Consider the following 57,671-nt stretch of genomic DNA (forward strand, 5'->3'; position numbering starts at 1 on the left):
GAATCGTGGTCGTGTCCCTGCTGGTGGCGCTCACGGTGACACCCATGCTCACCCACTATCTGGTCACCAGCAAAGGCCACCGACGGGAACGGCGCAGCATTGCCGACCGCTTCATCCAGCTCATTGACCGCATTTACCGACGCGTGCTGAACGGGTTGCTGCCGTTGCGCTGGGTGGTCTTGGCGGTTTTTGTCTTATTCATGGTAGCCGCGGTTTATCTGTTTAGACATGTCGGCAGCGAATTCTTGCCCAAAGTGGACGACGGTCGCGTGATGATCAAAGTCATCCTGCCCACCGGCACATCGGTGGCGCGCACCGATAGTCTCTTGGCCCGTCTCGAGAGCGTGGTCAAGGACGATCCTTATGTAGATCGCTATTTTACCCTGTCCGGCGGCAAGGTATGGGGACTGGTCACCTACGAGGTCGCCAATGAGGGCGAGATCGATATTGAATTAAAAAAGTCAGCGGCCGTTTTCGACTGAACAGTACCTGGAACGCATTCGGCCGCAGGTAATGAAATTCATGCAGCCCGGCGCCCGGCTGGTGGTGGCGCAGCAAAAGATGAAAGGCATCGGCAAGGTGGGCGAATCTTACGACATCCGGGTGATGATGCCGGAGACCAACATTCGCTCCCGGCAGGATATTGAGAATCTCTATCTCGATGCCCCGGGAAATTTGAAACTTCCGCTGCGCACCGTGGCTCAGGTGGTCCCACGGTTGGGGCCAGTGGAAATCGTACGGGAAGATCAGATGAAGCAGATCGTCGTCTCCAGCGATGTGACCGCCGGCGCCAGCGTTGGCGACATGGCCAATGCTGTTAGTGCCGCATTGTCTGAAATTCGTTTGCCAGAGGGGTATTCCTTCGATCTTGGCGGCCAGGTCTATATGATGAAAGAGAGCCAAAAGACGATGCTGCAGATCATCCTGTTTGCCTTGTTCTTCGCCTACGTGATTCTGGCAATTCAGTTCAACTCGTTCAAACAGCCATTGCAGATCTTGCTGGGCGTGCCGTTCTCATTTGTGGGAGTCGTTGCGGCACTGTTGCTGACCGGTTTTCCTGCCGGCGCCACGGTGCTTATCGGCGTAATCATCATGACCGGCGGCATTGCCACCCAGGGCGTGGTGTTGATCTCATTTATCAATGAGTATCGTCAAAAAGGGCTGGGATTGAAAGAAGCCATTCTCGAAGCCGCGCCCTTGCGCGTGCGCCCGATTCTGATGACCCAGGCGACCACGGTGCTGGGACTGTTGCCGCTGGCGATCAACTATGGCGAAGGCGGCGACATGCTGCAACCGATGGCCATTGCGGTGATCGGCAGATTGCTGTTCTCACTGTTGGTTACGCTGCTGCTATTGCCATGTCTGTATTTTGTCTTTGAAAGGGGAGGCTCAAGGGAGTAGTTCCTCGCAAGGCTACAGGGGGGCGGAATGCATGGCGTCGCAAAGGGCAGGGCGCGGGTGGATGCGATGCCAGCTGCAACAGAGGGGTAGGCCCCGTGGCGTTCGTTTGCACGCTCGGTGAGCAAACAACCCGAGCGCAGCGACATTTACCTGTTGCAGATGTGCGGGAATTTTGTATATTTGCACAACCAGGTTGACAGGGCCTCCTGGCGGAGGTCACTCCCTGGCATCGCCGCTGCCGTCGGCACCGAGGTCTGCGCCGGTGCCCCCGCCGTGGCGAGGCGATGTCGCCCAGGAGGCGCACAGTTGTGACCTTCGTGGTCCCCTTTCCAACTGAGCCCTCAGACTGTCGCAGTGCGGCAACGATGCGCCGCCGAAACAGGGGGAATGGGCGCACGGCCAAGGATCTTGCCCGACAGTGGCCGTTGTTCATGCTGGTGTCGATGCTCCCAGGATGCCAAGCGAGGTGGCCCATGCTGAAAGAGCTGCTGTTGCCGGAGATTCAGGAACTCATTGAGGCCAAGGACTGGCGTACCCTGAAAGAAGCCATCGCCGACTGGCCGGCACCGGACATTGCCGACCTCCTGGAGAGCTTGCACGAGGCCGATCGCGTAATCCTTTTCCGCTTGCTCCCCCGGCAGCGTGCGGCCGAGGTCTTTGCCGAGTTCGAGCCGGACAAGCAGCGCCAGCTCCTGGAGCGCCTCACCAACGAGCAGGTGAAGATGCTTCTCGAAGAGGTTTCTCCGGACGACCGAACCGAGTTGTTCGAAGAACTGCCGGGAAAGGTCACGCAACAGCTCCTCAATCTCCTTTCGCCTGCGGACCGGCGCGAGGCGCTGCAACTCTTAGGCTACCCGGAGGAGAGCGTCGGCCGACTGATGACCCCTGACTATGTGGCCATCTGCTCGCACTGGAGCATCGAGCAGGCCATCAACCATATCCGACGCTACGGCAGGGACGCCGAGACGGTCAACGTCATCTACGTGGTGGACGACGACGACCACTTGTTGGATGACCTGCCCATTCGGCGCATCATCCTGGCGGAGCCCAGCCAGAGCGTCGAGTCCATCATGGACCACAAGTACGTGGCTGTCGAGGCCAGTGCCGACCAGGAGGAGGCCATCCGGCTCATCCAGCACTATGACCTGAACGCGCTGCCGGTGGTCGACAAGGAGAATGTGCTTTTGGGTATTGTGACCGTCGACGACGTGCTGGACGTCTTGCAGGAAGAGGTTACCGAAGATGTGCACAAAGGGGCGAGCATCGCTCCCTTGGAGACCAGCTACAACGCCGCTTCGTTTTGGAGCCTCTATCGCAAGCGCGTCGGCTGGCTCTCGCTTTTGGCGGTGGCCGGCTTTCTCTCCTCTACGGTCATTGCCATGTACGAGGAGACGCTGGCCAAGATCGTCGCCCTTGCCTTCTTCATCCCCGTGCTCATCGACAGCGGCGGCAACACCGGCTCGCAGTCGGCCACGCTCATTATTCGCGCCTTGGCGCTTGGTGAGCTCACCCCCAAGCGCTGGTTTCAGGTGGTGCGCAAAGAGCTGCTGGTGGGGTTGCTCTTGGGTGCCACTTTGGGACTGATCCTCTTTGTGTGGGGCGAGTACTGGAAGGGGGGGGCCCAGGTGGGGGTTGTGGTCGGCCTCTCCATGGTGTGCATTATCTTCATTTCCAATCTCCTGGGGAGCCTTTTGCCCATAGTCATGACCAAGCTGCGCCTCGATCCGGCGGTGGTCAGCGGTCCCTTGATCACCACCCTGATCGACGCGCTTGGCTTAGTTATCTACTTCACTGTGGCAAAGTGGGTGATTCGCTTCTGAGCGGGGCAGGGCTGATTCAGCAGGGGCAATGCGGCAGTGGCCCGCCGGGCACAGCCCCTGCGTGTTGCCTGGTGCGCATCAACTTGCGGGTGTAATGCCCGTGAAAGGTGGAAAGATGAACCGTACGGCAAGAATAGCAGTCGTCGTTGTGTTGCTGGTGGCAGTTGGTGTGGTGCTGGTGCTGCGCGGCAGGGTGGACAAGGGGCCGCGTCAAGAGGCAACTGTGGCGGAACTGACGGCCGGAGGGAAGGAGGATCTGGGGAGTGCAGCCGAGGCGAAAGAGGCGTCACCCGGTCAAGCGTCTGCTGAGCCTGTGGCAGTGGCGCCACCTGCGGCTCTTCCCAAGGGCACTGTCGCCCTGGTGGATGGCCGGCCCATTACCGAGGAGTACCTGCGCACCACCTTCGAAAGCCTGCCGCCTCAGTACAAGCAGGAGTTTCAAGGTGACATGGAGACCTTCTTGGACCAGCTCATTGTGCGCGATCTGCTCCTCAACGAGGCCAGGCGCCGCGGGCTGACGGCAGCGGACTCCTCCGGGGGCGAGAGCCAGGACGGCACCATCCAGGCGCTGGTGAACGCCTTGGGGAGCGCCGTACAAGTGTCGGATGCCGAGGCCAGGCGCTTCTACGCCGAACACGCCGAGGAGGTGCAGGGCGCAACCTTTGAGCAGGTGGAGAGCAGTATTCGCGACTACTTGGGCCAGCAAAAGTTCGTCGCCTCTATCTCTTCACTCATTGATAGCCTTCGCTCAGCAGCGAAGATTGTCAAGAACGAGGAATGGCTGGCGGCACAGCGAGCGGCCCAGCCCCCAGACCCGCTGGAGCCTGCGCTGCGCAGTGACAAGCCGACGGTGCTTGACCTTGGCTCGGACAGCTGCGTGCCGTGCAAGATGATGAAGCCCATCTTCGCCGAGCTGGAGAAGGAGTACAAGGGGAAGGCGAACATCCTGCTCTTGGATGTGTATGAGCACCGGCGGTTAGCCCGCCAGTATCAGGTGCGAGTCATCCCCACGCAGGTGTTCTTTGACCACCAGGGGAGAGTCTTCTGGCGCCACGAAGGATTCATGTCCAAAGAGGAAATCGTCAGCAAACTGCGCGAGTTAGGAGTGGAGTAGATGCGGGCGGTTCTTGAGTGGCTTTCCTTAGCCATGGGTGGCTCGCCCGCCCTGGCTCTCGTTGGGGCTTTGCTGTGGGGTCTTTTGAGCATCTTGGTGAGTCCTTGCCACTTGGCAAGCATCCCGCTGGTGGTTGGCTTGATCGACGGCCTGGGGCAGATCTCCACCAGGCGCGCCTTTGTCCTTGCCCTCATTTTCGCCACCGGGATACTGCTGACCATCGCTATGGTCGGCGTGCTGACCAGCTTGACGGGCCGCATGCTTGGCGACCTGGGTGCAGTGGGCAACTATGTCGTGGCGGTCATCTTCTTTGCCATCGGACTCTATCTCTTGGGGGTGATTGACGTGCCGTGGCTTGGGGAGGGGCGCATCCCAGGCTGCACAGAGGGGGTGTGCTGGCTGCCCTAGTCATCGGCTTGCTCTTTGGACTTGCCCTGGGGCCGTGTACTTTTGCCTTCATGGCGCCCATGCTTGGGGTGGTCTTTAAGGTGGCGGCGTCGAACATCCCCTATGCAATCTCGCTGGTGCTGGCTTATGCTGTAGGGCACTGTTTTCTCATTGTGGTGGCGGGCACCTTCACTGGCGCCGTGCAAAACTACCTGCAGTGGAACGAGCGCTCGCGGACGACGGTTATCGTGCGACGCATCTGCGGCGTGTTGGTGATTGCGGGCGGGCTTTATCTTCTGTGGACTGCGGCTTGAGAGGGGAGCGCTCATGGGCAGAAAGCTGAAAGTGCTTTTCCTATGCACCGGCAATTCCTGCCGCAGCCAGATGGCCGAGGGCTGGACACGCCGTTTGAAAGGCGACGCCATCGAGGTGTGGTCGGCCGGCATTGAACCGAAGGAGGTAGACCCGCGCGCGGTGGCCGTAATGGCTGAAGCAGGGGTGGACATCTCGGGCCAGCGTTCCAAGCACGTGCGCGAGGTGATGGACATTCCCTTCGACTATGTGGTCACCGTGTGCGATCACGCGCGGGAAACGTGTCCATTGTTTCCGGGTGCCGCAAAACGGGTGCACATGGGTTTCAGGGATCCTCCGGAACTGGCACGCCGGGCGCGCACCGAGGAGGAAGCCATGCAGATCTACCGACGCGTGCGCGACGAAATTAGGGCGTTCGTGGAGGAGATGCCAGGGATCTTGGAGACCGTCTCTTCCGCAGAGCGCCACACCGCTGAGAGGAAGGGCCGGTGACGGAACGAGAACAGTGGGAAAAGGGAGGCGTCATGAGTGGGCAGACCGGAAAGCAATTGTCGGTGTAGGACAGGTTTTTGACCTTGTGGATTTTCTTGGCAATGGCAGCGGGCGTGGGTTTGGGTTACCTTGTGCCTGGGGTCACGCGCCTTATTGCCAGTCTGCACGTGGGGGCGACCTCTTTGCCCATAGCCGCGGGACTCATCCTCATGATGTACCTGCCGTTGGCAAAGGTCAAGTATGAAGAGATGGTGCGGGTGTTCCAGAACAAGCGCCTTCTGGTGTTGTCCCTCCTGCAGAATTGGGTCGTGGGGCCCATCGTCATGTTCCTGCTGGCGATACTGCTTCTGCGTGACCATCCGGACTATATGATGGGTGTCATTCTCGTCGGATTGGCGCGCTGCATCGCCATGGTCATTGTCTGGAATTCGTTGGCCGAGGGGGATCGGGAGCTGGCCGTAGGTCTGGTCGCCTTCAACGCCGTGTTCCAGGTGCTCTTCTATGCTGTCTACATCTACCTGTTCATCACTCTTGCCTTGAATTGGCTGGGAGTGGCAAGAGGGGTGGATGTGCACATCTCCAGTTTGGAGGCGGCCAAGACGGTGTTCATCTATCTTGGCATCTCCTTCCTTGCCGGCCTGATCACCCGCACGACCTTGCTCCGCCGCAAAGGGCGCGAGTGGTAGGAGAAGGTGTTCACTCCAAAGATCAGTCCCATCACCCTGGTGGCGCTCCTTTTCACCATCGTGGTGATGTTCTCCCTGAAGGGTGAGTATATCATCAAGCTGCCGCTGGACGTGCTGCGCGTGGCTGTGCCGTTGACCCTGTATTTCTTCCTGATGTGGTTTGTGACGTTCTTCCTTGCCCGCCGACTGGGGGCGAACTATGCGCAGGTGACCGCGGTCTCCTTCACGGCCGCCAGCAATGACTTTGAGTTGGCCATTGCCGTGGCAGTGGCAATCTTTGGCATCCAGTCAAACCAGGCCTTTGCCACGGTAATCGGTCCGCTACTGGAAGTGCCCATCCTGGTCAGCTTGGTCAATGTCGCGCTGCGGCTCAGGCGGCGGTTCACCCCAGTCGAGGCGAACGAGATGGCATAACGCGAGTGACCCACGTGGTAGAACTTTCGACGAGCAGGAGAGGAGAATGAGTGAGGATTCTCGTGTGTTGACGATTCAAGTTATTGGTCCGGGATGTCCACGCCGCGACACTTTGGAGCGGCGCGTATACGATGCATGCGCCGAGCTTGGCTCGGTGGCGGACATCGTACTTGTGCGAGATCTGAAGGAATATGCGAAGCTGGGCATCGTCTTTACCCCGGCGCTCGTGGTGGATGGCAAGGTGGTGTTGAGCGGGCGAGTCCCCTCCCTTGCGGAACTGAAGGGCCTTCTCGGGAAGCTGGCGGGAGCAGAAGTATGAGCGCGGCTCTCCACCCGCAGCGTCGGTGCGGATGACTGCCAGGAGGTGCAAGATGGGCGGCATACTATCCGTCACCATCGGCGGCCGGCCTGTGGGCCTGATCGGGGTCGAAGAGGCACTGGCCGAGGCTAAGGCACGCCGCTTTGCTGACGATGAAGAGGTGAAGGCTTTCTTGTTGGCGGCCATCAAGGCGGAGAACTATGTACCCCCGCAAAAGGAGGCGGAGTACGCGGAAGCGCTGCTACAGCTCTATCGGAAAGCCATGGGCATGGCGGTGGCCGAAGAGGAGAGCCGCGGCTTGGTCATCCGCGTGCTGGGTCCTGGGTGTGTCTTTTGCGAGCGCATGACGGCCGACATCCTCGCCATCCTGGCGGAGATGGGGGTGGCGGCCGATTTCCAGCACGTCCGCGACTTGCAGGAAATCGCACGCTTTGGCCTGGTGCCCACGCCGGCGCTGGTCATCAATGGCAAGGTCGTGGCGGCTGGTCGCGCCCCCTCCCGCACGCAGCTGAAGGCCATGATTGAACAGGCCATAGGCGGCACCGCCCACCAATGAGAAAGCCTGTCCCCGCGTTGTGACTGTGTCATCAGACAGGTCCTCCTGTGAGGGCCTGTTTTTTTCGCACGTTTTTGTCCGCAGCGGTGTCAAATAGTGTTGAACAGGCAGGCCCTCTTAGGAAGAGACAGGTGCACGACGAGTTGATTAGCAGGGTCGCGGCTGGCGATGCGCAGGCCTTTACGGAATTTTACCAGCGGTACGCAGGGGTGGTGTTGAACCTCTGTTTCCGTCTGGTGAGGGACCGTGAAGACGCCAACGACCTCACGCAGGAGGTCTTTGTGCGGGTCTTTCGCCAGGCGAGCTCCTTCCGCCACCAGGCCCAGCCGCTGACCTGGCTCTATCGCATCGCCACCAACCTCTGCCTCAATCACCTGCGGCGTGCAAAGCGGCATGATCCCCGTGGGGCAATCAGCGAGCTCGAAGAAGCAAGCGCAGCCCAGGGTGCCCACAACTCGGAGCGCCCCGACGTGCTGGTGGAGCGCCGAGAGGCACAGGCCCTGGTGTGGCGGGCGATAGAGTCGTTGCCACCAGCACAGCGTGCGGCATTAGTCCTGCAGAAGTACGAGGGGCTCTCCTGTCAGGAGATTGCCGCGGTCATGGGGTGTTCGGTTGCCTCGGTGCACTCGCGCTTGCACCGCGCCAAGGAGAATTTGGCGCGAGCGCTTGTTGCCGCCTTGCGCGAAGAATGAGCGCATGTTTTCGGCTAGGAGTGTGTCAAACAGGTTGGACGAGGCGAATACGATGAAGTGTGCAAAGGTACAGAAGTGGCTCCTGCGCTACGTGGACGGCGAGTTATCCGAGCGCCAGTCGCGGCGGGTGGCTGACCACCTGCGCGAGTGTGCTTCTTGTGCGCGGGAGGCCGCGCGCTTGGGGGGGCTCTGGCAGGCGGCAGTGCCCCCAGAGGAGTTAGCGCCCTCGGCTGTGCTTTGGTACAAAATTAGGGCACGCACCATAGACGCCGTGCAGGAGAAGAGTGGCTGGGCAGCGTTTGGCGCCCAGTGGGCGCCGGCTTTCTCGACTGCAGGGGTGGTGACCTTCGGCGTGGCGGTGGGCTTGTTGCTGGGCAGGCTGCTCTTTGGGCCTTCGCTGGGAGGGGCGCGCTCGACGAGTGTGCGGCCCACTGGACAACTCGACGCGTTGACTTATCGGCTGGTCTTTGAGGCACTCCCCCCTGGATCCCTGCCCAAGGTCTATTCCGAGTTAAGCTCGGGAGGAGGTCCACGATGAAGCAGAGAGCTCTCCTGCTGGCGCTGCTCTTTTCAGCCACCGTGAACATTGTCCTGGTAGCTACTCTGACCGCGCGTCTGCTGGTTCCTTCGCGCCGAGAAGAGCCGCCTCCAAGGCCGTTCTGCGACGGCCTGGCCCTCTCTGCGCACCAGGCCCAGGCCATCGACAGCACGCGTCACTGCTTTGCCACAGAGGTGGGGGGAGTATGTCTGGCGCTGCACAAAGAACGCCAACGGTTGGTGGACCTTCTCGCTGCCGAAGAGCCTGACACGCAGGCCATTGCCGCGTGCATGGACAGGATTGACTCGCTGCAGTCCATCTTGCAGCGGCGGGCGGTGGCAGCCATTATGCACGAGCGCCAGATTCTGACGCCCGAGCAGGCCTCTGCCTACTTCGCCATGATCAGAGCAAGGTTGAACGTGGACGTGCCTTGTCAACGCCTGGCGGGGGCAGGCGGCCAGGGTGGCGAGGATTGTCCGGTTGCAGGGAGTGAATGTCCAAACCAGAGGAGGTGAGAGATGCGCAGAAAACTGTTCGTTGTCGGCCTGATGGTCGCAGTGGCGTGCTTCTTTTTGGGCTTCACGGCGATCGACGATGGCAAGCAGGTCAAAGGCACGCCGTGCAAGGAGCAGGTGGTCGACAAGTGCAAGGACAAGAACGCAAAGGGGGAGTGCAAGCACGAAGGGCAAGCCTGCGACGAGCAATGCAAGCAAAAGTGCGAACAGCAGTGCAAGGAAGAGTGCAAAGACCAGGCCTCTTGTGCTGAGAAGCACGCTGCGGGTCAGTGCCAAGGACATGAACCTGGCGCTTGCAAAGGCCAGCGCCAGAAGACCCAGCCAAAGAAGGACGAAAAGAAATAGCTGGCGCGGACGTGCTCTTTGGGGAGGCCGCTATCCCTGTGGCCTCCCCTTTCTGTTTCCTCCACCGGGAGCACTGATCTGCCCCGACGGGTTGAGGTTGGTCAACGTTCGCCGGAGGATCCGTCAAATGGCCAAAGGCGCAGCCCGCCTCTCGGGCCGTCTCAATCTGTGTTATCTCTGGTCATTGGCCTTCCTCGAGGCGGTGGGGGCTATCAGCGTCATCTGCGATTCCTCCCCGAATCGGATGCAAGAAAAAAGGGTCCCCCTGCCATCCAGGGGGACCCTGCGTCTTAGCTCCTCCTACTCAGCCAGCTTCTTGTAGTAGGCGTACCGCTCCTTGACCACCTCCTGGAACTGTGGCCAGTAGTCCTGTACCTTCTCCGGGAAGCTGATCTTCAGCGAGTTGTAGCGCTTCTCGCCTTCCAAGAACTCTGCCACCGGGATCTGCGGCTCCTTCGAATCGAGAATGAAGGGGTTCTTGCCCTCTTTCTTGAGCATGGGATTGTAGCGATACAACACCCAGTAGCCCGCATCCACCGCCTTTTTCTCTTCCTGCTGGGTCAAGGACATGTCGATCCCGTGGTTTATGCACGGCGCGTAGGCGATGACGATAGAAGGCCCCTTGTATGCCTCAGCCTCGACCAGGGCCTTGAGCAACTGATTCTTGTTGGCGCCCATGGCCACCGAGGCGACGTACACGTAGCCGTAGCTCATCATCATCACTCCCAGGTCTTTCTTCTTGGTCGGCTTGCCGGACTCGGCAAAGCGGGCCACCGAGCCCAGGGGCGTGGCCTTGGAGGCCTGGCCGCCGGTGTTGGAATAGACCTCAGTATCCAGAACCAGCAAGTTCACGTTTCTGCCCGCGGCCATGACGTGGTCCAGGCCGCCGTAGCCGATGTCGTAGGCCCAGCCATCGCCGCCAATGGCCCAGATGCTCTTGTCCACGAAGTAGCTCTCCAACTCGCGGATGCGGCTCAACACCACCTTCGCCTCGTCGCCGGCCTTGGCGATTGCGCCGGGGAGCAGCCGCTGGATGAGGCGCGCATTCTCCATGGCGGTATGGCTGGTGTCTTCCCACAGCTCCTTGGCCTTGAGGAGCGCGCTCCTCAGCTCGCCATCGACGCCCATGGCTAAGATGCGGTCCACGTGGCTCAGCAACTGCCGACGGTTGGCATCCACTGCCAAGCGCATGCCGAAACCATACTCCGCATTGTCCTCAAAGAGCGAGTTCGCCCAGGCGGGACCGTAGCCTTCTGGGGTCTTGGTGTATGGGATGGTCGGGAAGGTGCCGCCCCAGATTGAGGAGCAGCCGGTGGCGTTGGCGATAATCATGCGCTCGCCAAAAAGTTGCGTCAGCAGGCGCACGTACGGCGTCTCGCCACAGCCAGCGCACGCACCCGAGAACTCCAAGAGGGGCTGCCGGAACTGGCTTCCCTTGACCGTAGTCTCTTTGACCACGGTGCTCAACACGTTTTCGGGCAGTGAGACGAAGAAAGCGACATTGTCGTTTTCTCCTGCAGCGCGCTCCTCTTCGATGGGCTTGGCCACCAGCGCCTCCTTCGGGCATTCGTTCACGCAGTTGAGGCACCCGACGCAGTCCTCGACGAAGACCTGCACTTTGTAGTCGTACTTCTCGCCGTCCTTGCCCGTGGCGCGCAGTGTCTTGAAGGTGGCGGGGGCGCCGCTCAGCAAGGTGCGATCGATGAGCTTGGCGCGAATGGCTGCATGGGGACAGACGAACGAGCACTGGTTGCACTGGATGCAGTTCTCCGGGATCCAGTGCGGCACGTAGGGCGCAATGCCGCGCTTCTCCAAGGCAGAAGTGCCTGAGGGCACATATCCATCGAAAGGCATCTGCGAGACCGGAATCTGATCGCCTTTTTCGCGCATGATGGGCTCGATGACGTTCTTGGTGAACTCATCCGCGTCATCGGGCACGAGCTTCTTGGCCTCGCGATGCTTCCCGGGGAGGGTGGCAGGCACCGGCACCTCCACAAGTGCCTCTGCCGTCTTGTCCACTGCCGCCCAGTTCATCTTTACCAAGTCTTCGCCCTTTTTGCCGTAGGTGTTCTTGATGGCGTCCTTGATCATGGCAATGGCCGTGTCGCGGGGCAGCACGCGGGAGATGAGGAAGAAGGCGACTTGCATCACCGTGTTGATTCGCCGCCCGAGGCCTACCTCCTCCGAAATGCGCAGGGCGTCGATGTTGTAGAACTTGACCTTTTTCTCGATGATGGTGCACTGCACGTCTTCGGTGAGGTTCTCAAATGCCTCCTCGCGCGACCAGTTGGAGTTGAGCAAGAAGACACCGCCTTCGTTGATCCCTTCCAGGACGTCGTAGCGGCCAATGAAGGCCTGGTTGTGGCAGGCGATAAAGTCGGCGTCCTCCACCAAGTAGGCGGACTGGATGGGCGAATGGCCAAAGCGCAGGTGACTGCGCGTGATGCCGCCCGACTTCTTGGAGTCGTATTGGAAGTACCCCTGCGCGTACATGTCGGTGTTGTCGCCGATAATCTTGATGGAGTTCTTGTTGGCGCCCACTGTGCCATCGGCACCCAATCCCCAGAACTTGCAGGAGATAGTGCCCTCCGGCACCGTGTTGAGCCGCTCGTTGATCGGGATCGAGGTGAAGGTGACATCATCGGTGATGCCCACCGTGAACCCGTGGCTGCACTTGCCTTCCAGATGGTCGTACACCGCCTTGACCATCGAAGGGGTGAACTCCTTGGAGGAGAGTCCATAGCGGCCGCCGATGATGGTGACCTCCGGCCGTCCCTTCAGCGCTGCCACCACGTCTAAGAACAGGGGCTCGCCAATGGAGCCCGGCTCCTTGGTTCTGTCCAATACCGCGATCTTGCGCACCGTTTTGGGCACGACCTTGGCGAATTCCTCAGCGGCAAACGGCCTGAACAGGCGCACCTTCACTAAGCCAAGTTTTGTGCCCCGCTTGGCGTTGAGGTAGTTGATGGTCTCCTCGATGGTCTCGCAGCCGCTGGCCATGGCCACGATCACCTTGTCGGCGTCCGGCGCGCCTACGTAGTCGAACAGGTGGTATTGCCGGCCCACGTACTTTGCCAGGAGGTCCATGTACTCCTGCACGATGGCCGGGCAGGCCTGATAGTACTTGTTCACCGTCTCGCGACCCTGGAAGTAGACATCCGGGTTTTCGGCACCGACCTTGACGCGCGGCCTCTCCGGATTCAACGCGCGGCTGCGGAACTCCTCCGCGTAGCGCCAGTCGAGCATCTCTCGCATGGTGTCGTAGTCGATCACTTCGATTTTCTGGATTTCATGTGAGCTGCGGAAGCCGTCAAAGAAGTTGAGGAAGGGCACTTTCGACTTGAGCGTGGCCAGGTGCGAGACCACCGCCAGGTCCATAATCTCCTGGATGCAAGCCGCAGCCATCAGGGCAAAGCCGGTGTTGCGGGCGGACATCACATCGGAGTGGTCGCCGAAGATGGACAGCGATTGGCAGGCAAGCGAGCGCGCCGACACGTGGAAAACCGTAGGCAGCATTTCGCCGGCGATTTTGTGCATGTTCGGCAGCATGAGCATCAGGCCCTGCGAAGCGGTGAAGGTCGTGGTGAACGCCCCTGCCGACAGCGAGCCGTGCACCGCACCGGCGGCTCCCGCCTCCGACTGCATCTCGATCACGTCCACCACCTGGCCGAAGATGTTTTTGCGTCCCTTGGCTGCCCACTCATCCGCCAGTTCGCCCATGGGGGACGAAGGGGTGATCGGGTAGATGGCCGCCACGTCGCTGAACGCATAGGCGACATGGGCAGCGGCAGTGTTGCCGTCCATCGAGGTTTTCTCAAAACGTCTCATGGCAATCTCCTCATCTTGGCATACCCTCTCATGCGTGCCTTTCAAGGCCGCTCAGTCTTGCGCGACCTTTAGGCACGCAAGGTGGCAATGTATAAATTTCGCGCGAAACCGTCAACTGATTTATGCCAGCAGCAGGGGTGAACTATGGTGGAAAGCATAGGGCTGCCCACCTCCGGCGGCCAGGGCAGGCTGGTCGCCGCCCTGTACAAGTTCAGTGCGGGACTGGGACCTTGCAGTGCAGAGGTAGCCGACGGCCAAAGGCATTTAGCCCCTGGGGATTCTGAGACGCGTCTGCAGTGCGGCGTGATCAGGACGCACAGCCCTCGCCCAGATGGGCCTTTCGCGGGGTGATGAAGACGCCCTACGCCCGGGTTGCGTTGGCAGGAACGGTCAGCGCGGCTGGCACCTTATAGCCGGAACTAAGGAGCATAAATGCGTGGGGCCTGCGGCGCGGTGCGAGCTGTGTGCCGGCGCATGGCTGGAGGGCCACAGGCCAAGGGAAAGGCGGAGCAAGAGCTGCCGTCACCGCATAGGCTCGAACGCCATGCGCAATCCCACATTGACGCGCCGCCCCACGTCCCAGGCGCTGGGGTCGCGCAGCTCTCCGCCAATACGCCCGTCAGAGGCGATCCAGAGCACGTTGTGGCGGTCTAATAGGTTGCGCACACCCAAGTAGGCAGTCAGCGAAAGCCATGCCCGCAGTTGCCACTCCTTGTATGCCTTCACGTCCACGTAGGCCACGTTGCGCATGCGCGCATTGTTGGGCTCGATCTGCGTGTTCAGGTCGGGCACATAGCCGGTGCGGGAGGGATAGTAGGTGTAGGGTCGGGGCGAGTTCCAGCGCCACACCAAGTCGAGCCCGTAACGCCCGGGGACGCCGGCAAAGAGGTCTACCACCAGCGTGTGCCTCTGGTCCCAGCTCAGGAAGTGCTCCTTATTGGGCACTGCAAAGCCCCACATGAAGTAGTTCAGCCCCTGGTCGGCCGAGCTGCTGAATCCCTTGGCATACATCAGCGTGTAGCTCAGCTTGCCAGAGACGTAGTTGCTGTAGCACTTCTCAACGAACACCTCCATGCCGCGCGCGCGAGCACACGGGAGGTTGACGTACTGGCTGAAACCGTCGTCTTCTGCCTTGCTATCAGAGGCCAGAAAGGTCTTCGTGTCCACTAAGCCGGTGATGTCCTTGTCAAAGTAGGTCAGCGACAGGAGCCAGTTGTCGCGGAAGGAGCGCTTGTAGGCCATTTCCCAGGCCACCGTGCGCTCGGGCTTGAGGTCAGGGTTTCCGTAAAGGGCTTTGATCCCTTTCTTGAGGTCATACTTCAGCCCAGTGAACATGTAATCGAACAGCGGCACCTGGAAAAAGTAGCCATAGTTGACCAGAAGGAAGTCGTGTTCACTGATGGGGAAGGAGACGCCGACCCGCGGACTGAGCTGCGATTTGAGGGACGCAGGCGCCCACCCCTTGACTTCTTGCTGGTAATCCTCGGCAGTGACCGGGATCCACTCCACGACCGGGCGCTGGGCACGAGGGTTGAGAAAATCGTAGCGCAGGCCGATGTTCGCCACGAAGATGTCGTTGTCCACCTTGTCCTGCAGGTAGAACGCGCCCTGGTAGGGTTCATAGTGGTAGGAACTGCTGAAGTTGTATAGCGGACGATCCAGGAGCGGCCTACCCCAGTAGGACTTTTGCGGCTCGTACTTGAGCAGCTCGTTGTCCAATTGGAAGTAGTTGAACTCAAAGCCGCTCTTCAGCTCATTGACCCGGCCTATCTGTGCCACAAGGTCGCCTTTGAGAGTGAGGGTGGTCTCACGAGCATCCTGCCACCACAACCGCCGGCCGCCGACGATGAAGTAGTACCACGGCAGCTCGTACTGGTAGGCCTGCGAGGGGTCGACCTGGTTCTTATCCCCCTGCCCCATGCGGTGTTGCACCTCGTAGCGACTGAGGCTGAGGGCGTAGAAGACGCGGGGCGAGATGGTGTGGGTCAGTGTCGTGCTCAGCCTGAGGGAGCGCTTCCAGCGCGGGGGCAAGCCCGGCAGATTGAAGCGCCAGCGATACTCGTAGTCGTGCCAATCCCAATCGGAAAAGAGTACCTGCCCCAAGATCTTCATGTTGCGCGTGAGCTGCAGGTGGAGCTTGGCGACCAGGTTGATGTTCTGCTCGATGGGGGAGCCGAAGACCGGGGCCATGTCCTGCCACCAGCGCGTATCGCTCATGCGGTAGTTGGCCGAAATGAGGTAGGTGAGGGCTTCGCGGCGCAGGGGACCTGAGGCGAAGAGTTCGAATTCGCTGGCGCGATTGGTCTCTTCGCCGCCGATGTGGTCGTCGTAGGCCCTCAACCAAAGACGATGCTCCCTGGTTCCCCCTTTGGTGACGACGTTGACCACGCCGGACATGGCGTTGCCGTACTCGGCGTTGAAGCCGCCTGTCTCGACAGTCATTTCCACAATGGAGCCGCTGGGCAGGTCGCTCCCAGTGCCTCCGAGCATGGCCTGTTGAATGGGCAGGCCGTCCACCAGAAAAAGGACCTCGGTGGTGCGTCCGCCACGCACATGGCCATCTGCTGTCACCCCTGGTTGCAGCGCCAGCACCTCGCGGAAGGAGTTGACAGGCAGTTCTTCGATCTTGGAGCCGGCCACCGAGTGCGCGGTCGCCGTCACATCGCGGGGGATGAGCGGCCTCTCCGCAGTGACCACAATGGCCTCGGTCACCTCCAGAGTCTGCGCCTCCAGTGCGGCGTTCACAGTGGTCTTCAGGTCCATGACGATGCGTACGTTCTCGACCACATGGGAGCGATAGCCGATCATCAAGAACCTCACGCGATAGATCCCTGCGGGCACGTGGTAGACCACGTATTCGCCTTGGGCGTTGGTCGCCGCGCCCAGCTGGGTGCCCTCGATGAGTACGCTCACCCCCACCAGAGGTTGGCCGGTTGCTTTGTCGGTAACCCTCCCTTTGAGCGACCCGGTGGTGCCGGCCCATAGGCCAGCCCGGGCGAGAAACATCAGTGTCGCTGCGCAGGCTATCATTATGGCGCAACGAGTCAACGTTGCACGCATTTTACCACATCCTCCTCGCTCGCAGACCTGAACCCGCCATGCGCCCCCGGCACCACTGCGGACGACTTCCGCAGACAGATTCTGTGGAGGCGCGCGATTGTGGGTTGCTGGTGCAGACTACCCCAGTTTTCCCCAGACCGTGCCTGAAACCGAGATCGGGCGGCGCGGCGGAGCATCCGTTGCGCAAGAAGCGGCCGCACGTTCGCGCAAAGGCGCACCGCTGCAACAGCCCGGCCCAAAGCATACCACCAGGCTCCCGCGTCGTCTTGCGAACATGCTTGTCACCACCGTCATGGTCCGATGTGCTCGGAGCACTCCAGTTTCCGCTTCATGGCCACAGGAAAGAAGTAGGAGATGTCAAAGAGGAACTCATTGGACTTCAGCGGCCAGTGCTCTTTGAAGAGCCTCAGCTCAGCCTGCGCCTTCACCCTCAGCGGGAGATCGAAGGCGACGACGGTGTCGGTGGGCACGATGGCCACGGTATCGCAGTAGACCCACTGCACGCGTACGTCAGGCTGCACCCATTTCCACCCCAGGCGGCTGTTGACCACGTAGTGGAGATAGCGCTCGGTGAGGTGCACGCACCTGCCCGAGTCGTCATCCTGTTGCCAGAGGAGCGGCTGGTAGGTCTCGATGCGGATCGAGTCCCCAGGCGCTAAGGTCAGATAGCGTGGCATCACGGTGTCGGCGAAGGCAAGTGTCTTGTGCCAGGCACCACTGCCGTCGGCCGGCTCCAAATGCACCACCAGCTCAATCCACAGAGTCCCTTCCACCGCCTCGTCGAAGCGGTTGCACACCCAGACCTCAAAGGGCACTTGCCACTGCGATTGGCGATTCCATTCCTCCATGCTCATCCCCTCTGGGGGGATCTGGTAGCGGAGCTCATAGTTGTGGCGATGGGCGAAAAGGGTGCGATTGTCTTTGGTGGACAGCCTCACTACGAGCACCTCGGGTCGTTGCGGCGGGGTGAGGACGTGCTCCTCGCAGCTCCACAGAAACGTGAGGAGAAAGGCAACGGAGCAAAGCAGCACTCGCACATGCCTTTCAGCTTGGTTCGTTGGAGCCATGCCACTGGGGAACGCGCGGCGCTGTTTCCCACGATGCATTGTACCCTCGCTATCTCAGGATCGCAAACTTGCCCATGGTGCTTCTGCCATCTGGGGTACGGACGACGTAGATGTACAGCCCGTAGGCGACGCGCATGTAATCGAAGTTGAGCAGGTTCCAGAACGCGGTGTCGCTCAGCACGTTGTCGTGGTGAATCGTGTAGACCTTTTCCCCCACCAAGTTGTAGATGTCAATGGCGCAGCGGTGGGGCAGATTCATGAAGGCGATCTTGGCTTCCTCCGGACTGCGGTCCCACGATGCCCCTCCCACGAAGGGGTTGGGCACCACGCACACGGCCTCCAGGTCTGCCTTGGCCAAAGGGCGAGGGGTGGGGCCTGTGGTGGTGATGCGGAATGTGTCGCCGGTGCGAAAGGGGCGCACGGTGACCACGCGCGCCACATCTCCTGGCTTCGGCGGCACAGAGGTGCGCACCGTGTCGTAGACCACCCGCGTGCCATAGGTCTCCTGGATGACCCTGCGCACCACGCGCGTGTAGCCAAATTCGCTGAGAATCACCCCCCAGGTGATCGCCAGCTTGCCTTGGAAATCATCCCAGATGTAGATGAAATCTCCTGATGACCAGCTCTTCCTTAGCGAATCGGTGGTGTCAGACTTGGAGTCATAGTAGATATCCCACACCGAGGGCCGGTTGAGCACCGTGTTCCACACGACGAATGGCGCGGTCTTGCCGGTCAACCTGCCGGTGGTGAGTGTGTCCAGGAAACGGATTTCGTACTCATAGGGAAAGGGCTTGGTGCTGAGCATCCGCCCGCTGATCCGCCACGTGCACGGGGACGGGGAACCGTCGGCGAGCTTTTTCCAACCGCTGAGCTCGCGGCTGATGCCCACCGAATCTGAGCGCTGCACGCGCAGGCTGATGCCGTCGAAGATGCTGACGCTTTCGCCCTTCGTGTCCGGACATCTCTGCACAACTCTCTTGCCGCTTGCCTCATCGGTGACGTTGTACACGAGGAGACCGAGGCTTGTGTCCTCGAAGCTGAGCAGGTAGCTGTGGCCGGTGAGCGCCGCCGGGTCGATCACCTCCAGCTCGATTATGCCGTTGCCGAAAGTACCTGGCAAGGGCGCGATAGACACCTTGGGCGCCTCCACATCAGGAGGCATGGCGCTGGGTGTGACCTCCACCAAGTTGGGTGCCTCCTGCACGTCAGTGCCTTTGGGGCATTCTTGCGAGCGGAACCTGGGAAAGCCCTTGGGGTTGTTGGCGAGGATGCCGTGGTCATAAGAGCAGACGCTGTACCAGTAGGTCACGCCATTCTGCACGGTGGTGTCCACCCACGAGTGGAAAAGTCCCGTATCATCGCCCAGCTTCTGAAACGGGTAGATCTCCTCGTACCCCTTGATGTCGTTCTTGAGGTCGCAGGTGGCGATGGGCACGAAATTGAGCAGCCTGCCGTCGGCATCATAGATGGGGTCGCCCCACTGGCCGAGAGCCGGGTCGCGGGTGGTGCGGTAGATGCGATACCCTTCAAAATCCGGGTAGCCAGTGATAAAGTCCACCGCCTGCTCGGCCTCCTTGTCCCAGTAGAGAGTAACCGTTCGATTGCCGGGCACCGCTACAACCTTGGGCGGGGGAGGCGCCTCCGCGCGACGATAGCCGCTCTGCACGATCTTTCTGGCGATGTGCACCCGGGACTTGAGCTGCTGCATATCCTGCCCGAATGCAATGGCGACGGCCAGGTTCAGCGTGTCGCCGCGCGGCCAGTCTAGCGGGCCGCAGCTCATGACCATTGGCACCTGTCCGAGGAAGGTGCGTGGGGGTATGCCGATTCCTCGCGTGCCAAGGTATTCGGACGGATCAAAGCGCGGATCGCTGCGACCATCCGGGCCGGGGAAGAACAGGACGCGCTTGACCACCTTGGCCATGCCCGTCGTGTCGCCGCTGAGAACCTTGTACTGGACCAGCTCCCGTTGGCCGATGCTAATGACTGCACCCATGTCGAAGACGTGCCAGCCGGTGAGGCCCAGTTCTTGGCCGTTCGGGCCGGGTGGCGTCTTGACGAAGGCCACCGCCACATGCTGCAGGTCAGGGGTGCGGCTCACCGGATCGAAGCCATAGCTCATATCGAACCGCTCACCGGCAAATTGCCCCTTTGTGGTGTCGGCGAGCAGGTAACCCACCCTGGTATACCCCTCCGGGCACATCATTTCAAAGTACAGGCCCAAGTAGACACCCGCGTAGTGGAAGGCGCTCTTGTTGATGAGCTCAAGGTCAAACACTGCGATGTCCTTCGCGTAGGCATGCTCAAAGCCCACGGCCGTGCATTCCACATACGCGCCCAGGCTGTACCCTCGCTGCGGGTACATGTAACCGTAGTAAGCCGAGCCAAACGGCTGCGCGGGGGCTATCTGCTCGGCGGAAGGGTAGTCCTGGAACGCGAAAAAGACCACCTGGTCGCCAAAGAACGCACCAGCCATGGGCCTGCCGGAGGCATCGCGCCGCCACCTTCCCGGCCACACGCGCGTGCCGTAGATGGGATGTCTGGGCCACGACTCAGGCAACGTGCTGGTGGCCAAGAGCATCGGGTTAAAGTCCACGCTGGCCGGGTACAGGTCGCCATAAAGTACCTCCCCGGAGTAGAAGCTCCCCCGCGAATAAGGCACCGGGTTCCAGTCTTGACCCCGGCGGAAGGGGTCGAAAAGTGTCCCAGAGACGGTAGGCCCCATGCTCCGCCAGCTCTGCTGGAGCGTGTCGAACACTTGCGGCGCCCAGGGGCCATCAGGGACGCCCACCCAGAGGTCCATCACGTACAGGTACCGTTCGCCCTTGGAGGAGCCAGACGGATAGTAGCAGCCGGACTTGAGTTTTCCGTCTTCAGGGACCAATCGACCGTCGTTGTAGAAAGCGAGCGTGATGTTGCCAACGTCCAGCACCCCCGCGGCGCGCTCGCCGTAGGTGGTGCCGCGCAGCAATGCTCCACGGGTCTGCTCCTGGGCCCCGGCAAGCAGTGCCAGGCAGGAAGCAGTGATAGCGACCAGTGCAATGAAAATGCTCAGCCGCTTGACATTGCGCTCAAGGCCCCTCACAGAGGATCCTCGTTTGTCAGAGGGCCGAGCCGAAGCGGATGCCGGCCAGCTCGCACGATGGCAGCACTCCTGAAGTCCCCCTGCGGCGCGAAGCGTGTGTTCTGGGCGGCTTCCGAGCCACATATCCATGTCGTCTGAGTGTCTGATTGCGTGGGAGCCACGGACCTCCCAACCTTCCCTTTGCCTGGTGCAAGGTAGCATTTTTCCCTGTAAGAGTCAATGGTTTTCCTTGCACCTCGTATCTTTTGCCTTCTCCCCTCCAGGCGAGGCAAAGCTGAAGCCGGCCTTTTGCGCCCCCGCACAGCGGGCCAGTACCCAACTATGCGGCTACCCCCGCTGTGCACAATGGTTGCCCGCCGACACCTTGCGCCCGCACCTGTGGTGCACCTGCAGAGATCGCGCGGGCGAGCGCCCTTGCCCAAGCTACCGCATCACAGTCATTTTCTGAAGAAATACTCCTCCATCACAGAGCATCCTGCAGAAGTACAGACCGCTGGGGACCGGTGCACCCTCCTCGCTGCGGCCGTCCCAAGGCACTGCGTGTACCCCCTCTGGGTAGTGGCGGGCAGCAAGGACCCGGATGAGTCGACCCATGGTATCGAGAATCTCAATTTTCACTGCCGATGGCCTGCCCAGTTCGAAGGATATCGTGGTGCTTATCCTCCGACCGCCGCGGCCATGGCCCACGACGGAAAAGGGGTTTGGGTAGCTTTGCCTCAGGGCACACTCCTGCGGAGCCGAAGATTCTTGCGCCTCTGCCCGGAGGATTACCCCGCCCTCGCGGAAGATGGCCAGGCCCTTGCCCCACGTGCCGATCCACTTGTTGCCCCACCGGTCGACCGCCAGGGACACGATGTTGTTGCTCGGCAGAGGGGAGTTGGTGGTGTCGTATACTGTCCAGTGCTGGCCGTCGTACTTCATGAGACCAGACCAGATGGTGCCCACCCAGAGGTTGCCTTCTTGGTCTATCTCCAGGTTCTTAGCGGCATGGTCCGGAATGTCCGAATTGTAGATGGTGAAAACCTGCCACTCGCGATCATCAAATCTCACCAGGCCGTCAGCCGTAGCCATCCACAGGTTGCCGTGCGCATCCGAGGCGATGTCCCATGCTACGTGGCTGGGGAAGGGTGAGTTGCGCCAGTCGTAGGTGGTAAACTGCTCTCGTCCCCAGAGGCGCACCACACCGTGATTGAACACTCCCATCCACAATTCGCCCTTAGGCCGGAGGTGCAGGCTGACCACTTGGTCTCCCGGCATCTCAGAGTTGCCGCTGTGGTAGTTCCTCCATTTGCCCTTGCTGAAGTGGACCAGACCTTTGTGGTGCATGCCAATCCACAGAGTGGGGCCGGCAAGTGGCCCTCCTGCCTGGCAGGCGACACCGCTCACCGACCAATCGGGCAGGCCAGAATTGAGCGGTGTGTAAATGGTCCAGCCCGCGCCGTCGAACTGCAGCAGGCCTGCGTTTGTGCCCACCCAAACGTTTCCCCTGTTGTCACAACTGATACTGGAGAAGTATACCAATGGGCCGACGGCAAGCCGCTGCCGGTCGTAGACAGTCCACCGCTCTCCGTCGAAGCAAGCCACGTGGTCCCAGGTTGCCATCCAGGCGCGACCAGTCGTGTCGAAGTCGATACCCCACACCCCGTCCCCAGGCAACGAAGAGTTCTGGGTATTGAAGACAAGCCACTCCCCCTGACCCAAAAGGCACGCTACCCGCACTACCAGGAGTGCCCCTGTGACCAGAACTGACACCGTACCCCACCCTGAACTCCGCATGGCCGTCTCCGTTCAACTGCCGTCGCTGGAAGCAGGGCCGACCAGGGTCCTTCTCATGCTATTGCTACCCCGGCTACCTGAATCACTATTGGGCGATGCATTGGCATTGCCAGGGCCCGTTAGGGTAGTGCCAACAGCAGGCCACTGTGCCACCGCTCGCCCGGCAAGTCTCCATGAAATTCTGTTCACAGTAGGGTGAGCAGTTCTGGTCATACCAATACTTCCCCTGCTCGCATACCGGGAACCAGTCTGTAGCGGTAGGGAGCTGGCGCCCCCCGACCGCGGCCGCCACCAGCCCCGCCACCATGACGACAACCGCAACCTTTGACATGTGTCCTTACCTCCTGTTTTGCTCTTGTTTCCTCCATCTTCCAGGACGCCGCTTTCTCCAGAACTGGGGCCGCTTGGCGCCGCTTTGCTAGCGCACCAGCACCATCTTCACCCTGGCGGCCTGTCCTTCTGCCGTCAACTGGCAGGTGTAGAGGCCACTGGGCAGAGCTTCGCCGAGCCGATTGCGCCCGTCCCAGCTCACCGTGTGGCTTCCAGCCGATATGGTGCCGGAGAAGAGCGTGACGACCGCGTGGCCCTGGGCGTCGTAGACGGTGAGATTTGCCTTTGCCATTCGCTCCAAGGTGAAGCGAACGAGCGTGGACGTGGTGAACGGGTTGGGGTAGTTTTGGGCCAGAACGAACTGCTGCGGCGGAGCCGGGGACTCCTGGGCCCCTGCCCCGAGGATCACCCCGCCCTCGCGGAAGATGGCCAGGCCCTTGCTCCCCGTTCCGAGCCACTTGTTCCCCCATCGGTCGATGGCCAGCGAGACGACTGTGTTCTCGGGCAAGGGAGAATTGCTCGCGCTCCAGACTTCCCATTGTTCGCCCTTGCGCCTGACAAGGCCGGCAGCATCGGTGCCCATCCACACAGATCCCTCGGCGTCCACTTCCACGCAGTAGAGGCAGTTGTCGGGAATGGGGGAGTTGTAGACGGTGAAGATGCGCCAGGCGCTGCCGTCGAAGTGGACGAGCCCTTCGGAGGTGGCTACCCAGAGGTGTCCCTCTTGGTCGAAAGCCATATCCCAGGCCGAATTGTAGGCATACGGGCCACTGCTGGGAAGATTGTACTGCGTGAAGCGGTTGCCGCCCTCATGACGCACCACCCCGTGTCCAAAGACCCCCGCCCATAGCATGCGGTCCGGCGCGATCTTTAGGCAAGCGATCCAGTCGGCCGGCAGTTCGGAATTGGTGGTGGTGTATACTGTCCACCCTCCCCTTTGCACTTTCACCAGCCCACCGTTGGTGCCAACCCATACGATCCCGCCGAAGCCGGCTCCTCCGAAGGTGGCCAGGCAATTGACGAAGGAATGCGGCAGAGGAGTGACGTTGGGCAAATACCACTCCCAGGTAGTGCCGTCATAATTGAGGAGGCCGTAGGAGGCCACCCATAACCTGCCCCCGTCGTCAAAACAGAGATCGGCCACAAAGGCTTCCCCGTTTCCTGCCGGGAAGCCAAGCTCCTTGCCGTGCGTCCAAGAACGGCCGTCGAAGACGACAAATCCACTTCCGGTGCCGATCCACGCCCGCTGCTTCTGGTCAAAGGTGACCACGGCTACATAATCGTCCGGCAGACCAGAGTTGGCCTTGCTGAAAAGGAGCCATTCCTGCGCCCAGCCGGGCCCTGGCCGGGCCACAAGCAAGATCGTCGCTCCGACCGCCATAGCAGGTCGGCGCAAGGATGAGAAGTGCAAAACGCCCCTCCATGACCGCCGGCAAGAGGCAGGAAGGCCGGTGCGGCTTGGGTTGTTCATTCCACTATGCAGAAGCACTCCCATCGTCCCCTGTCGTAATGGTAGCAGCAGGCAACTGTACCCCCGACTTGCTCGCACTGTTTGAGAAACCTCGGGGAACACGCATCCCGGCATCCTGTCCCATAGTTGTACTCCCCGCGTGCGCAGTCGGGGGGCGCGCTGGGCGAGGCCAGCCCAGAGAGCTGCACTGCACCGCCAACAGAGGCGACGACCGCGGCCGCCCACACTAGAGCGGCGGCCAACTTCTCTGTCATCTCCTTCCCCTCCCGAATTGCTTGTCAATAGTCTTGTGCGCCGTTGAACATCGGCACGAGGCTTGCCGGCCCCTTCGTTTGCGGGTAAAGACAGGGTCCGCGGCGGCAGCAGAGCGGCCATCGCGTGCCATGGCCCTGTCGGCGGCCCGCCGCCTGTGCCGAATTCTCGTCCCGCACGATCAACGCCTCCATTGAAAGCCTGGCTACTGAGCGCTTCTCGCTCGCTTCTTTGCCCTGGCTCCCCCCAGCAGTACCGATCGCCTCAATATCCGTCCCGAGCTCCCCGCGAACCAAAGCTGGCTGCCTTTGGACGGGTGGACAATCAGGGAGTGTGGCTATGGCCCGCAGCCAAGGAAGGCCTAACCGGCTCACAGTGCATCCCCCGCCCAATACCTTTGCCAGCACGCGGGACGAGAAGAGTCGCACCCTTGGCTGCCCCTGAGGGTGATGACCATTGCACCTTACCGGCGGTGCCTTCTTGTTCCCAGCGAGGCACAAGGGCAGAAGCCTCCGGCGCGGCCTGCGACTCAAGGCAAAAGTCTTCTCGCCAGTTCCGCATGCCCCCTCCCGGAGCCTGCCCCTGCCGTGACGTAATCGACAATCCCATTCTTCACATGCACCACCTGAGGAATCACGGTGGCGCAGTTGTACATCTCGGCAATGATGCGGGTGCTGTCCGCCACCACAGGGAAGGCGATGCCGTGCCGCCTCACGAATTCCAGGCACTCACTGCGCCCCCCAAGGCATATCCCCACCCAGGCGACCTTGGCTCCTGCGGGAGTTGCAGAGAGTCGCTTCCAGGTGGGCGCATCTACTTCACAGGCCGGGCAATGAGGTGCAAAGAACACCAGTAGCGCGGAGGAGACTGCCTTGTTTGGGCCGATGCGCACCGTATCGCCATTCAGGTCACAGCCTTCAATGGGAGGCGCAACTGTGCCGGGTTTGATGCTTTCGGCCGAGCGGTAGTGGCTCACCCTGCTTCTTGCGTGAGAAGTGAGTCTGCGGTTCTGGAATGCCAGGAAAACCACTTCGGCGCTGAGGACTAGGATTACTGCGCTCTGCGCCACTATCAGGACTTTGGCCTTTCTCATGTGGTTCCTCACGCGCATTGGTGCATGACTGTGGACATCTTCAGGCTGCCCGGCCGCAAGGACCGTCAAGACCGTGCAACAAGAGGGAAAAAAGGCCCGCCGGCAACCGATACTCCCTGCCCCCTGACGCCTGTGCCCCTGGCACGGGGATGCACTTTGCAGCCCGTAAGAGGACGTTGCCAAGCTGGCCTTCGGCGGGGGGCGCCACCCCGTTGCGCGGGTTCTTCAGAAGCCCGGCTGACTCATACACGGACCATAAGTGAGACCGGACGGCCCCGGTCCTCCAATGCTCCGGAAACGTCCCTGCTTCATGGCGTCTGTACCCCTCTCCCAGACAGCGCGACTGCCCCTTCAGCAGATAAGCAGCACTCGTGTGCACAGTCAATCCTTGCGGGTAACCAGTCAATGCAGCGCAACGGAAGCGGCGCAGTTGCAGCGTTCTCAGGCATCACCCGTGCATTTCTGTTGGCATGCCGTCCAGCGTGCTGACCGTGCCGCCAATCGTTGCCACCTGCCCCCGACGAGGGGGTCCCCGCAAGGGGGCAGCGAAGCCAGCCCCAAAAGAACGACGTGGCCAGACTGGGCCCCGCGGAGAGCCCGGCCTGCACCTTGGCGACACAGCGTACGGCGATCTTGCGCAGTCTCCTAGCACTCACGGGCTGTACCCATCGTCTGTGGCTTGGCTGCGAGGAAGCATGACAGTTGCACACTCTAATTGCGGAGCGTCTTTCCGGCGGGCACTCCAGAGGCAGGCCCAGCAGAACGAGACTCACACCTTGGCATTGGCGCCCGGCGATCCACCGGGTGAGTGCCCGAATGTCTCACTTGTAACTTAATAAAAAAAAGCGCGCGTGTCAAGGCTTTTCTCTCTGCTGGTCAGCCTCCGGCAGGTTCTCGGGGCCCCGCCAGAGCGCATGCAGAAGCCAGACTTACCGGAGTAACCTCCCGGAGCATCTTGCGCCACTTGCACACAGGGCCCAACTTCCGCAAGGTGCCCACGGGCCGCACTGAGTGGTAACCCGTGGGTCAATTGCATGACCCAGCTACCAGGACGGCGCGGGCAATTGTCTGCAGCAGAGTCACAATGGCAGCTTTGTGCCTCTTGCCGGGTCTGCCCCTACTTGCCGCTACCGGACAGCTCCGCAACCTCTCGTACTTTCCCCTGCCATCCGAATCGCTGAGGCAGCTCCCCGCTCCAACTCCTCTGCCGCGCTGCGCTGCCTTTGCCCCTTTTCCGCCTCTCTGGGTCTTTGGGAGCAAGGCGCCCACTGGGTCGATGGCGATGCATTACCCTGTCCTGCCTAGTGTACCAGCACCATCTCGACCATGGCAGTGTGCACTCCATCCCGGAGCTGACAGATGTAGATGCCACTAGGCAGGGGACGCCCAGCCTGGTCGGGCCCATCCCAAGTGACGGCGTAGTTCCCCTGAGGTCTGCAGCCTTGCAGTAAGCCTACCACAGCGCGGCCCATCTGGTCGTGAATAGCCATTTCCACGGTTGCCGGCTGGCCCAAGGTGAACCAGATCCGGGTAGACGAATTGAACGGGTTCGGATAGTTCTGCGCCAAGGCAAACTGCGGCAAGGGAGGGCTGTGCTCTCGCCCCGTTGCTTCGAGTATCAGCCGGCCATCGCGGAAGATGGCCACGCCCTTGTTGGCGGCGCCAATCCACTTATTGCCCCAGCTGTCGATGGCCAGGGCATAGACGCGGTTCTCAGGCAAAGGAGAGTTGGTCGTGTCGTCGACAGTGCAGCGCTGGCCATCGTACTTCACCAAGCCGGCATAGCTCATGCCCGGCCAAATAGTCCCCTCTTCATCGACCCGAACGGTTGAGATTGCGTTGTCCGGCAGAGGGGAGTTGTAGATGCTCAGTATGGGCCAGGCGCTCCCGTCATGGCGCACCAGCCCCTTGGGGGTGGCGTTCCACCGATTGCCTCTTCGGCCAGACGCGGTGTCCAAGGCCGTGGCACAGGGGTAAGGGTTACTGCTGGGGAGCCCATATCGGGTGAACCGACCCTCGCCTTCGTGGCCAATAGCCTTGCACCCCCGTTGGAGGTGCAAGGCGCGTAGCCTGCGTGCGCCGGCCTCGGCCGCGGGAGAACTGTCGTGGTCACGAAGAGACCTGCTCCCAGAGCTTTGCCACGAACGGCAACCACGGAAGCTGCTCCGTTCCTGCCAAGTACCGTCGTGCTGGCAAGACGGAGACGGGCTCCCCCTGCTTGTTCAACCGCCACATGCCGAGGCCCCCTGCAGGCGGTGCCGCCTGTGCGGGTCGACCCCGACTCCCGCAACGGCGCTGCCCAATTCAGCCCTCTTGGCGCCATTCTGTGCCTATTCAATAGGGTACAGCTCCCGCTCGCCGAGCACGTAGAGCCGCCCCTGGGCGGAGATGGCCGCCTCTGAGAGCCCGCTGGGAAGCCCAGGCAACTCGCACGTAAATATGGGGTGACCAAACCGATCGAAAGCCGAGACGAAACGCGCGTGCACCAAATAGCATGTCCCCTCACCATCTACCACCGCCAATCCTCCGTAGCGCCCGAGTCCGGTCGGCAGAGGTGCGCTCCATTTCAGGTGGCCGGCGCAATCGAAGCACAGCAGCTCCTCTTTCTCCCCACGCACATAGAGGCTGCCATCCCTTGCCAAGGCCAGGTTCGCCCCGGGGAGAACTGGGTAATCAGCCTCCCAGCGCAATACCCCCTGGTCGGTCACCGAACGGAGCACATAGCCAATGTCCTCCCTCAGCCTGGAATAGTAGACATTGCCCTCACAATCAACCACCGGATGACAAGAACTCCAAGAGGCAGGTGCGCGCCACAGCTGCGCCCCTGTGTGCGCGTCGAAGGCCACAAGGGAGGCAGGGGAGAGCGTGTCAGCGGCCATCAAGTAGACGACCTCGTCGTCCGCTGACATGGATGCCCACCCGCCTAGTCCCCACCGGAAGAAGCTTGCATCGGTAGAGCGCCACAATACCCCCCCCGTCCCGCCCAATGGCCAACAATGGATACGGGTACCACCCCACCAGGTAAAGAGTACCGTCTCGCCCCACCCCAATCCTTGGAGTCATCAGCCCCACCCCCGTGTTGTAGCTCCACCGCAGCGTACCATCTGGGGCGAATTCGTAGAGAATTGCAGACTTGTCCGCCACCACGAGCACACCACCGTCAGCAAGGACAATCGGGGTGGAACTGCCATAGACAGCGCTGCCTAGAGGCCTGCTCCACAGCTCGGTACCATCGGGACTGATGGCGTAAAGGCACCGATCAGTCTTGGTAGAGCAAGAAGCAGTGGTGTAGACGGTCCCGTCTTGACCTAATGCTAAGGCACGGCGCCAAATCGATGCCGGGAAGCGGACGCTCCATATCACTTTCCCTCCCTTTGGACCCGGGTATTTCCCCCGGCGCGTACTCTGGGGATCGGCGCCCGCCATGGGCCAGGGACTATCCGCTATGCTCGGCCAGGGGATGTCCTGCTGCGCACAGACCGCCGGCCGCACCGCTGGTCCCAAGGGAGTCTTGTCCCGCGCACACGAGCACAGCACACAGGCTCCCAGAACGCACACCAAGAATGCTACCCTTTGCACCGCCCCTCCTCGGCCGGCACAAGGCCGTACCTACTGGCTCCTGCCATCCACCAGCTCATTTGACCACCGCCACCTTCTGACTCACCACCCTGTGCGCAAACAGCAGCCGGACTATGTAAACACCCGGAGGCAGTGCACCTAAGGAACAGGACACCCGATGCGCCCCTGCCGACTGGACGCCGCGCGCCAGCTCCACCACCTCCGCCCCCACCAGGTCATAGAGCGCAAGGTGCACCCTCCCTTCGCCCGGCAGGCGGTACCACACCACCGCCACCGCATTGCAGGGGTTCCTCGAACACCACAGCCCCAAGCTCCACATCTGCACCTGCCCACCTGCACCGGGCGCAGGCTCCTCACCCTCTCCAGGCAACACCTTGTAGGGGTTGCCCCGCACCACCACCTGGTCAGAAGGTGGCGACTCTGGCGGCTCCCCGGTTGTGGCGGTGCAGTAGTAGAGGTACCTGCTCCCCCCGGCCACATCATCACACTGTGGTCGGTCCAGGAAAAGGGCGGCGGCGTCCCCGGTGGGTAGCAGAGGTCGGAGGCAACACAATAGAACGGGCCAAAGTTCTCGCTACGGTAAATGCGGTAAGTGAAACAGTAAGGCCAGTCCATGAGCTCGGTCGGTGCCTCGGGCCAGTACCAGGCAAAGGTCGGATTCTCCCCAGGCCGCCCTGCGTTGACGCAGGCAAAGTCCTGCGGCTTGGTCGGCTGAAACGGCCGCTGGTTGGGCCTGGACCCGCCCCAGGCGTCCCAGATGTTGCTGCCGATTGGTCCATGGTACACCGAGTCACTGCCTGTGCGCCACGTCAGGGTCCACTCGCCTGTGCCGCGGATGTCCGCGTAGCGGATGTACAGGTCGGGGTCGTGCCCGTAGCCCTCCGACCAATCAAAATCCCGCAGGTCGAGATCGAACTCCGTGTCCGGGTGCCCCTGTGGCATGTACCACCTGAAGTCTTACAATCCCCATGCCAGGCGAGGAGTGTCGCCGGAGCGCGGCGTCCTGAAGCCATCCTTTGACTGGGAATTACCAGTGCCGCTCACCTGCGCCGTGGCGCAGTCATCGGTCAGCCGACATTCATCCCCGTCCCAAGTCCATCTGATGTTATCGCGCCGGTCAATGGTGGCAGTCACACTCTATTCCTGGCTCTGATCGTCTCCCTTGAGCCCGTCTACCACCATCACTATCTCCCCGTGAACGAGTGTTGTCACTTGCCCTCTCGCTGCTGCCATCGAGCAGGCTGCCAGGCCTGCTACCAGTGCGCGCAGAAGCTGTCTCGACACCATGAGAGGCTCTTACTTGATGCACCAGAGTTGTGCGTCGCCTACCACTATCAAGCGCCCCGGACATGGTATGGCCATGGCGTGCAGTGACCGGGCGTATCCAGGCATCTCGCTCACGAAGAGGCGGCGCCCATCCCGGTCAAATGCTTCCACAGTTTTGTCCACGGCAAAGTAGACTACGCCCTCCGAGTCGACCACCAGAGCTGCCTGGTCTCCCGAGAAGGCGAAAAGGAGCCTCACCGACCACAGCAGATGCCCCTCACCGTCAAAGCACAGCAGCTCGCCGCCCCCCTCTGCGGGCGCATAGATTCTCCCGTCTTCAGCGATGGCAATGTTTACCCCAGGGCTCACTGGCCGAGAGCTTTCCCATCGCACAGACCCGTCGGGTCCGAAGCAGGCCAGCACTGGCTTCCGGGCATATCCTTTCCTCACGCAGTAGAGGTTGCCATAGGCATCCACTGCCGGAGAAACTGCGTACCAATCGACGGGCACTTCCCAGACAATGACCCCAGTCTGGGCATCAAAGGCTATCAAGTGGGTGGCCTCCGCACCCAGCACGACCGTGTAGACTTGGCGACCATCCGGCGACAAGCTCAACCAGGAGGGGCTTCCCCTTCGGCCGCTCCTCTCAGAGTTTGTCCACAAGAGCTGACGCTGCGCCCCGATGGCAAAGAACGTCTGATGCTCCACCTCGCATAAGTAAACGTTCCCCTCCATCCCGAGCCCAGGACCCGCCACCCCATGGTATTGCCACAGGCGGAACGTAGTGTGCACCTGGCCATCGGGGGTGCATTCAAAGAATGCCCCCTCCTCACCGCCGATCACCAAGAGGGTCCCATCGGCCAATAGGATCGGGCTTGAACTGTCCTGACATTGGCCGCGTGGGCCCAACGGGACACGCGCGCGCTCCCTGCCGTCCACGCCTCTCACGAACAGCGTCAGTTGCCAGGCCGGGGCGGCAACCCGCGCGGCCCAGTAGATGGTGCACTCTTCGGCCACGGCCACATTGACGCATTCGCCGTCAATCTGCACCGGCGCAAAGCCCCACACGAGCTTCCCCAGGCGGGCACCGGGGTACTTGCCCCTGGCCGTGCACTGCGGGTCTGCCCACATGACCGGCCACGGACTATTGGCCAAGCTCGGCCAGGGGATCTCCTGCTGCGGGCAGATGGCCGGGCCCCCACCGGGCCCAAAGGGGTCTTGTCGCGCGCACACCACAGCAGCGCACAGGACAAGAGCACAAGCGGCAGGAAAACGACTCTCCTCATAGCGCCTCCCCAACAACCGTAGCCTACCTTCGCGGGTGGCAGCACTTCAAATTTCAGGAAAAAATCCTCAGCTGTAGAGCCCTTTCTCTTCCTCCTGCCGAGCAGGCCGTAGGCCCACACCTCGTGCGCAAAGGCCAGCTCCGTGCCCAAATGTAAGACCCCACCCTTGGCAGAAGGGCCCTCTCCGGCGGCCATGGCAAAGGCAAGCTGAGCGCAGACTCAGCGCAGACCTATTTCACCACCAGCACCTTGGCAGTCAGGGCGCCACCCCCATGCACCATCCGCACCAAATAGGCCCCCGAGCTCAACGCCCACCCGTCCAGCCGAAGCTGGTACTCCCCAGGCGGATGGAGCCCCTCGGCAAGGCGCAGCACCTCCCGGCCACAAAGGTCATATAGGCTCACCTTCACACCTCGCCCTCCTGGGCAAGCACATAGCGCACCGTGCCTGTGGGGTTGCAGAGGTTAGGAAGGAGCGAAAGGTCTGTTTCCTCACCCCGTACCTCGGAGGCCTCTGGCGGGGCTTCGCCCGGCTTGCCGAGTTGGCCCATGATCCATGCCTCCTCCGACGGGGGCGACTCCACCGACTGGCTGGTGTAAGCAGTCGCACAGTAGCAGTAGGTCACACCCCTTAGCGGGTCAATCGTGACCTCCTCGTCGGTCCAGTTCCTGCCTGTCAGACCCGACACGATGCGCCTCCACGACTGAGAGGGTCGCTTCCGGTAGAGGCTGTACAGGAAGCTCACCTGGCTTGGCTCCTCGGGTTCCTCCCAGGTGAAAGATGGGCTGGCGCCGGCCTCCGCCGCGTTCGTACAGGTGAAGTTGCGAGGGGGCGTAGGCTGAAGCTTCGCGTGATTGGGCGTACGGCGCCCGAACATCTCCCAAATGGAGCCGACCATCTGCGCGGAGTAGCTCCCCCCTTGCCCCCGCTTCCATTCCAGATAGCTGGTCGTCGGACCGGTAAGGTGGCAGCGCACCCAGACGTCTTTGGGGCTATCGTACTCAGCCGTCCAGTCGGCGTCGCAGAGGTCAAGGCAGAAAGACATATCTGTGTACCGGGGGGGGAGGTCAAAGGTAAATTCTCAGGCCCGGCCAGTCCACGATGGGGCACTTGAACGATTGACGAGACTCGGCATTTCCATAGCCGGTGATCTGGGCAAAGGCAAATTCCGAGGTAAGCCGGCATGCGCCCCCGTCCCAGGACCACCGAACCGCGGACTGGCAGCGTGCCCTTACCACCCAGTCCAGCTCCTCTGACAACCCCGTTACGGCCATAGTGATTTCGCCGGGGACTTCGAGGGCCCTTTGTGAGAGCGCTCCTTGCGCCAAGGCCCCCACAAGCGCAAGTGCCAGAGCCCCTGGAACCCTGATGCTCTGCATAGCTCTTTTCCGCCTCCTACTCTATGCAATAGACAGCGTATTCCCCGACCACGATCAGTTTGTCTGGACCGGGTATCGCAACCCCAGAGAGCCGATCGGGGATTCCTGGGAGTTCACAAGTGAACAAGCTATTCCCGGCTGCGTCGAAGGCCAAAAGGTACTTCCAGCTGTAGCAGGCATACACCACCCCCTCAGAATCCAGCACCAAGCGCACGCCCCCCTCTGCACCCAGTTCAGGTCGCCGCAACATCGGTGCGGCCCAGCAAAGGCTCCCTTGGCAGTCAAAACACAAGAGAGAATCTCCTTTCCCATACGCGAAGATGTGCCCCTGGGCACTCATGCACAGGTTGGTGGTGAGCCCTACTGGCGCGCGGCTCTCCCACCTCAGCTGTCCCTGCTGCGTGTAAGAGCGCACCACGACCACGAGGTGAGCTCCCCGTTGGCTGCGCACCGTGCAATAGACGTTGCCCTCATTGTCCACAAGAGGGGAATCAAAATACAGGTCGGAAGGAGCTTCCCACAGCACGGCACCGTTTCGTGCGTCCCACGCCGTCAGTTGCTTGCCCGGCTCCGCACGGCGCAAGGCGTACAGAACGGCGCCGTCGGGCGACAGAGCCAGCGCTCCACCGTACATGGGGGGAGAATGGCCATCAAAGCGAGTGGACCACACCACCCGGCCCGTCGGCTCCACCGCGGAAAACACGTGATCCCAGCAGTAGAGGAACAGCAGAGTGTCCCTGCCTATCGCCGGCGCGGCAGCCGAGTTGGCGTGGGGGGCCGTTACCCGAAAGAGGAGATTCGCCTCCCTGTCGAACTGGTAAATCTCTCCCGCTACCCCCCTAGGTCTACCACGAGCACCCTCCCCCCAGCAAGGAGGGCCGCGCTGGAGTTACACTGCCCTGGGCGACTGAAGGGGATCTTCGCCCGCAAGCTGCCGTCGGGGCCGAGCACAAAGAGGTGCGGACGGCTCCCCTCACGGGCATTGACGATGGGAGCTGCCAGACAAAGCGTGCCGTCCTCCCCAACAGCGACGTTCACGTCTTCGGCATACAACCCCTCTTCGCTGAAGCTCCAGGCCACCCTCCCGATGCGCGGCCCGGGGTACCTGCCCCAGGCCGTGCACTGCGGGTCTGCCCACATCATCGGCCACGGGCTATCGGCTATGCTCGGCCAGGGGATGTGCTGCTGGGGACAGACCACGGGCCCCTGGGCAGGAGCTAACGGCGTCTTGTCCCGCCCACAGGAAAGAACAAACCCCACCAAGGCGAAGATCACCAAGAACCGCGCATCTACAGTTTGCTTCATGGTACACCGTCCTCCCCAAAACTCGTGTCCCCTCCATCCCCTGTGGCCCTCTATCACCGCGCCGCGCTCTGAGGCCGGATGCCAACCGGCAATCCTCCCGCTTGGAATATAAAGAAAAACCGGCCTATCTCAAGTCATTTTTTTCCCTATGCAGGGCAGGCTTGGAGGGCCCGTGCTCCGCCTCGTGTTGGCCTCCGAGGCGGCCTGGGCCTGTACGGCTATCCGCTTCTCACCTCACCAGCGCCACCTTGGGGCCCACCGACTGCCCGCCCAAGACTAGCCGGAATAGATGGCTCGTGGATGCCAGCGCACCCTCAGTAACGTCCGCGAGGGCCTCCTCTTCTCATCGCTTCTTGACGTTCGGCCCAGGAGCCACCAGCTCCAGCACCTCGTTCTGGTGGTGGTCAGCTTCTTGTGGAGGGGGAACTGGCAGCGAGCGGCGAAGGCGGTCACTGGTGGGCCCGTGGGCCTGGTCGCCCGCACCCGCTCATTGGGCGACACTGCTGGCGTTGAGAGGCGGGGTACTTTCCCCTTGCATTTTGCATGAATTTGTTTATCTTTCAAAGGTCGCGCACCCGCGTGGGGAGGATTCGTTTGGGCGGAGCATGCGTCGGTCTGCCCCCATCGACTTGGCGCGAACTTCGCTACCGGAGGCCGGGCCACGCTGGGTGCGCACATGAAGGCTGGGCAGTGGCGATAGGTGGTGGCCCTTGGCGCAGGCGGGTCGCCGGTGCAGAGGAGTCGATGACGATGGCCGCTGTTACTGACGCACTGGCAACGGCCCACACCGATGAGATGAGCCAAGTCCTCTTGGCTGGAGGAGATAGATGAGACTTACTGCTTTTCCGTTGCTACCGGTACTTGTGCACGTAGCCTTGAGCTTTTCTGTCGTAGGGGCCACGCGGGCACTCCAGGACTCCCACTGGGAAGACCCCGCGGTGTTTGGTATCAACAAAGAGCTCCGGCATGCGACCATGGCCCCTTTTGCCACCCAGGAGCAAGCACTTTCCTTTACGCGAGCCATGTCGCCCTTTCTGGTGTCGCTGAATGGCCTCTGGCAGTTCCACTGGGCCAGACGGCCGGACGACCGTCCGCGCGACTTCTATCGGCCGGATTTTGACGCCAGCGCGTGGGACAGCCTCCCCGTGCCGAGCAATTGGCAGATGCACGGCTACGACATCCCCATTTACACCAACGTGCGCTACCCTTTTCCGGCCAATCCGCCGTACATCCCGCACGACTTCAACCCGGTAGGTTCTTACCGGAGGACTTTTACCCTTCCCGAGAATTGGGCGGGCCGCCAAGTGTTCCTGGTCTTTGACGGAGTCGAGTCGGCTTTTTACTTGTGGGTGAATGGCGAGCTGGTTGGCTACAGCCAAGACAGCCGCACTCCCGCGGAGTTCAACATCACCGGCTTTCTCAAGCCGGGCCAGAACTTGCTGGCGGTCGAAGTCTACCGCTGGTCGGACGGTTCGTATCTGGAAGACCAGGACTTTTGGCGGCTGAGCGGCATATTCCGGGACGTGTATTTAATGGCGCGGCCGACGGTGTACGTGCGGGACTTTTTCGTTCGCACCGCACTGGATGGTGCCTACCGTGATGCTACGTTGCGGGTGACCGCCAAGGTCCGCAACAACGGGCCCACAGGGGTCAGGAAACCAACCTTGGAGGCCGTGTTGCTGGACGGCGTGGAGCCGGCGGCGCCGGTGGTGGCCAGTATGACCGCCAGCACTCCCTACTTGGCATCCGGCGCGGAGAGCACCATGCTGCTGAGCGCGGAGGTGGCCAATCCCCGGAAATGGTCGGCCGAGAAGCCGCACTTGTACACGCTTGTCTTGACCCTGAAGGATGCTGACGGCCGAGTGCTGGAGGTCATCCCGTGCCGCGTTGGCTTCCGCAGCGTGGAAATCAAAGGCGGGCAACTGCTGGTCAACGGCAAGCCCATCTACATCAAGGGGGTGAATCGCCACGAGCACGACCCGGACACCGGCCACTATGTGACTGTGGAGTCGATGGTGCGAGACATTCTGCTCATGAAGCGCTTCAATATCAACGCCGTGCGCACCTGCCACTATCCGGACGCCCCTGCGTGGTACGACCTCTGTGACTACTACGGCCTCTACGTCATCGACGAGGCCAACGTCGAGTCGCACGGCATAGGCTACGACCCGGAGCGGACGCTGGCAAACAAGCCGGAGTGGCGAGCGGCCCACGTGGACCGCATCACCCGCATGGTGGAACGCGACAAGAACCACCCATCGGTCATCATCTGGTCCCTGGGCAACGAGGCAGGCGACGGCACGACCTTCGAGGAGGCAAGCGACTGGATTCACCAGCGCGATCCGTCGCGGCCGGTGCATTACGAGCGCGCCGGCACGCGTCCCCACACCGACATCGTCTGCCCGATGTACCCACCTCTCGAGCATCTGGTGCAGTACGGAAGCCAGGACCGCGACCGACCGCTCATCATGTGCGAGTACGCCCACGCCATGGGTAACGCCGTCGGCAACCTGCAGGAGTACTGGGAGGTCATCGAGCGGTACCGGAATCTGCAGGGCGGCTGCATCTGGGACTGGGTGGACCAAGGCCTGCGCAAGCATGCCGTGAACGACAGGGGGGAGGAGGTCTGGTTCTGGGCATACGGCGGCGACTTTGGCGACCAGCCCAACGACGGCAACTTTTGCTGCAACGGCCTGGTGCTGCCCGACCGACGAATTACCCCGAAGCTCTGGGAGGTAAAGAAGGTCTACCAGAACATCGCCATCGAGCCGGTAGACCTCCTGCACGGGTGGGTACGCGCGCGGAACAAGTTCTTCTTCACCGACCTTGGGGAATTCATCCCCACTTGGGTGCTCACTGAGGATGGCAGCGAAATCCAGCGCGGCGCTCTTTCGCCGCTGGCCATCGGCCCCGGGCAAAGCACTGTGGTGCGCATTCCCTTCAGGAAGCCGCGCCTTCGTCCGGGCGCGGAGTACCACCTCCGCATTTCTTTCCATCTCCGCGACGCTACTTCCTGGGCGGAACAGGGGCACGAGGTCGCTTGGGAGCAGCTCGCGCTGCCCTTCCGGGTCAAGCTGGCTCCGCCTGTGCAACTTCCGCCAGAGGAGGTGCAGGTCGCCGAAGGGGACAGTGTTGTGTCCCTGCAGGGCAATGGCTTTGGGGCCACTTTCTCGCGCGCGAACGGCGCGCTGATCTCGCTGCGCTACTGGGAAAGGGAGGTGCTCGCGCAAGGAGCCAACCCGCCGGGTCCGGTGCTCAACGCCTTCCGCGCCCCAACTGACAACGACAAGGGTCTGCGCAAACCCTGGCTTGAGGCTGGCTTGGACCGCCTGGCGCCGCAACTGCAAGCCTTTGCCGTGGAGCGCGTGAGTGCGGGGGAGGTGCTGGTGCGCACCAAGCATGTCTGGACAGGGGCACCAGGCCGAGGGTTTACGCATTCGGCCACCTACCGGGTGCTGGCGAATGGCTGGATGGAGGTCGCAAACAAAGTGGAGCCCTTTGGCGAGCTGGCCATCCTGCCCCGTCTGGGCGTCCGCCTGCTGGTCGACGGCGCCTACGAACGGATGGAGTGGCTCGGCAGGGGACCGCGCGAGAACTATCCGGATCGCAAGAGCAGTGCAGACGTTGGCCGTTATCGCAGCACGGTGACGGAGCAATATGAGCCGTACGTACGCCCCCAGGAGATGGGCAACCACGAGGAGGTGCGTTGGCTGGCGCTGACGGACGCCAGCGGCGTCGGCCTGCTGGTCGTCTGCCCACAGCCTCTGGCCGTCTCTGCCCTGCACTTCACGGCCCATGACCTTGACAAGGCAGAGCACATCCACGAGCTCCGCCCGCGACCTGAGGTGGTGCTGTGCCTGGACTATGAGCAGTGCGGCCTGGGCAACGCCAGTTGCGGCCCGGGGGTGCTCGAGCAGTACGCGCTCAGAGCGGCGCCTGCTTCCTTCCGCTTCATCCTGCGACCCTATGAACCGGGTATGGGCGACCTTGCGCAGATGGCCAGGACGCTCTTGCCTTGAAGGACGCGCAGAGCACTGACAGAAGCCCAATGGCCGGAGAACTGCGCGCGGTCATCCTGGCCGCAGGCAGGGGCACGCGCATGAAATCCGACCTGCCCAAGGTGCTCCATCCGCTGCTTGGCCGACCCATGGTGCAGTACGTAGTCGACGCGTGCCGCGCTGCAAGTGTGGAGACCATCTACTTGGTGGTTGGCTACGGGGCTGAGAAGGTGCGCCAGGCTCTTGGCCCTGGGCTCTGCTATGTTACCCAGGAGCCGCAGCTCGGCACCGGGCATGCGCTGCTGCAGGTGAGCCCGCTCTTGGCTGGCTACGAAGGTGACCTTCTCGTGCTGGTCGGCGATAGCCCGCTCATCACGCCAGGCCTCCTTCAGAAGCTCCTGTCGCTCCACCAGAGCAGCGGGGCAGCCGCCACCTTCCTCAGTGCGGTGTTCGACGCGCCGCCGGCCTATGGCAGGGTGCTGCGCGATGTGCAGGGGAGGGTGGTGCGCATCGTCGAAGAGCTCGATGCCACGCCGGAGGTGGCGGCAGTCAAAGAGGTCATCACTTCGCACTTCTGCTTTCGCGCCGAGGTGGTCCTGCCGCTCCTGGCGAAGATCGACAACCACAATGCCAAGGGCGAGTACTACCTCACCGACATTGTGGGCATCTTGCGCGCGGCCGGGCATCAAGTTGAGGCGCTGCCGGTGGAGGACACGCGCCTGGTCTGGGCAGTAAACACGCCAGAGGAGTTGACAGTGGCGGAAAGACTTTTCCAGGAACTGCAGGCTGCGGCACCCCTGGGCAAGGAGGCAGATCGATGAGCGCCCGCGCGCTGGTGGTCTCCGCGCCGGGGCGCATCTGCCTTTTTGGCGAACATCAAGACTACTTGGGGCTGCCGGTGATCGCCGCGGCCATCGACCGCCGCATCTGGATTAGCGGCCAGAGGAGGGAAGACGCCAGGTTTGAAATCGACCTGCCGGATATCGGCGCCCGCGAACACTTTTCCCTTCCTGGGCCGGTGCCGTACGAGAGGAAGCGCGACTATCTGCGCAGCGGCCTCAATGTCTTGCTGCGCAGGGGGCTGAGGCTGGAGAGGGGTTATTCATGCCGCGTCCATGGCACGATCCCCATCAACTCCGGCACCTCGAGCTCGTCTGCGCTGGTGGTGGCCTGGGTGCTGTTCCTGCTGGCAGCAGCCCAGGATGACCGCGCCGCAGACTCGATGTTTGTGGCTCGTTGTGCGCACGAAGCGGAGGTGCTGGAGTTTCACGAGCCCGGGGGCATGATGGACCACGTCACGGCCAGCTTCGGCGGCGTGTTGCACATCGAGTTTGCGCCGGAGCTGCGCATTGAGAGTCTGCCGGCCCGGCTGGGAAAATTTGTGCTCGGCGACTCGCACGAGCCAAAGGATACCACCGACCTCTTGGCCTGCGTGCGGGGAGGCTCGGTTGCTGCCATGGAGGCCCTGAAGAGTGCCGATGCGGCCCTTTCGTATCGTTCCGTGTCGCTTGCGGACATCGACCGGCACGAGAGGAGACTCAGCCGCGAGCAAAGCCAACTCCTGCGCGCACGGGTTGGCGTTCGTGATCTGACTGAACAGGCGCGCCTTCTCCTTCGGCAGGAGGAGGTTGACCATGGTCGCTTGGGGGCGTTGCTGACGGCTCACCATCGCCAACTCGGCGAAGGGCTGCGCATTTCTACACCCAAGATCGAACGCATGATCGCCGCCGCATTGACTGCCGGAGCTCTTGGGGCGAAGATCAATGGCTCCGGGGGCGGTGGCTGCATGTTCGCCTACGCCCCAGAGCGCACCGAAGAAGTGGCCCAGGCCATCACTGCTGCAGGGGGCGCGCCTTACGTGATCTCGGTCGCCCAGGGAGCCATGGTGGAGGAGTGCAACTTGTGAGGGCCCACACTGTCGAAATGAGAGGGAGAACTATGGCAAGACGCCTGGCATGTGTCGTCTGCGCTCTGCTCATGTTCTGGGTCGCGGCGCGGGCAGGGGATGCCTCTGCTACGGCGAGCAGTGGGCAGGAAGACCGCATCGTCGTCCTGGAAAACAACTGCCTTGTGTGCTCGTTGCGAGTGGAGGGAGGGCAGCTTGTCTCCGAAACATTGGCCGGGCAGCCCGGGTGGCTCACCGCGCACGGGAGCCGCACCGTGCGTGTCGAAGCAGACGGTGACTTTGCTCTGGAGCTTTTCTGGACGGATTGGTCAGCCCCAGGCAAGAAGGATAACGCCGACAACGAGCTGCTGGTGTCGGCGCGGGACTTCCGACTGCTGTCCGTGACGAGCAATGATTCCGCGAGAGACAGCAAGAGGACACACTTGCTGTTCCAGCACCGCCAAGCCTCCCTGCAGGTGCTGCTCAGCTACGAGCTTCCGGCTGATCGCCCCTACCTCAGGCGGCGACTCGCGGTGTGCGACCCGAAGCGCCACCGGCACTTTCTCCATTTTGTGTGGCCGCGCCGGGGAGCAATTGAGGGACCTCTGGCCCTGGTAAAGAACGGTGGTTTTGGACAGCCGGCTGCAGCGCGCATCCAGGATGGCGCTGTGTTCTGGGGCGTGGAGTACCCGGTGGCCACGACTTTGCTGAAGCTGGAGCAGACAGGCTCTGCTTCCCTCAGCTGTGGGCACGAAGCGGGGGAGGTGGTGGACAGCCTCTGGGTGCAGAGCGAGTGGGTGGTGACCGGCCTTTGCCCAAACCCGCACGCCAAGCTCTGGTTCTCTCGCTACTTGGACGACACCCGCGTCGCGCCGCTCCAGCCCTACTTGCTCTACAACTCGTGGTACGACGTGCGCGCCCCGGAGTACACCGAGCGGCCTGAGGATGTGATGAACGAAGCCAACGTGCTGCGCATCATCAGGGACTTTCAGCGCGAGATGTGGCAGAAGCGCGGCATCCGGCTGGACGCCTTCGTGTTGGACGATGGCTGGGACGTGTACAAGAGCGACTGGGTGGTGCGCCCGCAGGAGTTTCCGCAAGGCCTGAAACCCATAAGCCAGGCGCTCGACAGCTTGGGCACCGACTTGGGTATCTGGTTAGGACCCATTGGCGGCTATTCGCACCGAGACTGGCGCGTGGGCTGGATGAGAGAACATGGCTACGAGACCGTGGGCGACCAGATGTGCGTGGCCGGCACAAAGTACCACGCATTGCTCAAGAAACGCGTGGTGGATTTCGTCAAAGAGCACGGGGTGGGCTACTTCAAGTGGGATGGCATCCAGTTCTCGTGCAGCGAGACGGAGCATGGGCATCCCGTGGGCCTCTATTCGCGGCGCGCCACCTTGGAGGCGGTGATTGACCTTTGCCAGTCGGTGCGCGCTGCCCGACCAGAGGTCTTCCTCAACATCACCTCCGGTACCTGGCTAAGCCCCTGGTGGCTCAAGTACGCCAACACCATCTGGATGCAAGGCGCTGACTATGGCTACGCCGACGTGCCCTCCATCAGCCGCCGCGATGCCGCCATGACCTATCGTGACCATGTCCTGTTCGAGGACTATGGCATCAACGACTTCTGGTTTCCCGTTGCTAACCTCATGACCCATGGTATCATCAAGGGCAACCTGCAGAAGCTCGGCGGCGAAGATGAGCCGCTGGACAAGTTCACCAACAATGTCCTCCTCTACTTTGCCCGAGGGGTGACCATGTGGGAGCTGTACATTTCACCCAACCTTCTCAGCGAAGGAGAGTGGGAGGCCCTGGCCCAGTCCGTCGCCTGGGCGCGGGACCACTTTGACCTGCTGGTGCACACGGCCATGATCGGCGGACACCCAGGCAAGCGCGAGCCCTATGGCTACGCCCACTTTGCCGGCAGCCGGGGCATCGTCGCAGTGCGCAACCCGTTCATCGAACCGAAAGAAATCCCCATCCCGCTTGCCCCTGGATTGGGTATCGACGATAAGGCGGCGTCGCTGGTGGTGGAGCGCGTCTACCCCACGCGCCACCTCTGCCCGCAGCTCTACGCGGCCGGCGCCACAGTGCACGTGCCTCTGCAGGGGTACGAGACGGCGGTCTTTGAAATCTACCCGCTGGCCGAGGCGAACGAACCGCTACTGGCCGGGGTGACCTTCGAAGAAGAAGCGACGGCGCTCGACGTCCGCCACTTGCGCATGCTTGGCGAGGCACAAGAGCCGCGCCTACTGAACCCAGAACTCGTGGCACCGGGAGTCTTGGCAGAGGTTCTCAGCCAGGTTGGAGCCCTTTCCGCACCGGCGGGTCAGGAGAGGCGCCCTGCAGGCCAAGTCAGCACGAAACGCGGCAGAGGTGAGCTGGAAGCAGCCGTTCAGATTCCCGCCGGGTTAGCGAAAGCAGAGTTGGCCGTCCTGTTTGAACGTGAGCCAAGGACTGCACAGAGCCAGGCCTCTTTGCGCGTAAGGGTGGACGGGCGAGAGGTGCAGCCGTCTATCGAAGGGGATCTGCGCAGTTGGCTCTGGGCGAAGCTGCAGTTGCCCGAAGGAGAGCACAAGGTGACCTGCAGGGTGGTTGGTGGCGAGACGAAATGGCGAGGAACCGCAGCGGCGTGGCTAATTTATTGGGTGCGGCCCCAGGCGCGGGAATTGACCATCCCACTGAAACAGCCGCGCGAGGCGCAGCGGCCGCTGCCCCCGCGACCGTGGCCTGCAGGCGTGGTCGAACGGGTGGTCAAGGTGGGCGAGGCGAGGCTTCCGTGAAAGACCTCGGGCGGGGAGAGCTGCCCGCCAGCAAGGCGCGGGTTCAGGAGAGGCCATGAATAGGAGGAATTCCATGAAGTGGCACGTGCTCATGGTGAACGTTTGCCTGTGGGGAGTAGCCGCTGGCGCTGCTCCAGACGCCGGCACGCGCTGGATACACCCGCGCTGCGATACCCTCAACCTGCCAAGGCGAGGCCCCTTTGTGCTCATGGCAGATGGCGCCTTGGCCACCCTGGATGACCGCGGCTTTTCCTTGAGCTATGACGGCGGCAAGAGCTGGTCGGAGCCATCGCCCGTGTGCGAGGGCATCAACCCGGCCGAGCCCGCCTCTTACCACCTGCTGCGCACGAAGAGCAACGTCTTGGTGGTCGTCTTCCTGAACTTTGCAGGGCGCAAGTTTAGTTGGGATGGTGAGCGAAACGAACCTGGGGACTGCAAGCTGGAGGTGTGGGCCGTGCGCAGCCTGGATGGCGGCAAGACGTGGATCGACAAGCTGCGCCTTCTTGATGGCTACAACGCCAATTTCTTCGGCCTGATTCAAACCAGTTCCGGGAGGGTCGTGGTGCCTTTGCAGCACCTGGTGTCTGACCCCGGACGGCTGGTCACTTGCTCCTTTTGGTCCGACGACGATGGCCACACGTGGCGGCGCAGTAACTGGATCGACTTGGGCGGACACGGCCACCACGACGGGGCCTTCGAACCCACGATCGCCGAGCTTCCCGATGGCCGGCTCCTCATGCTGATACGCACCAACTTGGACCGTTTCTGGCAGGCCATCTCTGAGGACAGTGGCCGCTACTGGCGGACCATCCAGCCCTCGCCCATCAACGCCAGCAGCGCGCCAGGCCATCTGGTGCGCCTACGCAGCGGCCGCTTCGCGTTGGTTTGGAACAGGCTCAATCCCGAGGGCCGGACCTGGCCCAAGAGCAATCCTTCGCCGTTTCACACGGAATTCCCTGCTTCCTGGCATCGGGAGGAGCTGAGCATAGCCTTTTCCGAAGACGGTTTGCACTGGGGCGAGCCGGTGGTCATCGCCCGGCAGGTTGGCGGCCAGCTTAGCTATCCCTACCTGTTCGAGCCCTCTCCCGGGCAAATCTGGGTGATAGTAGGCTTTGCCCTGAAGAAACTCTGGCAGGACCCCTGGCCGTTACAGTTGCGTTTGCGAGAGAAGGATTTCGTCAAACAGTAGGAGCTCAAAGACACGGAGACGGTGCATGGACCTCTACGCGACTAACTTTGCCACGGTGGATTGGCTGATTCTGCTAACCTACGTCTGCATCCCGGTGGTGATTGGGGTGCTGGTGCGCAAGTACGTGCGCGGCATCGGCGACTTTATCGTGGCAGGCCGCTCGCTGCGGCTGTGGCTGGCTATCGCCACGATGAGCGGCACGGAGATCGGCCTGGTCACGGTGATGTACAACGCCGAGCTGGGCTTCAAGCATGGCTTTTCCGCCTTTCACATCGCCGTCTTGGAATTCTCCTGTATCTTGGCCATCGGCCTGACCGGGTTCATCGTTTACCGGCTGCGCAAGATGGAAGTGATGACCATCCCAGAGTTCTATGGGAAACGGTTTGGGCGAAATGTGCGCGTTCTGGGTGCCATCATCCTCGCCCTGGGTGGCATCCTCAACACTGGCCTCTTTCTCAAAGCATCGGCACGCTTTATGGTGGGCGTGGCAGGCTTCAGCGATCCGGCTGGGCTGAAAATCATGATGACGGTGATGCTCCTCATGGTGCTGGTTTACACGGTGCTGGGCGGCATGGTGTCGGTGGTCATCAACGACTTTGTGCAGTTCATCGTCCTTTCGGTGGGGATGCTCTCGGGGACCTACTATGTGTTGCAGACGGTGGGTTGGCGCACCCTGTTCCAGGCACCGGTGGGCGTCAATGCTGACGCCTGGTTCAATCCTCTGCACGAGGGCTCGGGGTTTGGGCCGCTGTACGTGGGTTTTATGATGGTGCAGCTCTTGGCGGCTGGTGCCCTGTGGCAGACAGGGACCCAGCGCGCCCTTGCGGCCAAGTCACCACGCGTGGCCAGGCAGCTCTACGCGTATAGCTCCATTTCGTATGCGGCGCGTCGCATCATCCCGATGCTGTGGGGGATCGGCGCCTTTGTCTTCATGGCCAATGTGCCCGAGTTCCTCCGCGCCTTCCAGGGGCCGGAGGCGTTAAGCAGCGAGTTAGGCATGCCGCTGTTCATCGCCAAGATCGTGCCGAGCGGTCTGCTGGGTTTGCTCAGCGCGGGCATGTTCGCCGCGTTCATGTCGACCCAGGACAGCTACTTGCTGAGCTGGAGCGCGGTCATCACCCAGGACATCATTGCCCCGTTGCGCAGGCGGGAGCTTTCCGACCGGGCCCGGCTGCTCATCACCCGCGTCTGCATCGTCACGGTGGGCATCTTTCTGCTGGTCTGGGGGCTCTGGTTCGAGGCGCCGGTCTCTTTGTGGAACTACATGGCAATTACGGGCACCATCTATTTGGCGGGGGCCTTTACCGTAATCGGCGCCGGTCTGTACTGGAAGCGGGCCAGCACAACAGGCGCCTATCTGGCCCTGTGTGCCGGCGTGGTGGCGGTGTTGGGCATCGGGCCGTGGACCAAGGGGGCAGATGTGCCCTGGTATCTGAGCGACAGGTTCTTTGGCCTGTTGGCGTTTATCTTAGCCTTTGTCGGCATGGTGGCGGGTTCGCTACTCTTCCCGGACCGGGCAAGGGAGGATCGCGCATGAGCTGGATACTGCTGTGGAAGTTGGTGGTCGTGCTCACGCTCGCCGCATTTTCTGCGCTGGTCGCGTTGGTGCTGATCGGTGGCGTGGGCAACATTGCGCAGATGCTCAAAGACCTGCGCCAGCCCGATGATGTGGCTTGAGACAAAGGTCTGACGTACCGGCACGGCCTCGACCTTGGGAGAGGAGGGAAACTACTCTTGCCCTTTTTCCTCGGGTTCTTTAGCCGATGCCGGCGCGGAAGAGCTCGGCCTGCAGGGCGCAAACCCGGCTATGGCTTGGCGGGAAGAAACTCGGCGACGTTGGCCTTGGTAATGCGCGCCGTGGGCAGGGTGATGCGCTTGGGCACCTTCTCGCCCCTGAGCACCTTGAGCGCGGCGCGCAGCCCCTCTTCGCCGGGCGTGGGATAGAGGAAGGTGCCGGCCAGGATGCCCTCAGCTACCCACTTGCACCCCTCCTCGGGGATGCCATCGATGCCGATGAACTTGATGTCCTTGGCGCGGCCTGCGTCCTGAGCGGCAAGATACGCCCCGAAGGCCATGGGGTCGTTGTGGGCGTAGACCAAGTCGACTTTCGGGTGTGCCTTAAGGGCCGTCTCCATGATGGTGTAGGCCTTGTCTTGCTTCCAATCACCGTCCTGCCGGCCGACCACCGTCTTGATGCCCGGCTCGTTATCGATGACGTGCTGAAAGCCGGCGTGGCGCTCCTGGGCGGGAGTCGAGCCCATGCCGCCCCAGATCTCCACGATGTTGCCCTTGGCCCTTCCCTTGCCACCGAGGAGCTCCACCGCATACTGGCCGGCCGCGCGCCCGATCTCCATGTTGTCAGCGCCGATGAAGCAGGTGTACTTGTCGGTGTTCACCCCGCGGTCCAGCACGATGACCGGAATGCCCGCATCGTAGGCCTGCGCCACCACATCCGTGAGTCCGGCGGACTCTTTGGGCGAGATCAGGATGGCATCCACCCGCTGGCGGATGAAATTCTCCACCTGCGCCACCTGGTTGGCGGTCTTGTCCTGCGCATCGGCAATGATGAGCTTGACCTCCGGGTGCTTGGCGGCTTCCGCGCGCAGGCGAGCGTTGAACAGCACCCGCCAGGGCTCAGTGGTTGTGCACTGCGAGAAGGCAATCACCCACTTGCTCTCGCTCTTTTTCTTGCCACATCCGGTTGCCATCAGAGAAGCCAGCACTACCAGCGTGAGAAACCTCAGCATGTAGAACGACCTGTGCATCACCATTCCTCCTGGTCTGAGAACCCGCGCTCTTTTGCTTTCCCTCCGGTGCTCAGGGCCCTGCTCGGTGCGGCAACGAGCGCCGCAGGCGACGCAGCCAGTCGCCAAAGCGTCCCTCCTGCAGCAGTACTGCGGCAACGATAATCACTCCCTTGAAGACCAACTGCACGTTGTAATCCACGTTGCGCAACTGGAGAATGTTATTCAGCAAGCCAAAAATGAACACCCCCACCAGCGTACCGATGACCGAGCCACGCCCGCCCAGCAGGCTGGTGCCCCCGATGACCACCGCGGCGATGGCGTCCAGCTCCATGCCTGTGCCGGCATCGGGCTTGCCTTGCCGGTATTGCGCGCAGTAGAGCACGCCGGTAAGGCCGGCCAACAAGCCCGATACCGCGTAAGTAGCCGTCTTGATGGCCGCAACGTTGATGCCGGACAGGCGGGCGGCTTCCTCGTTGCCGCCGATGGCGTAGACGTAGCGGCCAAAGCGCAGCTTCTTGAGCACGAAATGGCTGGCGGCCACACAGAGCAAGAAGATGAGGCCTGGGACCGGGACGACACCGCCCAGGCGCGCCCGCAAGAACTGGAACGCAGGGGTCGCCCCCTCCGGGCCGATGTAGACCTGGTACACGGAATGGTCCTTGCCGGCGATGAGCCGGGCCGAGCCAAGCGCGGCAATCATCATCGCTAAGGTGACGATGAACGGCTGCAGGCGCCCCTTGGCGATGAGCAGGCCGTTGAGGGTCCCCATGAGGAGCGTCACGCAGGGCACGGCTACCAGCACGCCGAGCACGGAAAAGCCAGTGTCTGACTGGCGGGCAAGCCATATCCAAACGAGCACCGCAGCAACTGCGCCCGCACCCGGGGCGAGGAGCATGGCGGGTGTCCGTCGTGCACGGCTCAGGCGCCAGGCCCCGACTGCCACCGCGCTGCCCACGACCGCGGCAGTGGCGGGTACACTCACGTAGGTTGCGGTGGACCAGCCGCGCACAGTGAGGAGCATTGCCGTCAAGGTCGAGCCCAAGGCCATCACCGTGCCCACGGAGAGGTCGATGCCGGCCACCAAGATGACCATGGTCATGCCCACCGCTAAGATGCCATTGTTGGAGACCTGGCGAAGCACGTCGGCAAGGTTATCCGGACTGAGGAAGACGTTGGTGCCGTCGGCGGCAATGGGGGACAGGGCAATGCCTGCCGCGAAAAGGGCAGCCAAGCCGAGGTAGAGCTTGAGGAGCGCCAGCAGTTCGAGCAAGCGGCGCACGCCCTGGCCTTTCAGCATGGCGCCACCTCCTCGGCAAGCGCATGCGGCGAGGCGGCTTCCAGAATCTTCTCCTGCGTTGCCTCGCCGTGCCCAAAGCAGGCGCTGATGCGGCCATCGCGCAGCACTATGATCCGATCGGCCAGCGCCAGCAGTTCGGGCAACTCGGAGCTCACCATGAGCATGGCCATACCCTGCGCTGCCAGAGAGGCAAACAGTTCGTACAGCTCTGCCTTGGCCCCCACGTCGATGCCACGCGTCGGCTCATCCAAGAGCAGCACGCACGGCGTAGTGGCCAGACACTTGCCCGCCACCACCTTCTGCTGGTTGCCGCCGCTCAGGGTCTCCACCGGCTGGTGAAAGCCAGTCGCCTTGATGCGCAGCCGTTGCATCAGCTCTTGCGCCAGGCGACGTTCGCGCCGGCCAGAGATGACTGCCGCGCGCAGCAGCTTGTGCAAGGTTGCCAGGGTCAGGTTGCGACCGGTGCTCATGGTGATCACCAGCCCGGAGCGGCGCCGGTCCTCGGGCAGGAAGGCAATGCCATGGCGTAGCGCATCGCGCGGGGAGCTCAGGCAGATGGGTGCGCCGTGCAGGAGGATCCGCCCGCCCATGCGCAGCGGATGCAGGCCGAAGAGGCACTCCAAGAGCTCAGTCCGGCCGGAACCGAGCAGGCCGGCAATGCCGAGAATCTCGCCCTCATGCACCTCCAGGCTGATGTGGCGCAGCACAGGCGGGAGGCCTGGTAACTCCGCCTCCAGCGTAAGGCGTTCGACTTGGAGAACTGCGCCGGACCTCGGCGCCGGGTGGTGCGCGTGGAATGTCGATAGCTCGCGTCCTACCATCATTCTGATGACCTCGGCGCGGGAGGTTTGGGCCGCAGGTACCGTGCCCACCAGACGGCCATCGCGCAGCACAGAGATGCGGTCGGCGACGTGAAAGACCTCGCCCAGGCGGTGCGAGATGTAGATGATGGCGATGCCCTGATTCCTCAGCCTGTTGAGCACCTCGAACAAGGCCGCCGTCTCTGCCTGCGACAGGGCAGAGGTGGGCTCGTCCATGATGAGCACGCACGCCGCGCGGGACACGGCCCTGGCAATTTCTACAAGCTGCTGCTGGCCGATGCGCAGGTTGCGCACGAGGGCCGACGGTGGAATGGCAATATGGAGCTGGGCAAGGAGCTCGGCGGCCATCCGTTCCATCCGCCCCTTGTTGACGATCCCGCTGCGGCGCAGTGGCTCCCTGCCTAAGAAGATGTTCTGCGCCACGGTGAGCTCCGGCACCAACGTCAGCTCCTGGTAGATGATGCCGATGCCTGCTTCCTGCGCCTGCCGGGGGTTTTGGAAGGAGGTGGGGTGACCGGCAAGGAGGATAGTGCCGGCGTCTGGAGTCAGGGCGCCGCTGAGGATTTTCATCAGGGTTGACTTGCCGGCACCGTTCTCGCCGACGAGGGCGTGCACTTCCCCAGCGTTGACGTCGAAGCTCACCTCTTTGAGAGCCTGCACGCCAGGGAAAGACTTGCTGATCATGACCGCGCCAAGCAGTGCCATCGTGCTCGTTCCTGACCCGATCGCCGCCTCACGTTGCGCGAATATATGATATTCCGCTTTGAAATGCAAGGGTGAAAAGGGAACCACACCGGGCCGAAAGGCCGCGCGACGGCGGAGGACACAGACAGCCCAGAGGACTTTGAGGGCAAGCTTCTCTGGGAGCGAACCGGCGCGCCTCTTCGCCATCGCCGCCTTGGTCAGTCAGCGCCCTGGCGAGGGCGCACGTATGCCTGACCTCTCGCCCCCGGGAATTTGCCCTTGACGCGGTTGGTTTTTATTGGTATATTTATGGCTCACAAATCGACCAGGTCGCTGGGAAGGCCCTGCGGAACGTCGCGTTGCGGTTGCAGAGACGCCACACCACCCAGTGCGAGAAAGGCGAGGCCGAACAACAAGGAGGACCCCTCTCATGGCGATGAAGATTACCGAAGAGTGCATCAGCTGTGGCGCCTGCGAACCGGAATGCCCAGTGAGCGCGATCAGCGAGGGCGATGAGATCTACATCATCGATGCAGCCGTGTGCGTGGAGTGCAAGGGTCACTATGACAACCCGCGCTGCGTGGAGGTCTGCCCGGTCGACTGCATCGTCAAAGCATAACCGGCTGACCTGGCCGCCAATGTGCGGCACTACGGTCCGCGCGGAGCCCGACGCGTCGCTATGGCAGGAGTGGTACCACCTTGTCTGACTGCACGCGTCAATGCGCATGGGTAGCGTTGCCTGCAGGAAGGGCATTCCCCGCCACAGAGCCGCTACCCTTTTCTGTTTCCGAAGGGGGAGCGAGTCACTGGCCATGACAAAGCAGACTCTTGCCACAATTGCTGCCACCTGCGCCGTCCTCTTCGCCTCCTCTGGACACGGGCAATCACCGGCATTCCTTCCGCTGGACCAGGTGCGTCCTGGCATGAAGGGCATCGGCAAGACCGTGTTCTACGGGAGCCAGGTGGAGGAGTTCGGCGTGGAGGTGGTCGACGTCATCCGCAACTACTATCCGCAGCAGGACCTCATCCTGGTGCGGCTGCACGGCGAGCGCGTTGACTACACCGGCGTGGTGGCAGGCATGAGCGGCAGCCCGGTCTACCTTGAGGGCAAGCTGGCCGGTGCGCTCGCCCTGCGCGTGGGCTCGTTTGCCAAAGAGCCGTTGGCAGGGGTCACCCCCATTGCGCAAATGTTCTCCTTGATCGACAAAGAGAAGGATCGCCACCTCGAGGAGGCCCAGGTGGGGAGCGCCTGGAATCCGTACCTCGATTTGGCGCTAAGCGGGGCCGGCCAGGGCCGGGATACCGACAGCGTGTGGGAGGAAGTAGCGTCCGCCCGTGCGTCTTCCAGCACCCTCCCTGTGCCGGTGGGCTTCTCCGGATTTCGGAGCGAGGTCGTCGACTATGCGCGCGAGCGATTGGCACGTTGGGGCTTTGTGGCCGTGCAAGGCGGAATGGGCTCGCAAAGGGCTACTCCGGGCCCGGTCAATCTGCAGCCAGGCGACGCGGTCTCCCAGGTGCTGATTGATGGCGACATGGTCATCGACGTGGCCGGCACAGTCACCTGGTGCCAGGGGGACACGGTGCTGGCGTTCGGGCACCAGGTGTTCGGTGTGGGGGCAGTGCGCTTGCCCATGGGCGAGGCGCGCGTGCTCACCACGGTGCCCAGCCTGATGGGTTCGGACAAGGTTACCGCGGTCTCGCGCATCATCGGCACCATCCGCCAGGACCGCATCTCGGGCCTGTTCGGCATCGTCGGCGAGGAGCCGCCCATGGTCCCCGTGCACATTCGCTATCACAGCCTCAACGGAAGCACGCAGGAGTACCGTTTCCGCGTGGCCGTGGCCAGGCAGTTGGACACAGTCATCCCTTTCTACCTGCGCATCGCGGTGCTCAATGCCTTGCTCACTAGTCGCCTTGGCGGAGGTGATGTGAGCCTGCGGGCTGAGGGCCAGATTTTCTTGGCGGACGGCCGGAGGGTGGCGCTGGACAATTTTTTCACCGGCACGCGCACCGCAGGTTTCTTTTCGCCGAGCAGCGACGGGGTAATGGCAGCGGACGACTTGGCGGCGATGCTTGCCTCGCTCATGGTGAACCAGTTCCAGGAAGCTGCCATCAGCAGAGTGGAGGTGGAGTTCAGCGAGCGTGCCGGCTTCGCCTCTGCACAGATTGCGGCCGTGTGGTACGACAAGACCGAGGTTGTTCCCGGCGATACGGTGGGCATCACCGCCGTGCTGCGCCCGTTTCAGTCCGACAAGGTGGTGCGCGTAGTGCGCCAGGTGGTGATCCCCAGGACGGTGACTGCGAATCGGGTGACGATCGTGCTCGGCGGGGCAGCGGCAGTGACCGCCGCCGAGCGGCGCCAAAACCCTGCCCGCTTTCAACCGAGAAGTTTTGGCCACTTGCTCAAGTTGCTGAATGAGCGGCGGCGCAACGATATGCTCTACCTCCAGCTGGTCTCGCCGGAGATTGGCGTGATGGTGGGAGATGCCCCCATGCCGAACCTGCCGCTGTCGGTGCTCACCGTGCTCAACTCCAATCGACTGGCGCAAGGGGCGATGCTGACAGGGAATGTCGTGTATGAAGAAGCAATCCCGGTGGGCATGGTGGTGAGCGGCAGCAGGTCGTTGCGCGTGCGCGTCAAAGGGCGCGCCCAACCTTGAGCGCGGCCAGGCGGAAAGGTCCATTGCTATGCGACGACTCTGTTTGGTTACCTTAGTTCTCTGCTGGACGCTGGCACAGGCTGCCACGACCCGGTTTGCCGAGTTCACCACTTATGCCTCCCTGGAAAAGGGGAGGCTCGTCGGCGTGACCTTGACGCCACGCGGCGAGCTGACCTTGGCGCCGGCGGTGCAAAAGCTGGCCGACCTTGGCGAACCGCTCGTCTGGTCCATGGTGGCAGACCGGCGTGGCAACCTTTTCGTGGGCACAGGCAACGACGGCAAGGTCTTCCGCATCGGGCCGAACGGCGAGCTCTCGCTCGTCTTTGATGCCGAGGAGCCGGAGGTGTATGCCTTAGCCGTCGCTTCGGATGGCACATTGTACATGGCTCCGTCACCAGGGGGGAAGATTCTTGCAGTTGGGCCGTCGGGCCAGGTTTGCCTGGTGGTCAAGCTCCCGTGCTCCTACGTGTGGGGGCTTGTGGCGGACCAACAGCGCACCCTGTATGCCGCCACCGGGGACAAGGCGGGTCTGTACCGAGTACTGCGAAGCGGTGCGGCTGAGCTCCTGTTTGCTCCCACTGAGGCGCATCTGCGCAGCCTCACCTGGGGCAGCGACGGTGCGCTGCTGGTCGGTTCCAGCAAGAACGGCTACGTGTACCGCGTGACCCGGGACGGCAAGGCCTTCACCTTATACGATTCGCCTGCCGAGGAAGTGCACGCCCTCGCCCTCGGGAGGGATGGCGTGCTCTACGCGGCCGCGTTGCAGGAGAGCGCAGGGCGACCGGAGCGGCCAGGGGCAGCGCCACCTGCAGAGGAAGGGCAAGAAGCCGCAGAGGAACAGGAGGTCCTGCTCCCGCCGGCGCGCATCACTCCCACCGAGGTTGGGCGCGCTGCCGGGGGCAGCGTCTTGGCTATTGACCCGGACGGCAACGCCACCGAGTTGTGGCGCTCGGACAGACAGTGCGTGCTGGCACTGGCGGTCACTGCCGCCGGCAAGCCGATGGCGGGAAGCAACGACAAGGGGAGGTTGTTGGTCCTCGAGCGGGGGGAGGAGGCCACCATCATCACCACGGTGGAGGGAGAGCAGATCACGGCCATTGTCGCCGGTGCGGACGACGCCCTCTACGTGGCTACCTCGAATCCGGGCAGAGTCTTCCGCGTGGGGCCCGCGTATGAACGCGTTGGCGTCTACGAGTCGGAGGTCATCGACGCGCGCGTGGTGGCGCAATGGGGGCAGCTGCGCTGGAAGACAGTCGGTGGTGCCGACCAGGTGCGCCTGTACACACGGAGCGGCAATACCAAGGAGCCGAACGAGACCTGGAGTCAGTGGTCGAAGGCCTATCGCGATGCGGCAGGTGAACAGATCGACAGCCCGCCGGCCCGTTTCCTGCAGTGGAAGGCAGAGCTGCACAGGCAGAGCCATGAGAGCCCGGCGGTGAGCGGAGTGGTCATAGGTTACCGGCAGAAGAACCTGGCGCCGGAGGTGAACAACGTCACCGTGCTGCCGCCTGGCGAGTACTATCGGCCGCCGCGCGACGCGCGGGACAGCGCAGAGGAGAAAGAAGGGGACGCTGTGCCAACAGGGGTGCGCAGCCCGCGGCAGTTGGGCAAGAGCGAGAAGCGCACCGGTTGGCGGGCGGTGAGCTGGCGGTTCTCGGATCCCAACGACGACTACCTCCTTTTTACTATCTCGTACCGGCGCGTGGGGTCAAAGAACTGGCGCCGACTGGTCAGCGACCTGGACAACAACTTCTACTCCTGGGACAGCCGCTTGATGCCCGACGGCGAGTACGAACTCCAGATAGAGGCTACCGATGCCCCCTCCAACGTCGTGGGCGAGGCGCTCAGCGCCAGGCGGATCTCGCGCTCCTTTGTGGTGGACAATACGCCCCCGCAGGTCGTTGCCCTGCGCTGGGACAAGAAAGCAGGCAGGGCTATCATCGAAGTGCACGACGAGTGGAGCCCCCTGCAGCGTGTCGAATATGCCCTGGATGCCGGGCCGTGGTCTCTGCTCGAACCCCGCGACGGCGTGCTCGACGCACGGCAGGAGGTCTTTGAGCTGAGGGTGGAGCTTTCCGGTGGCCAGGAAAGGGAGCTGGTCGTCCGGGCAGTGGACGAGGTTGGCAACATCGGGTTTGGGTATTTGACGGTGAGGGGTGAGTAGGTGAGCAGCAGAAGCTGGCAGAAGGTTATCGAGTTCATTTCGACCCGCAACGACTTTATCATCACATCCCACATCAGTCCTGATGGCGATGCCATAGGCTCAGAATGTGCACTCGCCCTCATGCTCGCCCACAAGGGCAAGCGCAGCCACATCATCAATGTCAGTCCTACGCCCAATCACTACCGCTTTCTCGATCCGGAGGGGGCCATCGCCCAATACGACCCCAGTCAGCATCTAGAGTTGTTCCGATCTGCTGGGGGAGTCTTTATCGTGGACATCAGCGACTGGGCCCGCCTGCGCGAGGTGGGAAAAGTCATCAGGGAGTTTCATCTGCCACGGGTGTGCATCGATCACCACACCCAGAGCGACGGCATGGCCGACATCGAGGTGGTGGACTCGAGTGCCTCCTGTACCGGGGAGCTTCTCTTTGACCTGAGCCGGGCGATGGGGATCAAGCCCACGGGTAGGCTGACAGAGGCGCTCTACACCTGCCTGGTGACGGACACCGGCTCATTTCGCTTTGCCAACACCACGCCAGAAGTGCATCGCATGGCTGCTGAGCTGGTAGCCGCAGGCGTGGAGGTGGGCAAGGTCTATGAAGAAGTCTATGAGAGCAACTCGCCGGCAAAGGTGCGGCTTATGGGCGAGGTGCTGCGCTCGCTGAGCTTCGAGTGCGAAGGAGCGCTGGCCTGGTTTGCCCTTACCCGTCAGGCGCTGGAGCAAAGCGGTGTCATGACCTGGGAGCTGGAGAGCTTTCCGGAGCTGCCGCGCATGGTGGCAGGAGTGGAGGTCAGCCTCTCCTTAACCGAACTGAACAACGGGCGAACCAAGATCAGCCTGCGTTCCAAAGGGCGCATCCCCGTGATTGGCATCGCCGCGAAATTCGGCGGGGGAGGGCACACCTTTGCGGCGGGAGCCTCTGTGCCTGGCAGCCTCGATACTGTTCTGGAGCAGGTGCTGGCCGAGACGCGCCGGGTGGTGGAATCTCACCTCCAGGCAAAGACGTCATGCGCACAGCGGACAAACGGGGCCGCCTCGTGAAAGCGGCTGCCCCGCACGCGCGTGCTCCTTCTCGGTTGAGCGCGGAGCGGTCGCGCCCAGTTTTCCCTTGAATTTGTGAGGGGAATGCGCTACTTTTTGACACGACTGCAGGCTCAGGTGGCCCGTGGTGCGCAGTGGGTGGCGGTGTGGTGAGGAGAGAAGGGGATGAGTGAGCACGAGAGCAAAGACAGAGCCGCCGCCTTGCAAGTGCTGGTGGAGGCAGTTGCCAGGGGCGATCTGGTGGAGGTCGGCCAGTTGGCCCGCCAGGCGGTGGAGTCGTCCTTGAGCTGCGAGCAGGCGGTCATCCTCAGGTACGACGCGGAGCGCCGGGTCTTTGCCACGACACCTCTCTTGAACCAAGAGGGCCGCTTTGCACGGCGCGAGGTGCTGGTGCCTGAAGAGGAGTGCTCCTGGAAGGAGGCGGTGGCCTCGCCTGGCGCCTTCACCATCAGCGCCGCTGAGGTGAGCTCTCCTGCCGAAAGGGAACTCTTGGGCGATCACGCGGTGGTCGCCTTTGTGTTTCCGTTCTATTGGGGCTCGGAGCTGCTGGGTATTGTCCACGCAGTGGCCACAGAAGCACGCGGGCTCACCCCTGGCGAGCAGGCGGCAGCGCAGGAGGTGGCGGCGCTTGTGGCACTTGCCTTGGAGCGCGCGCGGGTCAATGCCTGCTCCGCCGCAGCCGAAGAGGCGGCAGCGCAGTGGCGGGAACGATATGCGCGTCTGTTCGAGCATGTGGAGCGGCCGGTCATGGTGGTGGACGTGGCCGCTGATCTCATTTACGAAGCCAACAAGGCCATGGCAGCGCTGGTGGGCTACGAGCCTCATGAGCTCCACGCGCTGCGGCTCTCGGCGCTCTTCCGCCCGGGGGGAATGCCGGATTGGCGCCGCGCCCTCACCAACGCCCAAGTGCCGATCGATTGCACCGTGCAGAGCAAGTCCGGCGATCCTTTGCAGGTGACCATGGAAGTGGCACGACTCGGGACTCCCGCTGGCGAACGCTGTCTGCTCATCCTGCGGCCTGTGCAGGCAGGCGCCCGGCCAGACAGCCGGGTGGCGCAGCTGAGCGAGCTTGGCGAACTACTCAGCGCCTTGGCCGAATCCGGTGAGGTGGAGGACGGCATCGACTGCGTGTTTGCGCGCATAGGCAAGGAATTGGGGGCTAAGTGTGGCACTTTGCACGTGGTGCCTGGTCAGGGCCAAACTCTGAAGATGAAGGCCTTCCGCGACTGTGCTCAGGAGGGCGCACCCCCTTTTGCGGCGCCAGCCTTCGTCGAAGGCCCTTACCAGAGAGTCCTGGAGGCGGAAGACGTAGTCGAATGTCCGTCGGTTGCCGCTTCCCAGGAGTTTTCCTTCTTGCGGGAGGTGGCGGCGCGCGCAGGCTATGGCGCTTTCCTTGCCGCTCCTCTGCGCCTGGCAAGGCGCGCGGTGGGGGTTTTGACCTACTTTTTCCCCCAGGCGCGTTCCTTTGCCGTGGACCATAAGGAGCTGTTGGCCCATGGCGCCCGGTTGCTTGCCCTGCTGGTCACCTGGGCAGAGCGCGGCCAGCGCCTGGAGCGTGCGGCCTCAGGTGCCCAAACGGCCCTGGACATGGTGGCCGGACTATGGGGCCTGCGCGAGGTGGAGGCTGTTGTGGCACACGTGGGCAAGCACCTGCACCGGAGAATGGACTTTGATCTCCTGACGGTCACCCTTTTCGAGGAAGGCGGCAGCCAGGCGCGTGCCCTCTGCTTGGCTTCCCAGGACATGGCCGAGGTGGTCAGGGCAACATACCGCTGGGAGCCGCTTGCTGATGACCACTTGGGATGGCTGAGGCCACAGTTCGCTGAGCCGGGCGCGCCGGGCCAACTCGCCCTGGCCGACAAGTTGGGCTCCCGGGTGAGCGTGCTCCTCCTTGCAGAGGGCCTGTACCTGGGGAATCTCTCCTTAGGGGCTCTGGGTGAGGACGCCTTTAGCCAGGAGGATGTCCAGCTCATGCGCATGGTAGCGCCGGTGGTGGCAAGGGCGATCGCTGCCTGCGGCGCGCAAGCG

At 62.4% G+C, this 57,671-nt stretch carries 46 protein-coding genes and 2 pseudogenes (2 of these 48 only partly in view); 25 read left to right on the forward strand and 23 right to left on the reverse strand.

The window, feature by feature from the left end; genetic code table 11:
• The 13 genes and pseudogenes from NUW13_06745 to NUW13_06805 all read left to right on the forward strand — a co-directional run.
• Positions 1 to 482, forward strand: partial view of an efflux RND transporter permease subunit gene (locus NUW13_06745; GenBank protein ID MCR4438726.1) — the 3' end only. The gene continues 1,405 nt to the left of window position 1, outside the view; only the last 482 of its 1,887 coding nucleotides appear in the window; its start codon lies off the left edge, out of view; the stop codon is at positions 480 to 482.
• Between the two features lie 31 nt (positions 483 to 513).
• Positions 514 to 1,401 carry an efflux RND transporter permease subunit gene (locus NUW13_06750; protein MCR4438727.1) on the forward strand — a complete coding sequence of 296 codons (888 nt, stop codon included), beginning with the start codon at positions 514 to 516 and terminating at the stop codon, positions 1,399 to 1,401.
• A gap of 473 nt (positions 1,402 to 1,874) precedes the next feature.
• Positions 1,875 to 3,221, forward strand: coding sequence for a magnesium transporter (gene mgtE / locus NUW13_06755; protein MCR4438728.1), 1,347 nt, complete (start codon positions 1,875 to 1,877; stop codon positions 3,219 to 3,221).
• 115 nt (positions 3,222 to 3,336) lie between these two features.
• The gene (locus tag NUW13_06760) at positions 3,337 to 4,335 is read left to right on the forward strand and encodes a thioredoxin domain-containing protein (GenBank protein ID MCR4438729.1); all 999 of its coding nucleotides are present in this window, start codon (positions 3,337 to 3,339) and stop codon (positions 4,333 to 4,335) included.
• Positions 4,336 to 5,036, forward strand: a pseudogene (locus tag NUW13_06765) (cytochrome c biogenesis protein CcdA). It begins immediately after the preceding gene.
• 13 nt (positions 5,037 to 5,049) lie between these two features.
• A complete protein-coding gene (locus tag NUW13_06770; GenBank protein MCR4438730.1) occupies positions 5,050 to 5,526 on the forward strand; it encodes an arsenate reductase ArsC in 477 nt (158 codons plus the stop codon).
• 101 nt (positions 5,527 to 5,627) lie between these two features.
• Positions 5,628 to 6,626 (forward strand): annotated as a pseudogene (gene arsB / locus NUW13_06775) (ACR3 family arsenite efflux transporter).
• 46 nt (positions 6,627 to 6,672) lie between these two features.
• A complete protein-coding gene (locus NUW13_06780; protein MCR4438731.1) occupies positions 6,673 to 6,945 on the forward strand; it encodes a thioredoxin family protein in 273 nt (90 codons plus the stop codon).
• A 52-nt stretch (positions 6,946 to 6,997) separates the two neighbouring features.
• Positions 6,998 to 7,501, forward strand: coding sequence for a thioredoxin family protein (locus tag NUW13_06785; GenBank protein MCR4438732.1), 504 nt, complete (start codon positions 6,998 to 7,000; stop codon positions 7,499 to 7,501).
• 131 nt (positions 7,502 to 7,632) lie between these two features.
• Positions 7,633 to 8,193 (forward strand): sigma-70 family RNA polymerase sigma factor, encoded by a 561-nt coding sequence (locus NUW13_06790; protein ID MCR4438733.1) that lies wholly within the window; start codon positions 7,633 to 7,635, stop codon positions 8,191 to 8,193.
• Between the two features lie 52 nt (positions 8,194 to 8,245).
• Positions 8,246 to 8,731, forward strand: a complete 486-nt coding sequence (locus tag NUW13_06795) for a zf-HC2 domain-containing protein (protein ID MCR4438734.1) — start codon at positions 8,246 to 8,248, stop codon at positions 8,729 to 8,731.
• A complete protein-coding gene (locus NUW13_06800; GenBank protein MCR4438735.1) occupies positions 8,728 to 9,246 on the forward strand; it encodes a periplasmic heavy metal sensor in 519 nt (172 codons plus the stop codon). The genes NUW13_06795 and NUW13_06800 overlap by 4 nt, the downstream gene beginning before the upstream one ends.
• A gap of 3 nt (positions 9,247 to 9,249) precedes the next feature.
• On the forward strand, positions 9,250 to 9,591 hold the full coding sequence (locus NUW13_06805) for a hypothetical protein (protein ID MCR4438736.1): 342 nt from the start codon (positions 9,250 to 9,252) through the stop codon (positions 9,589 to 9,591).
• Positions 9,592 to 9,891: 300 nt separating this feature from the next.
• Here the strand turns inward: NUW13_06805 and nifJ are convergent, their stop codons facing one another.
• The 20 genes from nifJ to NUW13_06905 all read right to left on the reverse strand — a co-directional run bounded on the left by nifJ (position 9,892) and on the right by NUW13_06905 (position 34,368).
• Positions 9,892 to 13,419, reverse strand: coding sequence for a pyruvate:ferredoxin (flavodoxin) oxidoreductase (gene nifJ, locus NUW13_06810; GenBank protein MCR4438737.1), 3,528 nt, complete (start codon positions 13,417 to 13,419; stop codon positions 9,892 to 9,894).
• Between the two features lie 522 nt (positions 13,420 to 13,941).
• Entirely contained in the window at positions 13,942 to 16,479 is a 2,538-nt protein-coding gene (locus tag NUW13_06815; protein ID MCR4438738.1) for a carboxypeptidase-like regulatory domain-containing protein, read from the reverse strand.
• A gap of 290 nt (positions 16,480 to 16,769) precedes the next feature.
• Positions 16,770 to 17,516 (reverse strand): hypothetical protein, encoded by a 747-nt coding sequence (locus tag NUW13_06820; protein MCR4438739.1) that lies wholly within the window; start codon positions 17,514 to 17,516, stop codon positions 16,770 to 16,772.
• Positions 17,517 to 17,595: 79 nt separating this feature from the next.
• Positions 17,596 to 20,631, reverse strand: coding sequence for a hypothetical protein (locus tag NUW13_06825; protein MCR4438740.1), 3,036 nt, complete (start codon positions 20,629 to 20,631; stop codon positions 17,596 to 17,598).
• 423 nt (positions 20,632 to 21,054) lie between these two features.
• A complete protein-coding gene (locus tag NUW13_06830) occupies positions 21,055 to 22,407 on the reverse strand; it encodes a hypothetical protein (GenBank protein MCR4438741.1) in 1,353 nt (450 codons plus the stop codon).
• Positions 22,408 to 22,492: 85 nt separating this feature from the next.
• Positions 22,493 to 22,738 (reverse strand): hypothetical protein, encoded by a 246-nt coding sequence (locus NUW13_06835; GenBank protein ID MCR4438742.1) that lies wholly within the window; start codon positions 22,736 to 22,738, stop codon positions 22,493 to 22,495.
• Positions 22,739 to 22,825: 87 nt separating this feature from the next.
• Positions 22,826 to 24,118, reverse strand: a complete 1,293-nt coding sequence (locus tag NUW13_06840) for a T9SS type A sorting domain-containing protein (GenBank protein ID MCR4438743.1) — start codon at positions 24,116 to 24,118, stop codon at positions 22,826 to 22,828.
• Positions 24,119 to 24,204: 86 nt separating this feature from the next.
• Positions 24,205 to 24,462, reverse strand: coding sequence for a hypothetical protein (locus NUW13_06845; protein ID MCR4438744.1), 258 nt, complete (start codon positions 24,460 to 24,462; stop codon positions 24,205 to 24,207).
• Positions 24,463 to 24,989: 527 nt separating this feature from the next.
• Complete coding sequence (locus tag NUW13_06850; protein ID MCR4438745.1) at positions 24,990 to 25,553, reverse strand: redoxin domain-containing protein; 564 nt, start codon at positions 25,551 to 25,553, stop codon at positions 24,990 to 24,992.
• A gap of 1,301 nt (positions 25,554 to 26,854) precedes the next feature.
• Positions 26,855 to 27,613, reverse strand: a complete 759-nt coding sequence (locus tag NUW13_06855) for a T9SS type A sorting domain-containing protein (GenBank protein MCR4438746.1) — start codon at positions 27,611 to 27,613, stop codon at positions 26,855 to 26,857.
• 270 nt (positions 27,614 to 27,883) lie between these two features.
• The gene (locus NUW13_06860; GenBank protein ID MCR4438747.1) at positions 27,884 to 28,519 is read right to left on the reverse strand and encodes a PQQ-binding-like beta-propeller repeat protein; all 636 of its coding nucleotides are present in this window, start codon (positions 28,517 to 28,519) and stop codon (positions 27,884 to 27,886) included.
• Entirely contained in the window at positions 28,422 to 28,979 is a 558-nt protein-coding gene (locus NUW13_06865; GenBank protein ID MCR4438748.1) for a PQQ-binding-like beta-propeller repeat protein, read from the reverse strand. Before NUW13_06865 ends, NUW13_06860 begins: the two co-directional genes overlap by 98 nt.
• A 208-nt stretch (positions 28,980 to 29,187) precedes the next feature.
• Positions 29,188 to 29,610: a T9SS type A sorting domain-containing protein gene (locus tag NUW13_06870; GenBank protein MCR4438749.1), complete on the reverse strand. Its 423-nt coding sequence runs from the start codon at positions 29,608 to 29,610 to the stop codon at positions 29,188 to 29,190.
• A gap of 479 nt (positions 29,611 to 30,089) precedes the next feature.
• The gene (locus tag NUW13_06875) at positions 30,090 to 30,266 is read right to left on the reverse strand and encodes a hypothetical protein (GenBank protein MCR4438750.1); all 177 of its coding nucleotides are present in this window, start codon (positions 30,264 to 30,266) and stop codon (positions 30,090 to 30,092) included.
• A 162-nt stretch (positions 30,267 to 30,428) separates the two neighbouring features.
• Complete coding sequence (locus NUW13_06880) at positions 30,429 to 31,553, reverse strand: PQQ-binding-like beta-propeller repeat protein (GenBank protein MCR4438751.1); 1,125 nt, start codon at positions 31,551 to 31,553, stop codon at positions 30,429 to 30,431.
• A gap of 361 nt (positions 31,554 to 31,914) precedes the next feature.
• Entirely contained in the window at positions 31,915 to 32,094 is a 180-nt protein-coding gene (locus NUW13_06885) for a T9SS type A sorting domain-containing protein (GenBank protein ID MCR4438752.1), read from the reverse strand.
• The gene (locus NUW13_06890) at positions 32,091 to 32,729 is read right to left on the reverse strand and encodes a hypothetical protein (protein ID MCR4438753.1); all 639 of its coding nucleotides are present in this window, start codon (positions 32,727 to 32,729) and stop codon (positions 32,091 to 32,093) included. The genes NUW13_06885 and NUW13_06890 overlap by 4 nt, the downstream gene beginning before the upstream one ends.
• 22 nt (positions 32,730 to 32,751) lie before the next feature.
• On the reverse strand, positions 32,752 to 33,063 hold the full coding sequence (locus NUW13_06895) for a hypothetical protein (protein MCR4438754.1): 312 nt from the start codon (positions 33,061 to 33,063) through the stop codon (positions 32,752 to 32,754).
• Between the two features lie 16 nt (positions 33,064 to 33,079).
• Complete coding sequence (locus NUW13_06900) at positions 33,080 to 33,754, reverse strand: PQQ-binding-like beta-propeller repeat protein (GenBank protein ID MCR4438755.1); 675 nt, start codon at positions 33,752 to 33,754, stop codon at positions 33,080 to 33,082.
• A gap of 140 nt (positions 33,755 to 33,894) precedes the next feature.
• Positions 33,895 to 34,368, reverse strand: a complete 474-nt coding sequence (locus NUW13_06905; protein MCR4438756.1) for a hypothetical protein — start codon at positions 34,366 to 34,368, stop codon at positions 33,895 to 33,897.
• An 827-nt stretch (positions 34,369 to 35,195) separates the two neighbouring features.
• Here NUW13_06905 and NUW13_06910 point away from each other — a divergent pair.
• The 7 genes from NUW13_06910 (at position 35,196) to NUW13_06940 (ending at position 45,906) form a co-directional block, all read left to right on the forward strand.
• On the forward strand, positions 35,196 to 38,387 hold the full coding sequence (locus tag NUW13_06910; protein ID MCR4438757.1) for a DUF4981 domain-containing protein: 3,192 nt from the start codon (positions 35,196 to 35,198) through the stop codon (positions 38,385 to 38,387).
• 29 nt (positions 38,388 to 38,416) lie between these two features.
• A complete protein-coding gene (locus NUW13_06915; GenBank protein ID MCR4438758.1) occupies positions 38,417 to 39,187 on the forward strand; it encodes an NTP transferase domain-containing protein in 771 nt (256 codons plus the stop codon).
• Positions 39,184 to 40,272 (forward strand): GHMP kinase, encoded by a 1,089-nt coding sequence (locus tag NUW13_06920; protein ID MCR4438759.1) that lies wholly within the window; start codon positions 39,184 to 39,186, stop codon positions 40,270 to 40,272. The genes NUW13_06915 and NUW13_06920 overlap by 4 nt, the downstream gene beginning before the upstream one ends.
• Before the next feature lie 32 nt (positions 40,273 to 40,304).
• On the forward strand, positions 40,305 to 43,040 hold the full coding sequence (locus NUW13_06925; protein ID MCR4438760.1) for an alpha-galactosidase: 2,736 nt from the start codon (positions 40,305 to 40,307) through the stop codon (positions 43,038 to 43,040).
• Between the two features lie 73 nt (positions 43,041 to 43,113).
• The gene (locus tag NUW13_06930) at positions 43,114 to 44,229 is read left to right on the forward strand and encodes a glycoside hydrolase (protein ID MCR4438761.1); all 1,116 of its coding nucleotides are present in this window, start codon (positions 43,114 to 43,116) and stop codon (positions 44,227 to 44,229) included.
• 25 nt (positions 44,230 to 44,254) lie between these two features.
• Entirely contained in the window at positions 44,255 to 45,766 is a 1,512-nt protein-coding gene (locus tag NUW13_06935; protein ID MCR4438762.1) for a sodium:solute symporter family protein, read from the forward strand.
• Positions 45,763 to 45,906, forward strand: a complete 144-nt coding sequence (locus NUW13_06940; GenBank protein ID MCR4438763.1) for a hypothetical protein — start codon at positions 45,763 to 45,765, stop codon at positions 45,904 to 45,906. The genes NUW13_06935 and NUW13_06940 overlap by 4 nt, the downstream gene beginning before the upstream one ends.
• A gap of 128 nt (positions 45,907 to 46,034) precedes the next feature.
• Here NUW13_06940 and NUW13_06945 read toward each other — a convergent pair whose 3' ends face one another.
• The 3 genes from NUW13_06945 to NUW13_06955 form a co-directional block, all read right to left on the reverse strand.
• Positions 46,035 to 46,937: a substrate-binding domain-containing protein gene (locus NUW13_06945; GenBank protein MCR4438764.1), complete on the reverse strand. Its 903-nt coding sequence runs from the start codon at positions 46,935 to 46,937 to the stop codon at positions 46,035 to 46,037.
• 109 nt (positions 46,938 to 47,046) lie between these two features.
• Complete coding sequence (locus NUW13_06950; protein ID MCR4438765.1) at positions 47,047 to 48,273, reverse strand: ABC transporter permease; 1,227 nt, start codon at positions 48,271 to 48,273, stop codon at positions 47,047 to 47,049.
• Positions 48,267 to 49,799 (reverse strand): sugar ABC transporter ATP-binding protein, encoded by a 1,533-nt coding sequence (locus NUW13_06955; protein ID MCR4438766.1) that lies wholly within the window; start codon positions 49,797 to 49,799, stop codon positions 48,267 to 48,269. Before NUW13_06955 ends, NUW13_06950 begins: the two co-directional genes overlap by 7 nt.
• A 367-nt stretch (positions 49,800 to 50,166) precedes the next feature.
• On the opposite strand from NUW13_06955, the gene NUW13_06960 reads away from it, so the two are divergent.
• The 5 genes from NUW13_06960 to NUW13_06980 form a co-directional block, all read left to right on the forward strand.
• Complete coding sequence (locus NUW13_06960) at positions 50,167 to 50,397, forward strand: YfhL family 4Fe-4S dicluster ferredoxin (protein ID MCR4438767.1); 231 nt, start codon at positions 50,167 to 50,169, stop codon at positions 50,395 to 50,397.
• 193 nt (positions 50,398 to 50,590) lie between these two features.
• On the forward strand, positions 50,591 to 52,438 hold the full coding sequence (locus NUW13_06965; GenBank protein MCR4438768.1) for a hypothetical protein: 1,848 nt from the start codon (positions 50,591 to 50,593) through the stop codon (positions 52,436 to 52,438).
• Between the two features lie 28 nt (positions 52,439 to 52,466).
• Entirely contained in the window at positions 52,467 to 54,602 is a 2,136-nt protein-coding gene (locus tag NUW13_06970) for a hypothetical protein (GenBank protein ID MCR4438769.1), read from the forward strand.
• Positions 54,603 to 55,643 carry a bifunctional oligoribonuclease/PAP phosphatase NrnA gene (locus tag NUW13_06975; protein ID MCR4438770.1) on the forward strand — a complete coding sequence of 347 codons (1,041 nt, stop codon included), beginning with the start codon at positions 54,603 to 54,605 and terminating at the stop codon, positions 55,641 to 55,643.
• Positions 55,644 to 55,808: 165 nt separating this feature from the next.
• On the forward strand, positions 55,809 to 57,671 hold the 5' portion of the coding sequence (locus tag NUW13_06980) for a GAF domain-containing protein (GenBank protein MCR4438771.1). The gene runs 735 nt beyond the window's last position; only the first 1,863 of its 2,598 coding nucleotides appear in the window; it begins with the start codon at positions 55,809 to 55,811; the stop codon falls past the right edge of the window.

This window comes from candidate division KSB1 bacterium, from assembly GCA_024655945.1.
Classification (GTDB): domain Bacteria; phylum Zhuqueibacterota; class Zhuqueibacteria; order JANLFK01; family Oleimicrobiaceae; genus Oleimicrobium.

Coding starts and splice junctions, on each gene's coding strand:
- NUW13_06930 (MCR4438761.1), top strand. CDS start 43,114: ATGAAGTGGCACGTGCTCATGGTGAACGTTTGCCTGTGGGGAGTAGCC.
- NUW13_06925 (MCR4438760.1), top strand. CDS start 40,305: ATGGCAAGACGCCTGGCATGTGTCGTCTGCGCTCTGCTCATGTTCTGG.
- NUW13_06840 (MCR4438743.1), bottom strand. CDS start 24,118: ATGGCGGTCGGAGCGACGATCTTGCTTGTGGCCCGGCCAGGGCCCGGC.
- NUW13_06850 (MCR4438745.1), bottom strand. CDS start 25,553: ATGAGAAAGGCCAAAGTCCTGATAGTGGCGCAGAGCGCAGTAATCCTA.
- NUW13_06770 (MCR4438730.1), top strand. CDS start 5,050: ATGGGCAGAAAGCTGAAAGTGCTTTTCCTATGCACCGGCAATTCCTGC.
- NUW13_06780 (MCR4438731.1), top strand. CDS start 6,673: ATGAGTGAGGATTCTCGTGTGTTGACGATTCAAGTTATTGGTCCGGGA.
- NUW13_06835 (MCR4438742.1), bottom strand. CDS start 22,738: ATGTCAAAGGTTGCGGTTGTCGTCATGGTGGCGGGGCTGGTGGCGGCC.
- NUW13_06785 (MCR4438732.1), top strand. CDS start 6,998: ATGGGCGGCATACTATCCGTCACCATCGGCGGCCGGCCTGTGGGCCTG.
- NUW13_06920 (MCR4438759.1), top strand. CDS start 39,184: ATGAGCGCCCGCGCGCTGGTGGTCTCCGCGCCGGGGCGCATCTGCCTT.
- NUW13_06760 (MCR4438729.1), top strand. CDS start 3,337: ATGAACCGTACGGCAAGAATAGCAGTCGTCGTTGTGTTGCTGGTGGCA.
- NUW13_06970 (MCR4438769.1), top strand. CDS start 52,467: ATGCGACGACTCTGTTTGGTTACCTTAGTTCTCTGCTGGACGCTGGCA.
- NUW13_06890 (MCR4438753.1), bottom strand. CDS start 32,729: ATGTCTTTCTGCCTTGACCTCTGCGACGCCGACTGGACGGCTGAGTAC.
- NUW13_06955 (MCR4438766.1), bottom strand. CDS start 49,799: ATGGCACTGCTTGGCGCGGTCATGATCAGCAAGTCTTTCCCTGGCGTG.
- NUW13_06950 (MCR4438765.1), bottom strand. CDS start 48,273: ATGCTGAAAGGCCAGGGCGTGCGCCGCTTGCTCGAACTGCTGGCGCTC.
- NUW13_06940 (MCR4438763.1), top strand. CDS start 45,763: ATGAGCTGGATACTGCTGTGGAAGTTGGTGGTCGTGCTCACGCTCGCC.
- NUW13_06845 (MCR4438744.1), bottom strand. CDS start 24,462: ATGACAGAGAAGTTGGCCGCCGCTCTAGTGTGGGCGGCCGCGGTCGTC.
- NUW13_06910 (MCR4438757.1), top strand. CDS start 35,196: ATGAGACTTACTGCTTTTCCGTTGCTACCGGTACTTGTGCACGTAGCC.
- NUW13_06750 (MCR4438727.1), top strand. CDS start 514: ATGAAATTCATGCAGCCCGGCGCCCGGCTGGTGGTGGCGCAGCAAAAG.
- mgtE (MCR4438728.1), top strand. CDS start 1,875: ATGCTGAAAGAGCTGCTGTTGCCGGAGATTCAGGAACTCATTGAGGCC.
- NUW13_06805 (MCR4438736.1), top strand. CDS start 9,250: ATGCGCAGAAAACTGTTCGTTGTCGGCCTGATGGTCGCAGTGGCGTGC.
- NUW13_06830 (MCR4438741.1), bottom strand. CDS start 22,407: ATGCGGAGTTCAGGGTGGGGTACGGTGTCAGTTCTGGTCACAGGGGCA.
- NUW13_06915 (MCR4438758.1), top strand. CDS start 38,417: ATGGCCGGAGAACTGCGCGCGGTCATCCTGGCCGCAGGCAGGGGCACG.
- NUW13_06815 (MCR4438738.1), bottom strand. CDS start 16,479: ATGCGTGCAACGTTGACTCGTTGCGCCATAATGATAGCCTGCGCAGCG.
- NUW13_06895 (MCR4438754.1), bottom strand. CDS start 33,063: ATGCAGAGCATCAGGGTTCCAGGGGCTCTGGCACTTGCGCTTGTGGGG.
- NUW13_06905 (MCR4438756.1), bottom strand. CDS start 34,368: ATGAAGCAAACTGTAGATGCGCGGTTCTTGGTGATCTTCGCCTTGGTG.
- NUW13_06965 (MCR4438768.1), top strand. CDS start 50,591: ATGACAAAGCAGACTCTTGCCACAATTGCTGCCACCTGCGCCGTCCTC.
- NUW13_06795 (MCR4438734.1), top strand. CDS start 8,246: ATGAAGTGTGCAAAGGTACAGAAGTGGCTCCTGCGCTACGTGGACGGC.
- nifJ (MCR4438737.1), bottom strand. CDS start 13,419: ATGAGACGTTTTGAGAAAACCTCGATGGACGGCAACACTGCCGCTGCC.
- NUW13_06865 (MCR4438748.1), bottom strand. CDS start 28,979: ATGGCGGGCGCCGATCCCCAGAGTACGCGCCGGGGGAAATACCCGGGT.
- NUW13_06800 (MCR4438735.1), top strand. CDS start 8,728: ATGAAGCAGAGAGCTCTCCTGCTGGCGCTGCTCTTTTCAGCCACCGTG.
- NUW13_06945 (MCR4438764.1), bottom strand. CDS start 46,937: ATGGCAACCGGATGTGGCAAGAAAAAGAGCGAGAGCAAGTGGGTGATT.
- NUW13_06935 (MCR4438762.1), top strand. CDS start 44,255: ATGGACCTCTACGCGACTAACTTTGCCACGGTGGATTGGCTGATTCTG.